The sequence below is a fragment of the Hyphococcus formosus genome (genome assembly GCF_046736345.1).
Taxonomy (GTDB): domain Bacteria; phylum Pseudomonadota; class Alphaproteobacteria; order Caulobacterales; family Parvularculaceae; genus Hyphococcus; species Hyphococcus formosus.
Map to the genome: position 1 here is coordinate 2,156,059 of NZ_CP157210.1, position 56,641 is coordinate 2,212,699.

A 56,641-nucleotide genomic window follows, 5' to 3' on the forward strand; every position below is an offset into this window, starting at 1 on the left:
ACCGGGCATGGTCCATTGAAACAATATTGTTTCGAAATCGTCGCGGCCGTCACTGCCCATCACTGCGAGCGAAAAGAAGAAGACAAAAAACAAGAGCAGCAAAAGCCAAGCCGTCCAAATATGAGGATTTTGGCGCAAGGTAATACCCGCACGTTTCAATCCGAAAACGGGTAACAAGGCCACCAACATCATCCCTGCCAATGACATGATTTTTCCGAGCCAGTTCCAATCAGCCTCGGGCGGGAAATTTGGGATCGCGAAATAAGCGCGCGTGAGAAGGAAATTATACAAAACGTAGAGCGATAACGCGCCAACAAACCATAAAGGCCGGAATGATCGCCGAAACACCACTGCCCCCATTAGCCCGAAAACCGCTATTATCAGTATCTGCCCAAGCGAGAGAATAAATTCGTGGTGCATATCATTGCCTGTTTTGGTTGAACGCTAATCCGAGGGAGTCTTTTCGGATATAGTCTTTAGGTATGCGATTATATCTGCGCGCGCCTGCGCATCACGCAAACGAAACCCCATCCGCGTGCCTGGTGCCATTTCTGTTGGGTTTTGCAACCAGCGATCCAATTGCGCGGCCTGCCAAGTGACATTGAGATCACGCAGCGCCTGCGAATAGGGAAAGCCCTCCACACTTGCTGATTTGCTACCGTAAACACTTTTGTGCATCGGGCCGATGCGGTTTTGATTAAGCGAATGACACGCCCCGCATCGCTGTTGATACAAGACTTCACCACGAGCAGAATCGCCTGTTTCCAATGCAGGCGTTTCTGCTCGTGCTCCGCTCAAGATTATTATTGCTATGATAGCCGTAGCCGCCGGCATCAATCTGGACATCGCTTCGCCTTTAACGACCTGCTTCCTCATCCAAAATACAAGGCATTCGCTGGGAGGCTCTTACCCAAAGCTCCAGTCAGCGCCGTCCAATGCATCGCTTCATCAGCAGCGAGCCGCGCAAAAAGATGACCATAGTCAGGATGATGTAGCGCCGGAATGACACCGAGATAGGCATTCGCCGCCCCCAGTTCCAAGCGCAGCGCCAGATTCAAAACATCCGTCTGGGACGTTAGCTTCTCGACCTCTAATGACTTGATGTATTCCGCTATTGGTTTCGCCTCAACGGGCTGACCACCTAATGTTTCGATCGCATTGATCAGCTCATCACGATGCCCCTTATGGTGCCCCTGAAAGAGCACGCCGACCTCGAGCACCGATGTCTCCAGCAGACCGCTCTCCGCAGCGATCTGGTATGCCGCTATTCCCTCATGTTCAAGCGACAACGCGGTGTTTATTAGCTGAACATCGGCTTCAGGATTGTTCATGCCTTTGTCGGCACTTGCGGCTTTGACGGAACCACCAGCCAACACACTCAACCCCGCGAGGCTTAATGTGGTCGCCGCACCCCGACGAAGGACGTCGCGTCTGTTGCGTGAATTATCTGATATAAATTTCTGATTCATTTTTCCTCCGTAATCCAATCATGGTATTGAGTTTTCTGCTTTTGTTTGCGCGCCCTTCACGCAAAATCAGCAAGCTTGCTCCGCCACCATCGCATAGGCGGAGTGATTGTGAATCGATTCAAAATTCTCCACTTCCACGACAAATCGGGCGATACGCTTATCTTGGCGCAATGCGACCGTTACGTCGCGCACAATGTCTTCCACAAATTTCGGGTTGTCATAAGCGCGTTCAGTGACATATTTCTCGTCTGGTCTTTTCAAAATTCCGTACACCTCACATGAGGCCGCCTCCTGCGCAATTGAAACCAGGGTCTCGATAGAAACGCTGCCGCGCAATGTTGCGGTGATTGATATGAGCGAACGTTGATTATGCGCGCCATATTCCGATATTTTTTTCGAACATGGGCAAAGGCTCGTCGCGGGAACAACGGTTGTGACCGAGAACGCAGGGCTGTTTTCGCCGTCAATTACGACACGCCAAACAACGTCCATATCCAAATTGCTTACAACATTCGAAACCGGTGCCACTTTTTGGATAAAGAAGGGAAATTTCACTTCTAACTCGCAAGACGCAGCGTCGAGACGACTTGCGACATCTCTCGCAAGGTCGATAAAATGGTCTTGCGTCATCGCCCCTGATATCCGCTCCAACTCCTCCAGAAAGCGAGACATATGCGTGCCTTTTTTCTCAGCGGGGAGAGAGACCGACATCGAAAACTCACCCACAGTGGCAACGTCACCCTGTTCGGATAAAATTGTGACGGGATAGCGAAGGCGCTTGACGCCAACCTTGTCTATCGCGACGTTTCGGTTGTCGTTCATATGTTGGATATCAGGCAAGTTTACAGGGGTGATGCCGTTGCTTGAATAATAGTTCACTGTGCTTTGTGTCCTTCTTAACTGTTCGTCAGTGCAATGAGTACGGAGGCAACGATACGATCACATCGCGCCCCATCAAATTGATGAACACTTGGCGCTATATCTTCGAATGCGTCGCCAATATTCGTACGCAACTTTGCCTTTGCGCGATGAAGTCTTGTTTTGACGGTTTGTTCGTTTATCGAAAGGATCGTCGCTATTTCTTTCACCGAGCGACCGTCGACTTTTGCCAAGACAAATACCGTCCGAAATTCAAGCGGAAGCATATCTATTGCCTCTTGGAGCAGTGATCTTAATTGCGTAATTTGCATTTGAAATTCTGGACTGGGTTCTTCAGACTCAACGCCTTCGATGAACGCTGGATGCGGGTCGTCTCCTTCGTTTTTGGGGGAAGCGAAATCTTCGAAGAAGACGACCCGCCCTCGCCGACGTAACCGTCTGTACGCGGTATTAATTGCGATTCTAGATAGCCATGTCGACAATTCGCTGTCAGCACGAAACGACTCTAGTTTTTGAAACGCGCGCAAGTAGGTTTCTTGAACAACATCCTCCGCGTCATCGGCGTCCTTTAATATACTACGGGCCAAGCGATAAAGGCGCTGGTTATGACGCCTCATAATGAGCTCAAAAGCCGTCGCATCATTTTGCGCCAACACCTGCTGCACGAGCTGGTTGTCTGTTCGGCTCTCTAGGTCCGAAGCCGTCGGTTTATCCCGCACAACAAGTGTTTTCTTGATCATCGCCATGACCTTTAGATCACGCAGCAACTGAAAAGTTCCCGATCGCCGAAATGAAATTCATGCGGCCTGATTTTAGGCTGCATCAAACCGTGCATCCGGGTTTCATTGGGTAGTGTTGTGGAGAATGGCTTGTTTGAAAAATCAAAAAGCGCGCTATCACATAATTGTTACAACGGCGTGGCGCGCCCCGTTTTCACAATTGTCATTCGTATTTCCGGACGCTGATACACCCGTGAAAGCGGTTATCCCACTTCACCCTTTGGCGGATCGAGAGCAGGCAAAACGAAAAAAGATGATTAAGCTCCGCCTCGCCCCAAACTGTTGCAGCGAGCGGGCGACGTAATGAAGCCAATTTAGCCGCCTAAATATCCTTGAATAAATAGATGTCGGCGTCGTCAACGATACGTATGGTGTTCGGATCGACTTCGCCGTCAATCTTACAGTTCGTATCAAGCCGATTGGGAATAAGAATACTCAGGTCTTTTAACCCGTCCCATACGAACACTTGTTCCCACGCGCCGTGGGTTGCGCCGCCAACACCAAATCGTCCGTCGCTTAGTCTGAATTGGGTGGCGTAACTTGCCTCCACTTCCTCTAGGTCCCGCATACGCCGCATGAGGTCACTATTGTCTAAGGATTTCCCTTGATTCGGCTGGTACCGGCGAGGCACCACATCTTTTCCGCTTAGGCCGTTGTAGGGTCCGCAGCGATTTTGCGGCGCATCAGGGTCGGTTTTTAAATAAATCGTGACATTAAATCCGGATACGGATTGCCCCTCAATATAATTCAGCCAATCGTCGGCGGTAAAGGATTCGCCATTTCGGGACGTAACCGCCGAATAGCCATGCTCATCTGTTAGAACAGGAGTGGTAAATTCGGCCAATCGCTCACCGGTTTCAATATCCCAAAGGAACACCTGAAAATCCCGCGCCCAGGTAATCAGGCGTCTGTCATCAATTAGCTTTGCACCACGCGGAGAGCCCATGTGCAGCCCGTGAAGGGTTGAGCGCTTTTTGCCCGTTCGCGCATTCCAAAGCGCCATCGGAAACGGATTTGCGTTTTGCCGCCATCCGGCCGCCACGAAATCAGGGTGGTAGGATTTCCAGATAATATCGTAGCCGAGCAAAAGACTATCGCTAAGCATAAAGATGCCGCTGAGGTTCCCGCTATCTTCAAGGGGAAGCACGTCTTCGCCACTGATAATTCCGGCAGGAACATCATCGCCAAACGCATACAAAAAGTTGCCGAACTGGTCGTGTTTCGAAAAATCCATTTTTTCTCACTCGAATAATTTGATGACCAGCCCAAAAATTGAAAGTGCGTTGACGAAACCCGATACACGCTTGCCACCACTAAGTGAAGTTGGAGGGCATAAGTCAATCTGCGACCACCGCATCATGCCCATCCTTTATGAAGGTTTTGATCTGGCGAGCGGCGCAATGAGCAACAGGGCACGAGCGGTAAACAACTCGGAACGTACAAAGATATTTTCGCCCCCCGGGGCACCGCAGACAAATGACGCTGAAATTCACGCTGACGAGGCGGTACACTGGAATACGCTAATTGCCATTTTCCCTGCCAGCCGCGCCAACCACAGCGAAGCCTATAGCGCGAACGGAATATGCACGAACCAAGTTGAAAGCTACTTTTCACGCCTTCGCCGCGTGATCGCAGGTCAGCACCCGCAACATCATGACAGCGACTGACACCCGTCAGTGAAAAGGGTATTGGCAGAACGGTAGTTCGATGTAAATATTACATAATGGATAGAATTGATTGGAAAGAGTTCTGTAATCTTGGCCACAATAGTTACGTCGCTGTCGGATTTCTTGACTCTATAGCATTTGGGCCAGAAAACTCCTATTCGCACCGCGTGCTATTGCACCATAATGTTGCGTTTAAAGCGATCACAAAACACGATTTAACTTTCGAGTGCTTTAATGTTTTAGAGCTCGCACTACTTCGTGGGCGGATAGTCCGGAATCACGCGCGCAAAAATGGGATAGATGTTTACTACCTAAACCGCTCAGGTCGGGCCGGTTGGTATCAAGTCTCGCTTAAAAAAGCTAATCAAGTCCCTGAAATATGGGTTTCAACCTTCTACAAGCAACGCAATTCCGAAGTTAAAAGAAGAACGAAAAAGGGCATTCTTGTACGAGGAGAAATCGAGGGGCGCCCCAGTGTTCCGGAGCGCCCCGAGATAGTGGGGTAGGGACTCCAACTTCCCCTACATAGCGATCCGCCTTTACAGCGTCCTACGGCATGGAGATTCACCGCGTCACCCACGAATCAAATACTAACACAAAAAAAAAATAAAGTGTAAATATTGGTTAACTTAATGCTGCGGCGAGATGACTCACTATTGATCCTTCGTAGGATTTAAATTTCTCATCATATCACAACGCGATAGTGAGCATTCGCCTTATTCTAACAATCCGCCACACCCCAATAGCTTCATTACCTATTCGCTCGACAACGCCTTTAAGACGCTGTCGGTCTAGGGAGCGGGATATTTTCAGCCGCAATTCCCGATTAAACCTCTTGTCGGTTTTCTCCCAGCCCTTTTTATCGCAAAAAACCTTGCTCCCATCGACGTCACGGGTGCCGCTTCTCGTCTGGATGATAGCCCAAGTGGTACAACGCGCGTCGATGTGGCTTACGGTTGTGCGTAGGTCCTAGGCAATGTCTTCACGGTCACGAAGGCGGGAGGCGACATTCCGACGCTCATTAATCCGGCTTTTGACGACTATTTCCACAAACAGGAAATTAGGATTCTCAGGCGCTTAGTTCCATGATATTTTTGGTGGGTTTGCTACATAAAATCGAGAATGGATCAGCTGGCGGACAGAGAGGGATTCGAACCCTCGAGACGGTTACCCGCCTACACGCGTTCCAGGCGTGCGCCTTCAACCACTCGGCCACCTGTCCGTCGGAGCGGCGGACTATAGCCACGCAAGCCGCTGGCGCAAGGTCAAATCGTTGATTTTTGACGGAACCGGCACCGATCCTCAACTGGCTGAAATTCTTTGCGATTGCGGTTTGCAGGCGGGGCAAAGGCGGGTTATTCTGGCTTTGGTAAGGTTGCGTTAACCGTTCGAGGGGGCTTTATGGCTGCGTTTCGTTTAATCGCTTGGATTTTTGTGGCGATTGCCATTGCATTATTGGGCGCTGATGGGGTCGCTTCGCTGGAAGCAGGCGAGCCAGTGATGCGTAGCACCGAATATGTCGTCGGGCTGATCGGCATCAATGGCGAGGCTTTGGCCGCGAATTCGCCCGCCGGTGTCAGTCAGGCGATCAGCACGATTATGGGACTGCCGCTTTGGGGCGTTCTCGGCATTATCGGTGTCGTGCTGACCTTGATCTTCCGCCCGATGGACTAATCAAAAATTGTCGTTCGGTGCCGCCCCGTCCGCCTGATCAGGCGGACGAAGCATGATGGGCTGCGCTATGCTCGCGCGCGCGCTGGCGCTCTAGCTTGTTGCGATAGCGGGTCTGGACCGCAGAGACGACGACCATGACGAAAATCACGAAGTAAAAGCTGGTCTTTGACATCGCCGTTACTTCGAAATCAAACAGCTTCATATGCGCAAGGTGCCCGCCCTCGGTCAGGAGCAAAACCCCGACGATAAACAGAATAAACAGGCCGATAACCTCGAACATTCGGTTCTTTTTCAGGAAGTCGGAAACCTGATCGGCGAGCATGATCATCATCACGCCACTGATGATGATTGCCGTTGCGATCACCCAGATCACATGGGTTAGCGCAATCGCGGAAAGCAGCGAGTCGAACGAGAAGATCAAATTCATAAAAACAATTGTCGCAATTACAACCGGTACGGATTTTTTGCGATCTCCATCAACGCTTTCGATATGTTCAACCGCGAGAAGATGCATGATCTCTTTGGTGGCGGTGTACATGATAAAACCGCCCCCAAATAGCGAAACAATCGCATGGAAGGTAAAGGATGCTTCGAAAAACCCCGGGAGCTTCATCGCGAATAAGGGATGTGTCAGCGCATTGATGAGGCTTAATAGGATAAACATCAAAACCAGACGAAAGACGATGGCGAGCAAGATCCCGGTCCGGCGCACAAATTTTTGCCGATGCTCTGGCGTTCGGCTGGCCTCGATTGAAATATATAAGAGATTATCGAACCCTAACACCGCCTGAAGCAATATCAGCATCAGCAATGTGAATATATTCTCAATCGAAAAAACCGCTTCCATGATCGGCTCCCCTTTTATTGCAATTCGTCAATGGGCCATGTTTCGGCGTAGGCACGCAAGCCCACTTTGGCATTGGCTGTGCCAACCCTTGCGGCGAGCCGCCGTTCCATTGCGACAAGGCGAAATCGGAAAATTGGTCTTTCGACGGAGTGATTTTTTGCTGCGACGAGCAGCGACCAAGGCACCTAGGCAAAGAACCTCTTCGGTATTAATTCCATGACGCAAGAACAAACGGAGAGAAACCCATGGCCCGCATCCTGGCAATCGTCACAACAGTGAGCGTACTCGCTGCTGCGGTTTACCCGGCGTTATACGCCTACACTTCCCTTGCTTAAACCGTAACGGCCGAAGGCGTCGCCGCCCCCTGTCGGCACCCCAAGCACCCAGACAGTCAGGCGACGCCTTCATTCCAACGCTTTACGAATGCCTCATAATCCGCTGGCGTATCAATGCCCGGTGCTGCATTCGGCACAAGCGCAATCGCAATTGCCTGCCCCATCTCAAGAATGCGTAATTGCTCAAGCCGCTCAATTTTTTCCAACGCGCCGGCGGGCGCATTCGCAAATGCCTTCAGGCTTTGTTTGGAAAAGGCGTAAATCCCCACATGCAAGAAATAATCAGTGGGCGTTTTAATGTTACCCTGCTCGTCGCGCGGACACGGATAAAGATAACGCGTGAAATAGCGCGCCCAATAGGTGTTTGTCCCGATATCCGCGCCCAATATCGCCTTCACCGCAGAAGGATCATCCGGTGAGCCCGGCCCATGGTCTGCGCCTTGCGCAAAGCGGCACGCCAATGTCGATGCAAACGCATCCGAACTGGCATGAAGGTTTATCAATCGATCAATATAATCGGGCTCAACCTCCGGCTCATCCCCTTGCAGGTTGATGATGATATCCGCATCAAGATTTTCAGCGGCTTCGGCGACACGGCCACTGCCGGTTTCATGATCCGCCCGGGTCATGATTACTTCGCCGCCAAACCCTTTGACGCAATCGAAAATGCGCTGATCGTCTGTTGCGACAACAACCCGGTCAGCATTGATGACCGATTGGGCGCGCTCATAAACATGACGGATCAAAGGCTTGCCCGTCCGGTCAAGTAGCGGCTTTCCGGGCAGGCGCGTAGAGCCATATCGCGCAGGAATGACAATTGCGGTTTTCACGATGCTCGAACCTTAGAATATGCGACGACACAGAGATAACCGAATAAAAAGCCGCAAAATGCACCCAATCCATTCGCCACAGCATCAGCGATTTCGGGCGAGCGCACCCCGCCTAATCCTTGTAAGCCTTCGAGCAGCACGCCGTAGAGCGGCAGGAGTATCAAGATCATCCACCGCCGCGCAAAGAGTTCAATTTGCGCCCAATAGGCACTGGTCCCCAATGCGCCATAGGCCAAAAAATGCGCAATTTTATCCGCAAACGCCGCATTCCCAAAAAGCGCGCTCGCCAATAGGCGCGTAAACGCAAAGCCTGCTTCGGTATCGTCAGGATTGGGCGTTAATGTCAGGAAAGTTACGACAATAAACAGGCACACGAATAAGACCCGCGCCCATCGACGCGCTGTCATCATGCGGCATTTCCCTGACGCTTGCCGACCTGTTGCTCCCAATCAATTGCTGTCTTTACGATAAAATCGATATCATCATAGCGGGGGCGCCAATCGAGAACCGTTCGGATTGCCGCATTGTCGGCGATTAACTGCGGCGGGTCGCCCGCCCGGCGTGGCGCAATTTCATAATCCATCGCTTCGCCGGTTACGCGCCTGAAGGCGTCAACGACCTCGAAAACGGATTGCCCCTGTCCGTAACCGCAATTGAGCGTGATTGAGCTTCCCTGATTGCGCAACCGTTCAAGCGCGGCCAAATGGGCCTGGGCAAGATCGCTTACATGGACATAATCCCGGATCGCGGTTCCGTCCGGGGTCGGATAATCATTGCCATAGATTTTGAGCTTTTCCTGACGTAGGCCAAGCGCAATTTGTGCGGCCGCTTTGATCAGATGTGTGGGCTTGCCGATTTCACCGGCGCGGCCTTTTGGATCAGCACCCGCGACATTGAAATAACGCAGCGTCACATAGGACATGTCATGGGCCGTCGCCGCATCTTGCAAGATGCGCTCGCTCATGGACATTGACGCGCCATAGGGCGAAATCGACCGTATCGGTGCCTGTTCCGAAACCGGTACACGCTCGGGCGTGCCATAAACCGACGCGGTCGATGAAAAAATAAATCGCTTAATCCCCGCAGCAACACACGCCTTTAACAGCGTCATCGTGTTGGCGGTATTGTTCTGGTAATAATCGAGCGGGTGCCGCAGGGATTCGGATACCAGAATGGACCCGGCGAAATGGATCACTTCGCCAATATTATGATCCCGGAAAACCTTTGCCAACGCGGCTTCATCCCCCACATCGGCTTCGACAAAGGGAATACCATCAGGCGTTAACCATCGCGCGCCGGTTGAGAGATTATCAAGTGCAACGGCGCTTTCACCGGCGTCTTTCAACGCCAAAAGCATGTGGGCACCGATATAACCAGCCCCGCCCGTCACCAGAACACTCATTGAACAACCTTCCGATCTTTTAATCCTAGGGATTCATTGTCACTTCCCTTATAGCCTGTTCATATGACTGTTTGTACTGCCTCTCGAAGAAACTCTTAAGTCAGGCCGCTATGCTGGGAAAAATTTTCAAGCGCGAAAAAAGCAATGCCGCCATACCGGAAGGCAAGCGTGTTTACGCAATTGGCGACATTCACGGATGCGCAGAAATGCTGACGTCCCTGCTTGATACAATTGCCGACGATATTGACGATCTCGCAAATGCAACCTTGGTCTTTTTAGGAGATTATATCGACCGCGGGCCAGATAGTCGCGCGGTGATCGACCGGTTGCTTGAATTAAAGACAAGCAATGTTGAGACCTATTTTCTGAAGGGCAATCACGAAGCGAGCATGCTCGACTTTCTTGATGCGCCAGAAGATTTAGCGCACTGGCTCGACTGGGGCGGGGATGAAACGCTTGAAAGTTACGGGATCGACCCGGTTGCGAAAACGCCCGATGCCATCGCGGCTGAGTTCATTGAGCAAATGCCCGCCGAACATCTGCGCTTTTATCGGGCGCTCGATCTTTACCATGTTGAAGGCGACTATTTATTCGTCCATGCGGGCGTGCGCCCGGGTGTTCCCCTAAAGGAACAAGACCCGATGGATTTGATGTGGATCAGAAAGCGATTTCATAACGCGGCCGCATCAGAACGCCCCGAACATGTGGTGGTTCACGGCCACCACCCGGAAGACAAACCCATCGATGCGGGTTGGCGGATCGCTATTGATACAGGCGCTTGTTACGGCGGCATGTTAACCGCCGTGGCGCTCGAAGGAACCACACGACGGTTTTTGACGATTGATGCAAATTAGCCGTTTACGACCTTAACATGATCGGGATTGTCTGAGATCAAACGTGGCCCACCGGCTGCGGCAAGGATAGTCCGCAAGGTTTGCGTGCCCGCCGGGCTATCACCATTATTGATCACTTTGCCATACTCAGAAGAGAAGTTCATCGCCGTTACAATATGCGGTGTAGGCGATACGAAAATCAGTTGCGCCCCGAGCATCACGGCCTCGCGCCATGTTTCCATGATCTCGCGCTTATACCGCGATGGCGCAATCAGGTAATCCGGCTCTGACGCGCGGCATTCCTGTTCGGAGATCACCCGCGGTCCTTTTTCGCCTAGGGTATCGCACTCTCTTGCCACATTCGTATCGACGGCGGCCGTAATTGTTTTTGCGGAAGATCCGACCCAACGCATAAAGCTTTGCGTTTGCGCATCCGCGCCCAGGATATGAACGCACTCGCCGCGATTGGCGATGTCGTCGAGCATCTCGACCATATCAAGGCGGACTTCATTCGCCCGTTGTTCAAAAGATTGATAGGGCTGAACCGCACGCATGGCTAATGCGTTTTCCTCGTCCCACAGACGGGCTAAACGCTCATACCACGGATCAAAATCATATTGGTCATAGGTATCATGAGTTGCAAAAAGCCGGATTGAACCGCCTTCTTTTGACGTCAGCGACCCTTTGAATACTTTCAGCCCCGCTTCGCGCAGAAGACATTCAAGCACAGACAGCGAATATATTGCTCGCACATTTGAATGGAGCGTCTCGACGCAATTGCGGGTCAAAATCACCGGCGCATAAAGCGTTTCCAGCGCGAACACGCCATCGTCAGCGAGCAATGATTTAATCCGCTTCAACGTTGCGCGCGGATCATTCAGGTGTTCGAAAAATGAAACGGCGGTGATGATGTCGAATTTCTTGTCGCCAAAAGCCGCGTCTATTTCTTGCGACGGGAATGGTGCTTTTCCGGTCCATGCCCACTCGCCGATCTCTTCGATATGATCGGAGGTGTCAATGCCGTATCGATCAACCCAACGGGGATAGAAAGACAACAGCGTCCCGTCATTGCAGCCAAGATCCAGCGCCGCGCAGTCGCGGCCCGAGATCAATTCAAGCGCTTCGGTTGCGACTGAACGAAGATGATCGCGGTTCGACGCATGGCGCCCCGAGGGCGTGTGTTCTGCACATTCATCCGCATGAGCCGCCTGAAGCAAACCACATGCGCGCGCATCGCGCGATGGGTCGCAAAGAACATAATCAGATGAGACGGCGCGTTTGCGCAAAATTGTTTTTGATGCGCCACCCACTGACATCGAAAATGCCGGTGTCAGGGCTTTTGATCCGCATGCGCGGCATTGCGTTATTGCTTTCACGGAATGCGCTGCCTTTCTTGAACAGGTTATTACCCGCAGAGCGTCGCAGCACACCGTAAACAGACTGTAAAATTAGCGAAAAAGCCTTTTAATTTTATATACTTAGACAGGTTTCGGTTACACAGTTGAACAAAGTATTAAGGCGCGGCTGCGAATTGCTGGCCGCGCCCATAACCGGGTTTAGAATATCGCAAGATATATCAACGAAATGCCAGTGATCAGCAATGTGAGCATCGTTCCGACCGTGCCCAACATCCGGCCCTGTGACCAGACGCCCATACCAAGGCCAGCAAGATGAGAAAGCCTCGCCAAAAAGAACAACGCACCCAACGTATGAATTAACGCAATCGGAGCATTCAACAGTGCGAGCAACACAAGGCCGCCGAGAGCCGCTGGCGCATATTCAATGTAATTTCCCTGCGTCCGAATGGCCTTCAGCATCGCCGGGTTATCACCATCACCGAGATTGACCTGATTTTTCATCCTGGCCATACCAACGCGGCCACTCAAGACAATAAGTAACAACGCATTCAAACCGACCCACAACGCAGCAGCTTCTAGTAACGACATTAGAGCGCACTCCTTTTTTTGACTGCTATTGGTTTAGGCGCTTAATCGTCCAATCAGACGGCGCATGAATTTTGTACCCTCGCGCACTTGCTCAAGGGTGATGAATTCATTTGCCTGATGTGCCTGATCAATCGATCCCGGCCCGCAAATAACGACAGATAATCCGGCTTCCTGAAACTGCCCGGCTTCTGCCGCATAGCCAACGACGTCAGTGCTGTTATGTCCTGTGATCGCTTTGGCTATATCTGCCGCCATATTATCTGCCTGCGGTGCAAGCGACGGCGCATTGGTCATTTGTTCGATTTCTACGCGGCAGCCCGATGCTTTGGTTCGCATCTCGGCTTCGACACCGCGCGCATATTCGGTGAACTCTTCGATGATGTCTTCGCGGGAATCGCCCGGTACAACGCGCATATCCCATTCAAAATAGGCTTCACCGGCCATGATATTAAGTTGCGTCCCGCCATGAACGACATTGACTGTCATGGTAGAATAGGGCGGATCAAACGGTGAATTTTCATCTGCGCGTGCGGCCCTGACGGCGCGCATTTCCGCAACTTTATTGATGAGCTTGGCCGCAGCCTCCACCGCAGAAACGCCGCGATCTGTCTGACTGGAATGGGTCGTGTAACCGGTGACTTTTACGCGGAAAGACGCAATCCCTTTGTGACCATCGATCACTTTCATACTGGTCGGCTCGCCGACGATCACAGCATCGGGTTTTGGTAATTTCTCAACGATCTCTGAAATCATACGCGGCGCACCGAGGCATCCGATCTCTTCGTCATAAGAGAGCGCAAAAATAATTGGGCGTTTGAGATTGGCCGACAACATCTCAGGCACCAATGACAAACCAATCGCGGAAAATGTTTTCATATCCGCAACGCCCCGGCCATAAAGCCGGTCGTCTTTTTCGATCACCTGAAAAGGATCGCTATCCCAATCTTGTCCGGCGACGGGTACAACATCCGTATGCCCGGATAAGACAACCCCGCCCGGCACCTTTGGCCCGACCAGCGCATAAAGATTTGCTTTCGTGCCGTCGTCATTTGCAACACGAAACGTCTCAACGCCGTGATCATGAAGATAGGCTTCGACGTCTTCGATCAAGGCGAGATTCGATACCGACGACGTTGTGTCGAAGGCAACAAGGCGGGAGATCCAGTCTAATTGGTCTTTAATGTCATTCATGCGGATGACACTGCGCAGGAAACCGCCGCAAGGCAAGATGTCATGCGGTAGCACGCGAATTTTCACATGAATTTGATGAGGTATATCGCGGGATTAGCGGCTTTGGGCATTGGCGGCCCGCTTGCCAGGCCAAGCCTTAAACGGTGTGGATACCCCGACACAAAAGGCCGGGGCATCAACAACACACAACAGTAATTAAGCGGCTTTCCGGCGCTTAATCGTTCTGCGTTTTGCGACAGTTTTCTTGGCTGTCTTTTTCGCAGCAGTCTTTTTAGCAGTGGTTTTTTTCGCTGTTTTTTTCGCCGCTTTTTTAGCAGCAGGTTTTCTGACGACTTTAAGTTTCGTCTTCGCCGCAGTTTTACGCTTAGCAGGAGCCTTACGTTTCGCAGGCGCTTTTTTCGCAGTTGTTTTCTTTGCAGTGGTTTTTTTCGCTGCGGTCTTTTTAGCGGCCGTTTTTCTTGTCGCTTTTTTCGCCGCAGGTTTTGCTTTGGCTTTTACCGCTTTCTTTTTCGCTGCTGGCTTCGCTTTCGCGTTTACAGCTTTTTTCTTCGCGGCTGGTTTGGCTTTTGCCGTCTTCCGTTTTGCGGCGGTCTTCGCCGTCTTTTTCTTTGCTTTCAACATTGAGATAGTCCCCGTAAAACGCTGACCAAACGTCAGCACAATTTCCCCATATCTTGATGCGTGTAAACGAACAATAAAAAAACACAAAATTTCTTGACACGAAAATGGCTCATCTCACTACGGATTGTCCGCATCCGCATCGCGCACAAACAACAAAAAACCCTCGCGACATGATCGCGAGGGTTCAAAATTTCGATTGTCGAAATCGGTTTTATTTTACCGAGATCAATTCAACCTCGAATACGAGTGCTTCATTCGGACCAATTGGCCCGCCGGGTGTTCCCATTTCGCCATAGGCGAGCGCAGGCGGAATAAAGAAGCGATATTTGTCGCCTTCATTCATCAATTGAACCCCTTCGGTCCAGCCGGGAATGACGCGGTTAAGCGGAAATTCGATTGTTTCGCCGCGTGCATAAGACGAGTCAAACTCGGTGCCGTTGAGCAATGTGCCTTGGTAATGTACTTCAACCGTATCGGCTGCTTCAGGGCTTTTGCCGTCTTTATTGCCTTCGGTGATAACTTGATATTGCAAACCAGAGTCGGTTGTTTGCACGCCGTCTTTTTTGGCGTTCTCTTCGAGAAACTGTTTTGCGATTTCGAGATTACGTTCTGGGTTATGCACTTTAATTAGCTCCACATCAAAAATTAGTGCTTCATTTGGACCAATTGGTCCGCCGGGTGTTCCGTTTTCGCCATAGGCGAGCGCAGGCGGAATAAAGAACCTGTACCGGTCACCCTCGCTCATGAGTTGAACCCCTTCCGTCCAACCGGGGATGACCTGATTAAGTGGGAATTGCGCAGCCGCACCGCGCGCCCGAGACGAGTCAAACTCAGTGCCGTCTTTCAGCGTGCCCACATAATGAACAACAACGAGGTCTGTTGATACGGGCGAATGGCCATCCTCGGGCCCTTCTTCGAGAACCATAAATTGAAGCCCGCTGTCGGTAACATTTACATCGTCACGCGCTGCATTCTCCGCCAGGAATTCCTCTGCCGCGGCAAGGTTCTCTGCTGCAAGCTTTGCGTGATCCGCTTTTCGCTCAGCATCGGTCTTTGCTTCATCGGCAAGTTCAATCGCGTTATCGATGGACTCTGCGTTGTCATCTGACTTACCGCACGAAGCGATCGTCAACGCCGCCGCACCCGCGGCGATCAACCAAACCTTGCTCACACAGCTACTCCTTTTATTGAGTGTGATATTCAATTTGCGCGCACCCTAGCCTAATGCTGGCGATCAAGAAAACCGTCGGGCGCAATCTTACGTACCGATGGCGTTAAATCTCGGTCATTTATGCGGATAATCGCACATAGACATAAAGGCCATAAATCCCGGCCCAAACCGCCGCCAGCCCATAAGGGACCAGCCGCGCAAGCCCCAATCGGCGGGCGACCGCAACGCCGATGGCCGTCAATCCAATCGCCAGCATGAACCGCGCAAGCCGCGCACCAAACGCTGCGAGGGCAAAAAACACCGGATTGATCGCTAAATTGCCCGCTTCCACCGCATAGATTTTAAAAGGCGCGCCAGTAAGCGCCCCCATGAACAAGTTTATGGGCCAATGATCCGTGCGCATCTCGGCCGCGACACGCACAAGAAGATCATCAGCGATTAGCGGAACGCTGCGGACCAGTCCTAGAGCGGCTTCAACGTCTTGCGCGCCCCACCAATACATGACCAGACCGCCGATCACTGCGCCAATTGCGCTGACGCCCGCCAACCGAATGCCGCGCATAAACCCCAACATGACAATTGAGGCCGTCAACAATAGATCGGGCACGATGAAAAACACCGTCGCTTCAGCAAAGCCCCACGCAAAGGCCGCAATGAACCACCAGCGCATTACTCCCATGACGGAACATGCCCCTTGGCGGCGAGATCATTCATCTGCGCTTCGAGCATTGCCATGAGATCTGTGGTCGAACCGGGCCAATGCATGGCGGGACCGGCGATCACATCACAATTGAACGGAACAAAGAGCCAGCTCCCCTTCGGCAGGGCTTTGCCAAGCCCGTGCATAAAGACGGGATAGATCGGCACTTCGGGGCGCGATTTAGAAAGATACGCAACGCCGCGTTTGAACTGTGACCGTTTTTCCGGCTCGCCGCGCGACCCTTCGGGGAAGAGAATGACGATCTCGTCTCGATCAAGGCTTGCCTCAAGGTCCGCCAGCGGATTTTTCTTAACCCCGCCCCGTTCAAGCGGAATGATCCGGATGATATTGTGCGAAAACCATTCAAGCCATTTGTTTGAGAGAAAATAATCCGCCGCTGCGGCTGGCCGCAAACGATAAAGATCACGAAGCGGGAACAGCGCCATCAATGTCAGCGTATCAAGATGTGAATTATGGTTGGCGGCGATGATTGCCGGCCCCTTTTTCGGAAGATGTTCGCGGCCACGCACATTCATGCCGAGGATAACCAAAAGAACCGGCCGCACGATCAGCGCGAAAAAAAGGATTTGTAAAAAGCGGCTCATCAGATGCGCCCACTAAAAACGAAATAATGCATGGCGTGATAAAAAACCGGTGCGGCATAGGTAAGACTATCGACACGGTCCAAGATACCGCCATGACCGGGTATTAAGCCGCCCGAATCTTTAACGCCCAAATCGCGCTTAAACGCGGAGATCGTGACGTCGCCCAAAAACCCGGCGATTGCGATCATACCGCCCGAAAGGGCCGCATAGTAAAATGGCATCGGCGTTAAAAACGGACCGGCAATCGCGGCCATGAACATGGTCGATAGAAAACCGCCGATAAATCCTTCCCATGTTTTGTTGGGGCTGACACGGGGCACAATTTTGTTTCCGCCAAAAAGCTTGCCCCACGTAAATTGCGCAACATCGTTGAATTGTGTGAGCGCCACCAAAAACAATAACAGCCCCGCGCCCCCTGCGGGTCCGGCTTCCGGCCCCGCCGCAAGCAACATTGCCGTATGGCTGAGCGCAAAAACGGTGATCATCATGCCCCAGCTCAATGTGCCCACGGCGCGCAAAAAACCTTCGGTCTTGCCCACCAATGTCATGACCATCGGGAAGAAAAGGAACATCCAGACCGGAATGAAAACGAGAAACAGCCCGTAACTGTTGAGATGCGCAAAGATGAATTGCACCGGGATCGCGAGATAGGCGAAAAACAGAATGATCCGATCAACGGGCCGCGTTGGAATAAGCGAGATATATTCCTTGAACGCCAGATAGGTCATAAAGCCAAGGAATAGCGTCGAGACAATTCGGTTTGTCACAATCGCAATCGTGAAAATGGTGATCATAAACCACCATGACGTCACGCGCCGCGAAAGCTCGGTCGTAGCGTCACTCGGTGATCGCCACCTTAGAACCGCAACAATGATACTGGCCGCGATCAACAGACCATAAATGACACCAAGGGCCCAAACCACATTTTGCGATAATGCTTCAGGCATGACCGGACTCCTGTGTGCGGACATCGCGCAATGCATTGCGGCTGCGGTTGATGATGGTTGCAAAACTCAGCGCCATGGCGAACGCCAATAAGACAGTGCTCCACTGCCCGGGCGCGACCTTGAGCGCCAACACAAAGGAAAGCGCACCAAAGAAAAACGCACGATCACTTTTGCCAAAAGGTCCATCATAACGCCGCACCGAGCCGATCTGTGCACCGATGATTCCGGCCATCTCTGCCGCCGTGCCGAATAGAACAATCAATACGATCAGGCCCGGCTCTAGCCCCGCTAACAATGCAAAAGGAAGATACAAAGCCGCATCGGAAAGAACATCCGTCAGTTCATTCAATAGCGCGCCAAGGCGCGTTTCCTGACCATGTTCGCGCGCCAGCATGCCATCAATGGCGTTCAGCGCCATGCGCAAAAACAAAATGACCGGCAATGCGAACAACACCCACCGCGCACCATGGGTCGCAATATTCGCAGCACCATGGGCAAAGCTAAGGGCAAACGCAAAAAGCGTCACCTGATTGGCGGTGATCCCACGTCGCGCCGCGAGGCGAACCAAAGGCCGCAACAGATTTTGGAATTTTGGTTTGAGATCGTAAATGCTCGCCAAGTGGGTGCCCCATTTTTGCTGGCACCCTATTTAGGCCTGTTTGGCCATTAAAACGACCTTAATTAAGCGCGAAAGCCCCCACGGACCGAAGTTCAGAAGCGGTAATCAGCTTTTGGCTGGCTAGGCGCACCGAATGAAGCGGGCCTTCCAGCTCTCGCGTCCAGAAATCGAGAAACTTCTTCAACACCGGAAATTGCGGCGCAATGTCATAGTCCTGCCAGATATAGGTTTGCAGCAATTCCGGGTGGTCGGGCATATGGTAAAAAATCTCCGCCGTTGCGAGGCGATACCCTGCGAGTTGTTTTTCAAATGCTGAATCTGTGCTCATCTTTTTACTCCTGAAGTGATTTCAGGCCTATACTGAACATTGATCCGGACAGAATTTTCAATCTTGACAAGACCCCTTGGTTTAATTTTTTACGTTTAAAAACAACATACTAGCAGCATGCGCGGTTGGCTGCTGACAGACCCTTGTCAAAAACTGCGCAGGCGCGCGATTTTTTTCTTTACATAGCGTTCTTTCGTTCCTATTTGGCGATTTCGCCAATCCCATGGGACCTCTCCGCAAGATTGGCGCTTGGTCGAAGCAACTTTTGCGAGGTTCCATGAGATGGAAAGGCACACATCAGCGCTTGCGTTGGTTCTAGCGAACCAGCCGGATCTTCCCGTCCATTGCGTTCGTCCTCACGCAGCTACAAAAGCCGCGGACTGGTTCGTGCGCCGTTTTCCGGGCGATGTTCTTTACGCCGTCAAAGCCAACCCGCACCCATCTGTTCTGGATGCGGTCTATCAAGCGGGTGTGCGCTGGTTTGATGTTGCGTCAATGCCGGAGATTGAACTGGTTGCGTCGCGGTTTGACGATGCGACGCTGGCCTTTATGCACCCGGTCAAAGCGCGCTCAGCCATACGCCGTGCCTATTTCGAATTTGGCGTGCGGATTTTCTCGGTGGATTCGACCGAAGAGCTGGCGAAGATCATTGCCGAAACCGGCGGCGCAAAAGACCTTCATCTTATTGTGCGGCTGGCGGTTTCATCCGATTACGCACAGCACAAACTCTCGGGCAAATTTGGCGCGACGGGTCCGGAAGCCGTGTTGCTTCTGCGCGAAGCCCGCGCTATCGCCGATGAGCTTGGTGTGTCATTTCATGTAGGGTCGCAATGTATGCGTCCCGAAGCATGGCGCGTTGCAATGGAAGCGGTCAGCGATCTTATCCGCGAAGCGGGCGTCACGATCGACATCGTTGATGTGGGCGGCGGTTTTCCAGTTGCCTATCCGGGTCTGACGCCGCCACCGCTCGAAGACTATATCACCGAGATCGAGACTGCGTTTGATCAAATGCCTGTCCTTGAAAACGCCGACCTATGGTGCGAACCGGGACGCGCGCTTTGCGCCGAAGCGGGCAGTCATATTGTCCGTGTAGAGCTTCGCAAAGGCGATGCGCTTTACCTTAATGACGGGGCCTATGGCGCATTGTTCGACGCGGCGCATGACGGTCTTGTTTATCCGGTGAAGCTGCTGCGCGAAAAAGGAACGCCGCGTCGCCCCTTGCGGCCCTTCCGGCTTTATGGCCCCACATGCGATTCAATTGACGTGTTGCAAAGCACCTTTATGTTGCCGGCGGATATTAGCGAAGGCGATTATATCGAGTTCGGGATGACCGGCGCTTATGGCTCCGCACTCGCAACCAAGTTCAACGGCTTTGGCGAATATATCGACGCCTATGTCGAGGATGCACCCATGATGTCGGTCTTTGGCAGCGAGCCGAAAATACCAGAACGCACCCGCAGAACCGCGCAAATCGCCAACCTTGGCTAACCTGCCCTAGCAAGCGTGGCGTTGATCGTTTAGACCAACGCCACGGCACTTTTCGGGAATGATATTCCGAATTCACCTCGGCCCTCCGCGCGTTCAAATGATGAACGCGGCCCGGATCCGGTTTTTTGAGAACCTGGCCAAATCGGCCCAATCCAAAAAGGACCGCAATCATGACCGATGCACCTAAAGACAACCGCAAAGCAGAATTGCTCTCGAACCCAGTTGAGCATTTCGACATTACTCAATTCGACGCCCGTCCGGTGATCGATGCGTGGGAGAAAATGTCTTTCACCTCGCGCGATGCTGCGCGCGCTGCCCGCATTCTGAACATGTCCCTCGAAGACAAAGACTGCACGATCTTTTTGACCCTCGCAGGCTCAACATCCGCAGGCGGTTGCATGCATGTCTGGCGTGACATGGTCAAAAACAACATGGTCGACACCATTGTTTCTACCGGCGCGTCCATTGTTGATATGGATTTCTTTGAGGCCCTTGGCTTCAAACATTATCAAGCCAAAGACATTCCGGATGATCGGGTGCTGCGCGATCTTTATATCGACCGCATCTATGACACCTATATCGACGAAGAAGAGCTGCAAGCATGTGACCACGCAATCTATGAGATCGCGGAAAGCCTGCCGGCAAAGCCAATGTCTTCGCGCGAATTCATTCATGCCATGGGCAAATGGCTCGCCGATGGTAACGCCAAAAAAGAAGGCTCGCTGATCGAGGAAGCCTATAAAGCGGGCGTGCCGATTTTCTGCCCGGCCTTTACAGACTCATCTGCGGGGTTTGGCTTGGTGAAACATCAGGTCGAGCGTATGAAAGCGGGAAAACCCTATCTGTCGATCGATGCTATCGCCGATTTCCGCGAATTGACCGACATCAAGGTCAAGGGCGGCACTTCGGGCCTCTTTATGGTTGGCGGCGGCGTGCCGAAGAACTTTGTTCAGGACACGGTCGTTTGTGCTGAAATCCTCGGCCATGATGATGTGGAGATGCACAAATACGCGGTCCAGATCACCGTTGCCGATGTCCGCGACGGTGCATGTTCGTCTTCGACCCTCAAGGAAGCATGCTCATGGGGCAAGGTCGATGTGGCTTGGGAGCAAATGGTTTTCGCCGAAGCGACAACGGTTGCACCCTTGATTGCATCAGACGCCTATCATCGCGGTGCCTGGAAATCACGCCCAAAGCGGGAATGGGCAAAACTGTTCGCGTAAAACTTGCGCGTAGCAATAGACTGTTAAACATTCTTACCGAAGTCTGGCCGGTGCAGAACATTTTCTGCACCGGTTTGCGCTATTTACGGAAACTGCGAACCAAAATTTTAACCAGATATTTTCTGCACTCCGTCACACTCCCTATCAAAGAATAAAGCGCGCAATAAGCGTTCATAATGGGGTAAGAAATGGCGTTGACGGCGCGACGGCTTGGCAAATCAATGAGTGAAACTGCACGACAACGAATCCACTCGTTGCGTGCTTATCCAACCTTAGAAACCTGGATGAACCCATTGACGCGCAGCCTTGCTCGTCATTTTGCCAATCAGGACTGGCTTAAAACCCAAGACGAGATTGATTTCACCTACAGAATTTCCGACGTCGTTATTGGCGGGCGCGACTGTGCGGCTTATGAAACCGAAAATACGACCGACACAGATCAAATGATCTTGTATATTCACGGCGGCGGCATTGTCAGCGGCTCGCCCCGTATCAATGCGTCGATGATATTGCCAACATGCCATCTAAGCGGCGTTCCGGGCATTGGCGCGAGTTATACATTGCTTCCTGAAGCGCGCTTTCCGACCCAGATCAATGAAATTGATGCGGTCTACAAGGCATTGCTCGAGTCGCATCCGAACAAGGATATCATCCTAATTGGCGATTCCTTTGGCGGCGGGATCGCTGTCTCGTGTCTGCTCAAATGGCGCGATGAAAAAATCAAACTGCCGTCACGGGTCGTTCTCGCCTCGCCGGCGCTTGATGGCACCGGCGCAAGCGATACCCATGTAACGCTTGATGGTCATGACCCATTGATGAAATCAAACGGTGGCCGCGCCTGCCGTCGCCTGTTCAATTTTTACGCGCCGGGACAAGACCTGAAGAACCCCATGGTCTCACCGATTTATGGTGACCTGACCGGGCTTCCGCCGACGCTCATCCATGTTGGCTCTCGTGAAATTTTGCTCGGCGATGCGGCGCGCTTCGCAGAAGGCCTGCGTCGCGCCGGTGTTCAAAGCACATTGCGCGTTTTTGATGGCATGTTCCATCTGTTTCACATGCATTGGGCCCTTGAAGAAGCAAAAGAAGCGCATGCGGATATCGCGCATTTCATCGCGCCTCGCGCGTAATCAATCCGCCCACCGATTTTTATTGCTGATATAACCGCTCTGCGAGCTTTGCGGTTTCTTCCGCAAGTTCTATCTCCGCTTGCTCGGTGCCCAACAGATCAATGAAAACCGGCAAGAACGCCAAGGCCAATGATGGGCCCTCAGGGCGGACGGAGATTTTACATAGTGCCGCAAATATATGCCGTACGGCCTCTGCTGCGGGATCAAGCGCGACGTCGTCGAGTTTGTTTTTCCGCTCGCCCCAGAGGTGACTAACGGATATAGCAATGGCGAGCTTTAATCGGTCGTGATCAAGCACAACATCTTCGGCGCGCGTATAGACACCTGTGCGCAATCCTTCGCCGCCATAAATGACCTCTAGCGTGACCGCACCGCCCGTTGCCTCGACGATACGGCGCGCAAGGTCCGGCTTTGGCATCTGTTTGCGGGTGATAATTCGATAGAGGGTCTGTCGCGAAACGCCAACGCGTTCAGAAAACGCCTGTATCCCCTCGTCAACATCAATTAAGTACTGTTTTAACGGGTGCATTTCTGCGGCCTGATAAACTACAAAAAGCCACATGGCTCCCATGAGACTCCCAACATTCCGTAAAGATTTGATGCGATCGCCGAGAACGCCTAAAGGAACACCATAAAAGACGGATCGATCATGAGTGCCCTGTTATTATCCCTAACTGATATTCACCTTACGCTTGGTGGTGACCCCTTATTTGAAGGGGCATCATTGATGGTGGGCGAACGTGCGCGCATCGCATTGGTGGGCCGGAATGGTTCAGGCAAATCGACATTGATGAAGATTGCTGCAGGCATGGTCGAACCCGATAGCGGCGAGCGGTTCATCCATCCCGGCGCGACCGTTCGGTATTTGCGCCAGGAACCGGACATGACCGGCTTTGAAACGATCGGCGATTATGTTCGTGCGGGACTTGATGAAACCGGTGGCGACTACCGCGCCGAGACGATGCTCGAAGAATTGGGTCTCGACCCTGAACAATCACCGCAAGGATTATCCGGCGGTGAAGCGCGCCGCGCGGCCATTGCCCAAGCGCTGGCCGCAGAACCGGACATTCTTTTACTCGATGAGCCGACCAACCATCTCGACCTGCCGGTGATTACATGGCTTGAAGACAAGCTGAAATCATTGTCGTCGTCGATTGTGCTGATTTCCCATGACCGGCGCTTCCTAGAGAATGTCACCAATGACACGGTCTGGATTGATCGCGGCGCAACCCGCAATACGGGCCAGGGGTTTGGCACCTTTGAGGCGTGGCGGGACAAATTCCTCGAAGAAGAAGAGCAAGCCCATCACAAGCTGGGGCGCAAGATCGTCGCTGAAGAACATTGGATGCGCTATGGCGTGACCGCGCGGCGAAAACGCAATATGCGCCGTGTCGGCGAGCTAAAAGACATGCGCAAGAAACTGCGCGAAACCCGGCGGGTGCAGGGCAATGCGAATTTCGCGGTGCAAACCGCTGGCGCATCGGGCAAACGCGCGATTGTTGTCGAGCATGTGTCGAAATCCTTCAGTGATCGGAAAATCATTGACGATTTTTCCATCGAAATCGCGCGCGGTGACAGGATCGGCATTGTCGGCCCGAATGGCGCGGGCAAAACCACCTTGGTCAATATGATCATTGGCACACTTGCCCCTGACGAAGGCAAGGTGACATTAGGCACCAACCTTGAAATCGTATCGCTCGATCAACGCCGCGACCGATTAAAGCCGGAAATGCGCGTGGCCGATGCGATCAATGACGGCACCGGAGATTGGGTCGAAATCAATGGCGAAAAGCGCCATGTCGCCACCTATCTGAAGGATTTTCTCTTTGGACCGGAACAATGGCGGCAGCCGGTGACGGCGTTGTCTGGCGGGGAGCGCGGCCGATTGGCGCTCGCAAGCGCGCTGGCGAAACCGTCGAACCTCTTAATTCTCGACGAGCCGACCAATGATCTCGATCTTGAAACCCTTGAAATGCTCGAAGAGCAATTATCTTCTTATGGCGGAACATTATTGTTGATCAGCCATGACCGGCAATTTCTCGAAAATCTGGTGACGAGCGTTGTAACAACAGACCCGGACACACCGGGAAAATGGCTACGCTATGCGGGCGGCTATGACGATATGGTGATCCAGCGCGGCAGTGCGCCGGGCACGGAGCAAACCAAAAAGCCAGAAAAGCCGAAAGCTACGCCATCATCGCCAAAGCCTAAGCCCATCCAAAGCAAAGCCAAGCTTTCCTACAAAGAACAATATGCGCTCGAAAAACTGCCCAAGGAAATGGAAACCCTGCAGGCAGAGATCGCGACATTGAAAGATAAGCTGGACGATCCTGACTTTTTCAGCCGCGATGGCGAGGGCTTCAACAAAACCGCAAAGGCCCTTGCGGCGCTTGAAGAGAAACTTGCCAGCGCCGAGGAAGAATGGCTTGAGCTGGAAATGAAGCGCGAAGAAATCGAAAACGGCTAGGATTTTGGCTCGATCAAGTCCCATTTATTGCCAAAACGATCACGGAACACGACCACGCTGCCATAGGGTTCGTGTCGCGGCACCTCCAGAAATTCAACGCCGTTCTTTTTCAGGCGCTGATAGTCAGCATCAAAATCTTCACTGTTAAGAAACAAGAAAACGCGCCCACCGGCCTGATTACCGATCTGTGCACGCTGCGCTTCGTCAGCAGCCTTGGCCAACAAAATTGCTGACCCGCCCTCGCCGGGCGAGACCACAACCCAGCGCTTCTCCGGGGATTGCTGGGTATCTTCGAGCAGCGAAAACCCCAACACGGTACAATAATAGTCGATGGCCTCGTCATAGTCGGGCACTAACAAGGCGAATTGCGCGAGTTTCATTTAGATAAACACCGCAACCGATTGCCGCCCGGTGGTCACCAGCTCGCCATCTCTGTTCCACACAAGCATGTCCTGGCTTGAATAGCCGTCGCGCGCGGTTTCCGCGCGGGTTTGCATTAACCACCATCCATCTCTGGTTTGCGGCTTTTCAACCACCACATTGACCATCCAGGTCATTGAGCTGATCGGTGCAAACTCCTTGAACATTGGCAAAACGGCGGGCGGCGGCATATCGGCAATCGCAAGAAGCGCCGTCATATCCGTTGCCTTTGGATCTTTATGACGTATCCAGATTAAATGATCGTGCTCGGTCGAACCGGCACCGGGGCGCGCACCGCGCACAAGACGGCTTTCGAAATGGACCGCAAAGGTCGGCCCAAACTCTTCGGGAATATAGACCTCGCAATCCTCGGGCGCTTTATAGTCAGGCTTTGGCGAAAAGGTATTATCAAACATCGACGCGCGCGCGCCGCCAAAAGCAAACTGGCTTCGGGTCGCAAGACCTTTTTCACCGGCGATGTCTGCCTCAACAAAGGTCACGGATTTCCCCTGCCGCAGGATTCTGGCCTGCCCCGTGACATCACCGCCAGCGGGACCGATGAAGGAAATCATCGCCGAGCGCAAAGGCGGCAGATCCGGGAAACTCCGCTTTGCGACATCAAGACAGAGAGCCGCCGACAATCCGCCATAGGTCGTGCGCCCCTGCATCCAGCCTGTGGGAATGGATGTCGAATATCGGCCGTTATCAAACGCGCCGCTTGCGATAAGGTCGGAGAACTCCACAAACTACCCTTTCGTTCCTACTGAAGCGGTAGATAAGGAAATCGCCTGCATGCGCCAACACCGGGGCGCAGTTCCCGCTGCGCAAATCACTGTGATCTGTGCAAGCCTCTGTAATTCCGTGCGATTTAACAGGATTAACGCGGGCGGCTTTATGCTTTACCATGGCCCTTGCCAATCCGTGGGGGATCAATGACCGGGAAGAATCAACAGTCGATGCTTGATGCGCTGCAAGCCAGCGCCAACACCGCTTTTGCGCGCCTGCGCGGCGAACCACGGCGCCACAGCACCGCCACGCAATTTGAAAATGCCGACCCGACCGAGACTTCCTTCCCCGGTGATAACCCAACGCATGAGCGCGAAGGCGCACTACCCCTATCGGCCCGGCTGGAAGAATCCGCCAAAGATATTGTCCGCCGCAGTGACGATTTACGCCTTGCCGCGCGCGGCTTGACCATTCGCATAGCGGAGCGCCGCGCGGGCGAAGTCACCATGTTGACCCATGGTTTTCGTTTCTTGATCGGGCTGGTGTGGCTCGGGATCGCGACCTGGCTTTTTTATGGGGTTATGACCGCGCGCGCCAATGGCGTTGCTGTTACCGCCGGGGGGATTCCGGTTTCTGATGCCATTGCCCTTGTCGAGCTATTCTTGATGGTTGCCGCGGCGGGACTTGGGGTTGCGCTTGCGGTTGGCTTTTTGACCCGCATTCTTGGGAATGCGGATAACCGGCGCATTCGCGCAGAAGCCGAAACACTGGGCATTGAAATCGCCAAGGCTTCGATGGAATTCGACCGCGACCTCACTGACCTTCGCGCCAAAATGGACAACCGCAATGCACCCGCCGACGCAGTCATCGAATTATCGCGCGCGCATTTAACCGCGCTTGAGGCCTGTGCCTATTTCCGCGAAATCGCTTTTCTGACTGGCGCAGAGGGCGACCATGCCCAGCGCCTCTTTAAAGGGTTTCTCGGTCGCAATGGCGGCAACCCAAAATCAGTCCCCATCGTTGATTTCGGCTTGGGCACTATATTTGGGGTATTCCTGACCTTGATGTTCATTCTGCCCAAACCGGCACCGGCGGAAATTGTCGAGACATTGGGTCTCGCGCAATATCCCTGGGCGGTTCAGGTCATTTTGTTGGGTGCTTTTCTTTATGCGATTGCGGGGTTGCTCATGACCTTGATGGCTGCCCCCCTGACCGAAGGCACCGCCACCACAGCGCGAACGGAAGCGCTGGATGCATTGCGCAGTAGCTTTACCGCCCAAGAAGCCCCCCGCCCGGCCGATGTCGTACGCCGGACCGAAGATCTTCTTGATGTGTTTCGGGCCCGGGTTGGCGGCCGCACCCCTACATCTGGTGGGCGCAAGGAGTTCGCGTCAGGGGCGAAAAGCGCGAATCAATCTGCGTTCAAGGACCAAGATGAATCAGTTCCGGCATGGCGGCAGCGCGATTCGTCAGTTCGATTCGTCGAAACCGGCTTCGCGGGGGCACCCGAACGCTGGCGGACCGATGCTTTTTCAAAAAATTTTTCGGGCACAGATGACCGGGATACGGAATCGAAACGAGGCCAAAGAAGCCTGAAAAACCCGCGAAAGAGTTAACCCTTTTAGCGCAATTGGTGCGCCCTATTAATGACTCGTTAACCAAAAATATTTCCCCTGTGACTAACTTCATATTGACGTTCACCTAGGTGTCCATCACTATATCTTGTGTCGACTGGGAATGTCGGCAAATCACAACACGACCGAATAGCCGCTCCGGACGCGGCCCCGAAATGGGCACTCCGGAGCACCGATTTTTGCGCGCCTTTTTCGGAGGCGAAAAGAGGTAGGACGGGGAAATATGTCGCTCTCAGAAGCCGCCAAAGACTTAGAAAACGCTCAGCCACAAGACTTGGCACAGGAGCAAAACCAGACCCCTGTGACGAAGGCGGACACAGAGCAGCCGACGGCCAAAAAGCCGGCGCTGAAAGTTGTGCGCGATATCGAAATCGACCATTCGCGCGACGCGCTTTTGACCGAATTCGGCAAGACCACCATGGTGGACCGCTATCTCCTGCCCGATGAGTCGTTTCAGGATATGTTCGCCCGTGTCGCCCGCACCTATGGCGATGATGCGGACCACGCGCAGCGTATTTACGACTATATCTCGAAGCTTTGGTTCATGCCGGCGACGCCCGTCCTTTCTAATGGCGGCGCGAATCGCGGCCTGCCGATCTCATGCTTCCTGAATGGCGTTGGCGACTCGCTTGATGCGATTGTCGATACATGGAACGAGAATGTTGCGCTCGCGTCTAATGGCGGCGGCATCGGCACCTATTGGGGCAATGTCCGTTCGATCGGCGAGAAAGTGAAACATGCCGGCGCGACCTCAGGCATCATTCCGTTCATCCGTGTGATGGATTCGCTGACCCTTGCGATCAGCCAAGGTTCGCTCCGTCGTGGTTCTGCGGCCTGCTATCTTGATGTGCACCACCCGGAAATCGAAGAGTTCCTCGAAATTCGCAAACCATCTGGCGACTTCAACCGGAAATCGCTGAACCTGCATCATGGTGTGAACATCACCGACGACTTCATGGAAGCCGTCGCGAAAGACGAAGAATTTGGCCTGCGTTCGCCAAAGACCAACGAAGTTCTGCGGACGATCTCTGCACGGAAATTGTGGCAGAAAATCCTTGAAGTCCGTCTTGCTACGGGCGAGCCTTATCTTCTGTTCTCTGACACCGTAAATCGTCAGATGGCGAAGCATCAGCGCGATTTGGGCCTTAAAGTTTCAACATCTAATCTCTGCTCAGAGATCATGTTGCATACGGGCAAGGACCATCTCGACAATGACCGCACGGCTGTATGCTGCCTGTCATCCATCAATGCCGAGAAATACCAAGAGTGGAAAGACGAGCCGCAATTCATCGAAGATGTCATGCGCTTCCTTGATAATGTCCTTCAGGACTTTATCGACCGCGCACCGCCATCAATGGCGAAGGCTGTTTATTCCGCAAAGCGCGAGCGTTCAGTTGGTCTTGGTTTGATGGGTTTCCATTCTTTCCTTCAGTCCATGAACATTCCGTTTGAAAGCGCTATGGCGAAATCATGGAATACGCGCCTGTTCAAACATATTCGCATGGGTGCGGATGCGGCGTCGGTCGCGCTCGCCGAAGAACGCGGCGCTTGCCCCGACGCAGAAGAACGCGGCGTGAAGCAGCGTTTCTCCCATAAGCTTGCGATTGCGCCGACGGCGTCGATCTCGATCATTTGTGGCGGCGCGTCTCCTTGCATTGAGCCTATTCCGGCCAACGTCTTTACGCACAAGACCCTTTCCGGCTCTTTCACCGTGAAAAATGTTGCGCTGAAAAAACTGCTCGAAGAAAAAGGACAGGACAGGGAAGAAACCTGGAACTCTATCCTTGAGCATGAAGGCTCGGTCCAGCATCTTGAATTCCTTAGCCAGGAAGAAAAAGACGTTTTCAAAACCGCCTTCGAAATTGACCAGCGCTGGGTGATTGAACTCGCTGCGGATCGTTCGCCCTATATCTGTCAGGGCCAGTCCGTGAACGTATTCCTGCCGGGTGATATCGACAAATGGGACCTTCACATGTTGCATTGGTCAGCATGGGAAAAAGGCGTGAAATCGCTTTACTATTGCCGCTCGAAATCAATTCAGCGCGCGGGCTTCGCCAATGGCGCGAAAGACAAAGACAGCGAAAAAGACGGCATGTCATCAATGATGGAAGCCGCCGCCCCCACCGACTATGACGAGTGCCTCGCTTGTCAGTAGGGTGATGAAAAAGCCAGAATTCAAAGCCACCTCTTCGGAGGTGGCTTTTTTATTTATCCCGGATCAAGTCCGGGATGCCCCCAGAGGGTAGCGCGGCACCTTCACCGGACCGTCATTACGGGCCCCGACCCGCAATCCACCAATAAGCGCTATCCTTTCAGCCACGCACACGAACGCTGGATCCCGGATCAAGCCAGAGATGACGCCGGAAGATAGCGCGCACCCTCACCACACCGTCATTGCGGGCCCTGACCCGCAATCCACCAACAAGCGCTATCCTTTCAGCCGATCACACGAACGCTGGATCCCGGATCAAGTCCGGGATGACGAAAGGGGAACGAGGTGACAGAGAGAAAAACCAACGGTAAAAATACGAAATGAAACAAGGCTGGGTTTACATCCTCGCATCAAAACGCGATGGCACGCTTTATATCGGCGTTACAACTAACCTTGCCGAACGCATATACGCCCACAAGCAAAAAATCGTCAAAGGATTCACCGCAAAATATAGCGTAGACCGACTTGTTTACTACGCACCGTTTGATCGGATTGACGACGCGATCACTGAAGAAAAACGATTGAAGAATTGGAAGCGTGAATGGAAAATCGCGCTTATCGAACGCGACAATCCAGAATGGTCGGATTTGTACGAGACCTTATAAATGGATCCCGGATCAAGTCCGGGATGACGCCCGAGGATAAGGCGGCACCCTCACCACACCGTCATTGCGGGCTCCGACCCGCAATCCACTAACAAGCGCTATCCTTTCAGCCGATCACACGAACGCTGGATCCCGGATCAAGTCCGGGATGACGCCCGAGGATAGGGCGTCCCCCTCACCACACAGTCCAACCCGCACCAGTGCCGCCGCGCGGCGTCGGTCATCAGTATAAAGCCAAATCAAAATCCGTGGATAGTTATCCACGCGGCGCAAAGAGCCCCTAACCTGCATGGGTCAGGAGGAGTGTCATGCGCCTATCGCCAGCCCGCGATGGTTTCCATCATGGTTTCATAGTCCGCGCCGGTATCGTCAAACCAGCGCGGCGACGGCCCGCGCCAGCGATGGCGCGACCAGTCAACAAAACCATTTTTTCGGAAATTGATACCCTCGGCCAACAGCAATTTGCGTTGACCGGCGGCGGACGGACGCGGTGCAATCGCGCCAGTGGCATTCACAATTCGATGCCACGGGGTGGTCGCGCCATTGGGCAATTGCCCCAACGCGCGGCCCACCATGCGGGCAGTGACGCCCGGCAACAGGCTCGCGATCATGCCATAACTGGCGACTTCGCCAGCGGGCACTTCTTCGACGAGCCTGTAAACGACCTCATTGTCGAGCGCCACGGGGTGTTACGCGACCTCGAAGAGGCCCGCCGCGCCCATGCCGCCGCCAACACACATGGTGCATACGACATATTTCGCGCCGCGCCGTTTGCCTTCGATCAGCGCGTGGCCAACCATGCGGGCACCGGACATGCCATAAGGGTGGCCGATCGAAATCGCGCCGCCATTGACGTTGAGAAGCTCATCAGGAATGCCAAGCTTGTCGCGGCAATAAAGAACCTGCACTGCAAATGCTTCATTGAGTTCCCAAAGGCCGATGTCATCCATCTTGAGGCCGAATTTTTGAAGAAGCTTCGGTACGGCAAAGACCGGGCCGATCCCCATTTCATCCGGGTTCGTACCCGCAACCGCCATGCCGCGATAAATCCCGAGCGGCGAAAGCCCCCGTTTTTCAGCCGTTTTCGCTTCCATGAGGACAGCGGCCGACGCACCATCGGAAAGCTGGGACGCGTTACCGGCGGTGATATATTTGCCTTCTTTGACGACCTGGCCGCCTTTGAAAACCGGCTTCAGCCCTTTAAGACCCTCAAGCGTCGTTTCCGGCCGATTGCCCTCGTCCTTCTCGAGCTTGGTTTCCACATCAGACGTTTCACCGGTTTCCTTGTTGAGGAATTTCATCACCGACGCCATTGGAACGATCTCATCGTCGAACTTGCCCGCCTGTTGCGCCGCATGGGTACGCTGTTGCGACTGGTAGGCATATTCGTCCTGCGCGTCGCGCGAGATATTATACCGATCACCGACGATTTCCGCCGTTTCGATCATCTGCATATAGGTCGACGGCAGGTTCTGGATCAGCCACGGATCAGGACGGACAAACATATCCTTGGTCTGGTTCATGGAGATCGACTCAACACCGCCGCCAATCGCCACATCCATATTATCGCTGATGACTTGCTTTGCCGCCGTGGCAATCGCCATCATGCCGGACGCACACTGACGATCAAGCGATTGACCCGGGACTTCGTGGGGCATTCCAGCGCGCAAAAGCGCAAGCCGCGCCACATTCGGCGCAGAGGTACCCATCTGAAGCGCAGCGCCAAGCACCACATCTTCGACCTCGCCCGGTTCGATTCTGGCGCGCTCAACCGCATTGCTGATCGCATGGCCCGCCAATGTCGGCGCGGTCGTATCATTAAACGCACCGCGATAGGCCTTGCCAATCGGGGTACGGGCCGTCGAGACGATTACTGCTTCTCTCATGGAGTGTTTCCTTTAATTCTTTTCGGCGAAGTCTTTCGCCTTGTTCATGAAGTTCATGCTCGGGCCAGACGAATTGTCGTAGTAATGAACATTGTCCGTAGACGAAATTTCATCCCAGCGCGCAGCAATTTCTTCGGGGGTTTGCTGATCGGGCGGGAGATAAATTCCGTCGGTCTCCACCACATAACCTCGCGCATAGCCACCGGCCGCGCAACTCACGATCGCTCGACTTGGCGCGTCCTCACTCACGAGGAACAACATCGCCGCCGTAATCGCTTCGGGGGTCATCTGGTCGAGAATAGGCTCGGGAATACCGATATCGAGCGTCATACGGGTCTTGGCCGATGGCGACAGAAGATTGATTTTGATGCCATATTTCGCGCCCTCAAGGTGAAGAGCATTCATAAAACCAATCATGCCGGCTTTAGCCGCGCCGTAATTTGCCTGCCCGAAAATACCATGAAGCCCCGAAGGCGACGACGTGCAGACAATCCGGCCATAGGCCTGTTCGCGCATGATCGGCCAAACCGCATGGGTACAGATCGCGGTGCCCACAAGGTGAACATCGATGACCGTACGGAAATCCTCAAGCGACATTTTATGGAACGTCTTGTCACGGAGGATGCCGGCATTGTTCACGAGAATGTCGATGCGGCCCCATTTATCCATGGTTTCTTTGACCATGGCCGCGACTTCATCTTCCTTGGTGACATTCGCGCCATTCACAATGGCCTCGCCGCCAGCCGCATTGATGTGGTTCACCACCTCTTGCGCCGCAGAGATCGACCCGCCGGAACCATCGACATTGCCGCCAAGGTCATTGACGACAACCTTCGCGCCGCGTGCAGCAAGCGCGATTGCGTGCGATTTGCCGAGGCCGTTACCAGCCCCGGTTACAATCGCGACCTTGTCTTTATAATCGATCGCCATAGTCACTCCTTATACAAATTGCATGGTCAGCCATTCAGCGACCAATGCAGGTTTTTCCTCGCCTTCGATTTCGACCTTGACCGCATATTTCAGCGACCACTGGCCCGGCACTTTGGAATCCGCAGACATCAAGGTGAAATGCCCCCGCACGCGGCTGCCGGATTTGACGGGCGTTACAAACCGCACTTTGTCAAAGCCGTAATTGACGCCCATTTTCACGCCTTCGAGCGCGATCACGCCGCCTTCTGCAAGTTTGGACAACAAAGAAAGCGTCAAAAACCCATGCGCGATGGTGGTACCGAATGGCGTTTTTTCCGCCGCTTCGGGATTTACATGAATAAATTGATGATCCTCAGTTACATCAGCAAACTGATTAATACGGTCTTGGTCAATTTCAATCCAATCGGACGTACCGGTAGGCTTGCCGACAAGATCGGCGATATTTTCCGGGGAAGCAGTAGGCATAAAATACTCCTGATAAAAATTAATAACCGCGCATTTGCGCCAGGCGATCCGCGTGGAACGCCGTATCGCCAAACATTTCCTGCGCGACACGAATGCGCTTCATATAAAACCCAATGTCATATTCGTCGGTCATGCCGATACCGCCATGCATCTGCACTGCCTCTTGCGAAGCGAGCTTTGCAACCTCACCGGCCTTTGCTTTGGCCAACGAACAAATCGCCCCGGCCATACCGTAATTTTCATCAAGCTCCTGCAACGCTTTTAGAACGGCTGACTTTACCAGTTCGATTTCGGAATAAAGATGCGCAGCGCGGTGCTGCAATGCCTGAAACGCCCCGATCTCGGTGCCAAACTGCTTGCGCTCTTTCAGATAATCCACGGTCATCTGGAATGATTGCTGTGAGGAACCCGACATCTCAGCCGCAAGCCCTGCACGGCCCGCATTAAGAATGCCTTCAAGCGCCATATATCCGCCATCGACGTCGCCGAGCACGTCATCGCCGGTCGCTTCGACATTGTCGAATTTGATGCGCGCAGAATTGCGGCTATCGACCATGCTTGTGCGCTCAACCGATACGCCATTTGCCTTTGCATCAACCATGAAAAGCGTGATGCCGTCGGTTTCACCAGCGGCACCGGCGCTGCGGGCGGCGACGATAATTTTATCCGCAACATGCCCGTCGGCGACAAAGGTCTTGTTGCCGGACAACCGGAAACCATTGCCGTGCTTTTCAGCGCTCATCGCCGTATTCGCGGGGGCGTGTTTGCGGGTTTCATCAACCGCAAGCGCAAAAAGCGCAGATCCGGTAGCGATATTTGAAAGATGCTCCTGCTTTTGCGCCTCATTGCCTGCCTTCTTGAGCGCAGTCGCAGCGAGGACCGACGTTGAAAGAAATGGCGAGGCAGTCAGCGTACGGCCCATTTCTTCGGCGAGAACACCAGCGCCAACAAAACCAAAATCAGCGCCACCATATTCTTCATCAACCAGAATACCGGCCCAGCCCATTTCGGCCATCTCTGCCCAGAGGTCGCGAGAGAATCCATCGGGATTGTTGTCGTCCCGAAGCTTTCTAAGAGCAGCAACCGGGGCTTTATCTTCAAGGAAGCCACGCGCGGAATCGCGCAGCATTTCCTGTTCTTCATTCAATACGAGAGCCATAATATTTTCCTTATGCGCCAGGCAATTCAAGAATACGTTTTGCAATAATATTAAGTTGGACTTCAGAGGTGCCGCCCTCGATCGAGTTGGCCTTGGTACGCAACCAACCCCGAGCAAGCTTACCGTCTTTGGTGCGCTCGCCTTCCCATTCAAGCTCGTCCGAGCCGCCAATATCCATCAGCAATTCATAACGGCGCTTATTAAATTCAGTGCCGTAATATTTGAGCATGGAAGAGTTTGCGCCAACGCCCTGCCCGGCTTTGGCTTCGTCTTTCATCCGTTCGAGCGTCAACAAAAACGCCCAACCATCGACCTCGGCTTGCGCGATCTTCGCACGGAGCAATGCGTCGGAAAGTTTTCCGTTTTCAAGCCCAAGCTCTTGCGCGGCGACTTCGCCCATACCGCGACCGCCCAAAAGGCCACCACCACCCGCGGAGATCATTTCGCGTTCATGGGTCAACAGATATTTCGCAACATCCCAGCCGCGATTGATCTCGCCGACAATCGCGTTGACACCATCGGCATGGTCTTTCGGCACTTTGACATCGTCAAAGAATGTTTCACAGAACGGCGATTTACCGGAAATCAGCTTAATCGGTTTGGTCGATACGCCCTCGGCATTCATATCGATAAGAATAAAGCTGATGCCATTATGCTTGGTCGCTGTTGGGTCCGTCCGTACCAGAACGAAGATCCAGTCCGATTGATCTGCGTAGGATGTCCAGATTTTCTGACCGTTCACCAGCCAGTGGTCACCCTTGTCTTCGCATTTACATTGCAGCGATGCGAGGTCGGACCCGGCATTTGGCTCGGAATAGCCTTGGCACCAACGAACTTCACCGCGCGCAATCGGCGGCAGGAAATGCAGTTTTTGTTCATGGGTGCCATATTTCAAGAGCGCTGGCCCAAGCATCCAGATGCCGAAGCTCTCAAGCGGCGAGCGCGCTTTAATTTTGCGCATTTCCGCTTTGAGGATTTTCACTTCTTCTTTCGAAAGGCCGCCGCCGCCATATTCCTTTGGCCAGGCTGGAACCGTCCAGCCTTTTGCCGCCATACGTTCAAGCCAGATTTTTTGCGCTTCGGATTGGAATTTCCAATTCTTACCGCCCCAGCAAATACTGTCTTCACCGCCAGCGCCGCCATCGCGCATTTCTTTGGGACAATTTTCTTCAAGCCAGGCGCGGGTTTCCGCGCGAAATGTTTCGAGATCGCTCATGAATATCTCTCCAATTTATACAGACAGCGCCGGAGGGTGCTGCAATGAAATTTGTCGTATTGTCAGTTTATCAAATTTTGCCGTTCCTAATCGGGGAAGCGACACAGGCGAAATCCAGATGCGCTCAGGCACCTTAAACTCCGCAAGCTCTTCGGCGATGAACGCGCGCAATTCCGCAGGATCAATGCTAGCGCCCTCTTTCGGGAACAGGGCCAACCCAACGCGCTCACCTAAGACTTCGTCGGGCACAGAAAATACAACCGCTTCTGCGATCCCGTCATGTTCATAGACACGGTTTTCAACTTCAAGGCAGGAAATATTCTCGCCACCGCGAATGATCAGCTCTTTCATGCGATCGACAATATAAAGATACTGCTCTTCGTCGAACTTGCCGAGGTCCCCGGTTTTGAACCAGCCATCGGGCGTCAACGCTTCTTCGGTTTCTTTAGGCAAATTATGATAGCCGCGGAAATTTGCGGGCGACCGAATCCAGACTTCACCGACCTCACCAACGGGCTGTTCTTTTCCGTCTTTCATAATTTTGATGTCGGTCAATGGCGGAACAGGCCGACCGGTCGAGTCAGGTCGTTTGAGGTAATCGGCCTGAGAGATAACACAGCCCATGGCGTTTGTTTCGGATAGTCCGTACCCTGATGATGGATTCGCTTTTCCGAATTTTTTCTTGAGCTTGCGAACATGGTCAGCAGGCCGTTTTGCGCCGCCGGAGCCAATATCCAGTAGCGTTGGGCATCCTTCTTCGCCCACCGCTTCCATCATTTCGAATGACTGGCTTGGCACGCCAACGAAGTTCGTGAGCTTCTCCTTATTGATAATTTCGCAGGCCTGTTTCGCATCCCAGCGATACATCATCGCAACCCGGCGCCCCACAAGGAAAGAAAGAAGAAAGATCGAATGAGAACCGGTGACATGAAACAACGGAATCGCAAGCAAAATGCCGGGATCATCACCAAAAATCCCCGTACCACCCCGAAGTTCCTTTAGGACCGATGCGATAAAGCCCCATGACATCAAGGCCGAGATACAGCCGCGATGGGTCAGGACAACGCCTTTCGGATTGCCGGTCGAACCTGATGTATAAACGATGCAATAATCATCATCCGGATGAATATCGACTTGAGGCGGGGCATCGTTTTCAGACGCGTCGAGCAATTGCTCATAGCGATAATCTGCGCCCTCGCCCTCATCACGCGCGAGAACTAATGTAAGGTCCAATTCATCTTTGATCGGCGCAAGATATTCAAGGCGCTTTCCATCGACGATCACGGTTTTTGCGCCGCAATCCTCAATGCCGTATTTCAGCTCATCCGCTTTCCACCACGCATTAAGCGGGACGACCACCGCGCCGGTTGCGATCACCGCCATATAGCTGATGCACCATTCGGGATAGTTCCGCATTGCCAACGCGACCTTGTCGCCTTGCTTCACGCCAAGTTCAGAACGCAAGGCATTGGCCAATCGGCAAGCACGCTTGAACGTCTCGGCAAAGCTCAGTCGCTCGCCTTCAAATATAAGAAATTCCTTATAGCCATGACTGGCACCAAATGCGAATAATCCCACAAGCGAGTTCGGGGCATTTTCAAATACGCGATATTTATTGCCGCGTATTTCCGCCTCTCCGACCTTAAATTGCGGGTTTTCCGTCAACAATTTATACGCAGTCGCGGCCAGCTTTGCTGGGTCTAGCGGCTCTTCATTGTTCACCGGCACTGTTTCGCCCATAGCGCGTTTAATCCCTTATATTTATTTGACCTTGCCTCCTTCATAGCGCTTGGAAGCCGGTCGAGAAACAACGGCTTGCAGTTGGAAACACTGAAATTTCAGTGAGGTTGTTAAACCGATCAGTGTCACTTTTGCTGTCTACAAGTTCACTCCCAGTTCACTTCGAACCGATTTTTACTATAACTAAAGGCAGTTGACCCTAAGACGGACCTTGCAGAACTGGGCGCGCGGCGTATGGTGCGCGACCTTTAGGCCCTTGGCCCGAAATCAAAACCAGCATCAATACCAGAAATGATTGTGTAATATGCCTCACGCTTCCGCCCTGATGACCGTAATGATTAATGCCGCTCGCAAAGCTGCGCGTGGCCTGACCCGCGATTTCGGTGAAGCCCAGGCGCTTCAGGTCTCGCGCAAAGGGGCTGCGGATTTCGTCAGCCGCGCCGACTTGAAATCCGAGCAGACGATTTTTGAGGAACTTTCAAAAGGCCGGCCCAAATATGGGTTTATCATGGAAGAGCGCGGCGAAATCGAAGGCGTCGACAATTCCAACCGGTGGATCGTCGATCCGCTTGATGGCACCACCAATTTCCTCCATGGTTTGCCGCAATTCGCGATTTCCATCGCGCTGGAACGTGACCGCCAACCCTATGCGGGCGTTGTCTTCAATCCGGCAACGGACGAGTTATTCTGGGCCGAAAAGGGCGAAGGTGCGTATCTGAATGACCGTCGCCTGCGGGTTTCCGGCCGCACCGACCTCAGCACCTGCCTGTTTGCCTGCGGCCTACCGTTCGCTGGCCGCCCGGGCCGCAAACGCGCACTCGACGAGACCAAACGGGTCTTGAAAGAAACCGCCGGCATTCGCCGCTTCGGTGCCGCTGCGCTCGACCTCGCTTTCGTGGCGGCTGGGCGCTTCGATGCGTTTTGGGAGCGCGATCTCAATATTTGGGATGTTGCGGCAGGCGCGGCGATTGTGCGCGAAGCTGGCGGTCTGGTCACAGAAATTGACGGCGGGAAAAACTTTTTGACCGCCGGGTCAATCCTCGCCGCCAATGCGGAAATTTCCGAAAAAGCCCAAAAGCTGTTGGCCGAAGACTAGATGCAGCGATAATGGCGATATCGCCAACGCACCGATTGCGGATCGACGGTTTCTCCATCGAACCGCGCGGTCATATTAAGCGCACCGCAATGGGCCTGCGCCTCTGCCAATAGGTCGTCGGGGTCATAATCATAAGGGTCATAGGGGATCGAGATCGAAGGCTCGGTCCCGTAGCGATTGCCGGGATCACTGGTCGCACAGGCTGCCCCTAGCGCAAGAATTACCCCGGCCACTACGTATCTAAAAATGGGTTTCAAAACACAGCCTCCCCTCTCGGCACTGCTATCGTACCAACAGTAGAGACAAGAAAAAAGGGCGCGGGGTTCGCCCGCGCCCCCAAGCATCCGGGAGGGATATCCAGATTTTTGCTCGCTTAGGCTGCGTCAGCGTCTTTAATGACTTTCACATTTGACGCGTTGCCGCCTGAGATGCCGATTTTCCGTGGCTTCAGTGCCTCGGGGATCTCGCGATGCAATTCAATATTAAGCAGGCCATTGACCAGCGACGCACCAGACACTTCTACATGCTCGGCGAGCTGGAACCGGCGTTGGAACGACCGACCGGCAATACCTTGGTAAAGAAATGTGCGGTCCTCATCGTCTTCGCCGCGAGAGCCCGTTACCGTGAGCGTGTTGTGATGCAGCTCAACATCCAGCTCATCTTCGCTGAACCCAGCGACGGCAAGCGTGATGCGGTAATCATTCTCGTCCAGGCGCTCAATATTATAGGGTGGATACCCGCCAGTTTCCGCTTTCCCGGCATTATCAAGCAGGTCAAAGACCCGATCAAAACCGACCGTTGAGCGGTATAGGGGGGCTAAATCAAAAGTACGCATTATAGTTCCTCCTTCATTCAAGCGAGGGTTGCAACGCGCCAACTTCACCAACTGGCCAAAGCCGCGCGCCCGTTCAAATGACGGAGCCATTTGGCCTCCGTCACTGATTGAGATAGGACGCGAACAACCGAGTTCAAGAGTTTTCGGCCGCATCACGCGCAATCTCCGGGTCGACCATGGCTAAAACCATGGTAAACACTAACGACCTTTGAAAAACCGGAGTATCTACATGAATCCTGACTTAGCGATGCCTGAACACCGCAAATCAAACGCTGTGAAGTTGAGCGCCGCAATGTTTCTAGCCATGGCGCTCGGTGCCTGTGGCGGCGAAACCCAACCAACAGATCAAGCGACGGACGCGACCTCTCCGGCTCAAGAAGAAACCACGCTGGAGACAATCATCGCCGGTGATCACCGAACCGAAGAAGAGCGCGCGCGCGATGTATATCGGCACCCTAAGGAAACGTTAGAATTTTTCGGACTGGAACCTGACATGACGGTCGTCGAAGTCTGGCCCGGCGGCGGGTGGTATACGCAGATTATCGCGCCTTATCTGAAAAGTGGCGGCGGCAAATATTATGCGGCCCATTTTCCGCGTGAAGGGGCAAGCGAGTATGCGACATCGGCGCTAAATGCATTCGATCAAAATTATGTAGAACAGCCGGAAATTTACGGCGACATCGAAGTCACCGCGCTGGGCAAAGGCCATCACATCGCACCGGAAAATTCTGCTGACCTCGTTGTGACCTTCCGCAATGTGCACAATTGGCGCTCACGCGAAACGAAGCTCGCAATGTTTGAAGAGTTTTATCGCGCGCTTAAACCCGGCGGCGTGCTTGGTGTCGTAGAGCATCGCGCGGACGGCGCTGACGTCAAAACTGATGGCTCTGCAGGCTATATCTATACGGATGAAGTCAAAGAAATAGCTGCGGAAGCCGGGTTTGATTTCGATCAATCATCAGAAATCAACGCGAATGCAGCGGATACAAAAGACCACCCCTTCGGCGTGTGGACCCTCCCGCCAACCCGGCGTTCATCAGAAGTTCGCGGCCAGGACGACCCTGATTTTGATCGCGCAAAATACGACGCTATCGGCGAGAGTGATCGTATGACGCTAAAATTCCGAAAGCCGATTGCCGCGGATGGGGCGTTGTTGGAATAGGCGATGTCACGCGCAGAGACGAAAAACGAACTGTTGGACGCGGCGAAGACATTCTTCGCCGCGTCTTTCGACGGGATCGTAAAACTCAATCCCGACGACGATGCCGCCCTTTGGGTAAACGGTTTCAAATCTCCACCAGAGATTTCATATACTGCTCCTGAGAAAAGCGAACCTGATTGTGTCTGGCACGGCGCATCAGAAACACTGCAACAGGCTTTATTTAGCGTAAGATCATTTGAAAGCGCCTATATTTCAGGGCGCGTTACGGTCTCCGGCGATATGAGCGTCTTGGCTCGAATTGCGAATACGGAAGAAAATTAATGGCGCATTTTATCTCTATCCCGGAAAATCCTGTTCCCGTGAATGCCGAGCCTTTCGAGTTTGACGCACCGGGCGGCGCGCGCATCCGCGCTGGATTTTTTCCGGTCGAAAATGCACGCGGTACCGTTGTATTGATGACCGGATGGTCGGAGTTTATCGAGAAATATTTCGAAACGATCAAAGACCTTCATCACCGCGGTTTTAATGTTGCGATGATGGATTGGCGCGGACAGGGGTTATCGGATCGGAACCAAGTCAGAGAGACAAATTGGATAGGCTATTTCAGGACACTGACCAAAGATCTCGAATTCTTTACTGACACCCAAGTCAAACCCCGCTTTCCAGGCCCCTACATATTAATGACCCATTCAATGGGCGGCATGCCTGCGCTTCGGTTGCTCGCCAGCGGCTATGATGGTTTCGAACGGGCAGTCCTGTGTGCGCCGATGACACGGCTTTTCCCCGGCGTTCAGAACAGCATCACCAATATTGCCGCGAGAATTGCAAGCAAGCTGGGATATGCCCGCAAGCCAGTCCCGCGCGACAAAGACTATGCCGATATGTTTGAAGGCAATATTTATACAAGTGACGAGACACGCCACACGATGTTTCGCAATCTGCGCATGGCGGAACCGAAAGCCGCCTCAGAGTCCCCGACCTTTGGCTGGGTGAAAGACGCCATGAAGTCTAGCGCGGAAATTCATGCGGACACTGCGCTTAAGGATATCGAGATACCGGTTCTGATTATTACCGCAGAACGCGAACAGCAGATTGATGGAAGCGATCATTTTGAAATCGCACAAAAAACCGACCAGATTTCCGTTACAAAAGTACCGGATGCACTTCATGAAATCTTGATGGAACGCGATGAGCTTCGCGCGCTCTATTGGAAAGCTTTTGACGAATTCGTCGCGCCTGTTTTCCGGCCTTAACCGCGAAGAAGTTTCAAGGTTGCTTCGTGAAGCTCTTGACTGGCGGAGGCAACAAGCTCCCCGCGATCATCCGCGCCCGGTTCTTCTCCATTCCAATTTGAGACAACGCCGCCCGCCGCGCGAACAACCGGCAACAACGCGGCGTAATCATAACGCTGCAAACCGGTTTCGATTACGATGTCGACCTCACCCAGCGCAAGCAATCCATAGGCGTAAGCATCAAGACTGAACCTTGCAACGCGCGCGGCGTCCGCAACGCGTAAAAATGCTTTAGCAAAGTCTTTGCTGAAATAGGCCGATGGCAGGGGATCAGTGGTTGAAATTCGCGCATCGGCGATATTTTTAAGGCCGCTCGTACGAATTTCCTTCCGGCCAGAACGGTGACAAAAGCGAGCGTTTGCACCCATCCCTGTCCAACGCTCATCGATGTAGGGTTGATCGATTAGGCCGAACACTGGCTTGTTTTCATACTCAAGCCCAATCAATGTGGTCCAACTCGGCGCACCAGACATAAATGCGCGTGTGCCGTCGATTGGGTCTAATACCCACCGCCAAGAGCTGCTGCCTGCGACTTCGCCAAATTCCTCACCAAGAATTCCATGATCAGGATAATGCTTCTGAATCATCTGGCGCAAAACTAATTCCGCCTCGCGGTCGGCGTCGGTCACGGGGTCGAAAACCGGACCCGACTTTTCCGATACATCTGCACCATTCCGAAACCGGGCAAGGGTTTCTTTGCGCGCCGCATCGGCAAGCTTTTCCGCAAATTCTGCGTAGGTGGATAATTCGTCCAGTGAAAAATGCATAACGCGGCGATCATTACCATCACCGCGTTATTGAGCAAGCGTAAGCTGGAGGGCTTTTTGCTCAAAACCTAATTATCGCTCGAAAGTGCCCGCGCCAAGTCTAGTAATCGCCGACGCGGCTCTTCATCCAGACGATAGTAATAGCGCACCAGATCCATCGTTTCTTTCTCATCGAGAAGCCCTTCGGCCGGCGCATCTGATTTCTTGATTTCAGAGCGCAGATCCATATCGAGCGTTGGCTCAGCGCCATTCATTCCCTCGAAGAAATAGGAAATTGATACATCAAGCGCCTTGGATAACGACCAAAGCCGGGATGCGGAAATACGGTTTGAACCGCTTTCGTATTTTTGAATTTGCTGAAAGCGGATATCGACAGCTTGAGCAAGCTTTTCCTGCGTCAGCCCAAGAAGTCTGCGGCGTTGCCGTAATCGCCGCCCTACATGAATATCGATCGGATGCGCCATTTCTTAACTCCAACGAATCGATGCGCCCGATTGCGCGCCGTTCTTTCAGGTGGGGATAACGCAAGCGCCATGCCGAAACGGTGCAAACGCGCATTTTCCTTCGCCTAAAAAGAGTTTTTGTCCTCTTTAGGATGTATATCACGCATATATCACCCGGGCTGGGGATTGATATGTGTCAGAACATGACACTGTAATCGGTCAATCGATCATCTTTGCAGATCTAAGCCAAAATTGGTCGTCGAAGCCCGGCGTCTCCAGATTTGCAATAAACTGGCGTGAGGCGGCTTCCCATGAAAAGTTTTCCGCCCACGCACGACATGCTTCTGGATCGCGATTTTCGTAGGCATTGATACATGCCGTCTGCAGGTCTTCATGGAGAGCACCGCACCCTTTTGGCGCACCGTCGAGAATTTCTAACGGTCCTCGTACTGGATAGGCGGCAACAGGAATGCCGCAAGCCAGCGCTTCGACATTAACCAAGCCAAATGTATCGGTGCGGGACGGAAAAACAAACACATCCGCAGCCTGATAATACTTGGTCAGATCATCGCCATATTTCGGCCCGGTGAAAACCGCGTCCTTATACCGTTCTTCAAGCTCTTCGCGTTGGGGGCCGTCACCAACAACAACTTTGGTTCCGGGTAAATCCGCTTCCAGAAAGTCCTCTATCGATTTTTCGACAGCGAGCCGGCCAACATAAAGGAAAATCGGCCGTTTATACTTATTCAAAAACGATCGATCACCGGGCACAAATTGCTCTAGGTCAACACCGCGAGCCCACAATTTCATCCGGGAAAATCCGCGCTCCGTCAGCTCTTCCACCAATCCTGGGGTCGCTACCATCATGGTCTCGCCATCCTTGTGAAAGTCTTTCAGGATGGCATAGCCCCACTTAGTCGGGACTTTCCAACGTTCATTTGCGTATTCCGCAAACCGGGTATGAAAGCTGGTGGTAAATGGATAGCCGCGGCGCTTGCAAAAGCGGCGGGTGGCGCGACCGATCGGACCTTCGGTGGCAATGTGGATGGCGTCTGGCTGAAATTCGTTAATCATCTTTGCCACCTTGCGGTTTGGCATCAATGAAAGACGAATCTCGGAATAGGACGGAAGCGGCACCGATTTAAATTCGTTCGGCGTGATATAAAGGACCTCGTTTCCAAAGTCCGTCAGAATATTACCCAAGGTATCCAGCGTGCGCACGACGCCGTTCAGTTGCGGTTTCCACGCATCTGTCGCGATTACGATTTTCAGGCCTGATTCGCCTTTCGGCATATCAAATTGCTTTTTCGCCCGCGTCAGACGGCCCACACCAGAACCAAGGCGGCGTAATGCGCCCTTTTTTTTCTCGGTGGATTCAGCGGGTTGCGCATTTTCTTCTGTCATGACGCGGTATCCTGAGTTGAAATTTGAATTTGAGGCCTAATCTACCGTTATCATTTTGACAATCGCCCCATTAGGCGCACGCCTTACCAGCAGCGTTCTTGAATTGAAACCCGCATAATTTCGGGCTTTTTTTACAATATCTGCATTTTTCTTGTTGCACCGCAAAAAATATATTGCATTGCAAAACGTTTTACCTCTATAGTCAGTCTTGTAGCGCTTTTGCGTTACTGCCCAGTTCTTGGGCGTTTCCTCCCTAATGACTTTGGCCGCGGATTTTTCCGCGGCCCTTTTTTTGGGGGGTCGACCCCATTTTATACTGTCGCAATTATTCAGCAGCTTGCGGAATACATAGGCCCGACACATCAAATCCTGTTAAACGGCGCATTAATTCTATCATATGCTCACGCAACGCCTCGAAAGCATCGGTTCGGGCGATTCGCCGTTCATCCAGATAAAGCGCTCTATTGATCTCAATTTGAAGCGCATGCACGCCGTTTCGCGGACGACCATACGAAGCCGCCACATAACCGCCAGCATAAGGCGCATTACGGGTAACCTGATAGCCGAACCCGGTCAGGATTTCTTCGGCATGCCTAATGATTTCCGGCGCACATGATGTGCCAAACCGGTCCCCCAACACAAAGTCAATTGGCGGCTCACCTGTCCGGAATGGGGCACCACCAGCAGAAGGCATCGAATGACAATCAATCAAGATTGCACAGCCAAAACGCGCCCGCGCCTCATCAACCAAGCCGCGCAGCGCTTTGTGGTAAGGATCATAACAAGCAGATAGGCGGCGACGCGCATCAATGTAATAGAGCTTTCGCCCGTAAATATCCTGACCATCGGCGACGATACGCGGGATCACCCCCAAGCCAGCGATTACCCGACTTGATCGCGTATCCGCACTTCTGGGGACACTGTCCGCAAACATGCGCGGATCAAGCTCTTCGCGTGATCGATTCACATCTACATAGGCGCGGGGGAAAAGCGCGCGCAGTAATGGCGATCCGAAACGCGGAGCCTCGTCAAACAACAAATCAACATAGCTGTCTTCCGATTGACGCAAAGCATGATGGTCGAGCCGGGAATTCCGTAATAAATCAGTTGGGTAATCCCTACCGGAATGTGGTGAGGCAAAAATGACGGCCGAGCCAGTCTCATTTGGCGTTAGGACATCAATCGGCCTGCGCTCCCGATATGAAGTTGGTCTATCAAACTTTTCCGGCATTACTCACCTAGGCTTGAAATTCAGATGACTTCGGGCATGTTAGCGTGAAGTTGTAGGGTTCGTTAAGGTCTTAGCGCTTAATGCAGCCTTAAACGGAGCATTTATTGCAAGGTGAAGTTTGAGCGCGGGTCTGGCATCTGCCAGAATCTCCCTTTAGGACAACCAACTCGTTATAATTGGCGAGAAAGAGTAAAGGTCAGCGTATATGGCGGCGATTCTTTTAGCGGAAGATGATGATTCGATGCGGCGGTTCCTTAAAAAGGCGCTCGAACGTGCGGGTCATTCTGTAATTGACGCATCTCAGGGAGACGAAGCCCTGACCGAGCTTCAATTGCGCGAATTCGACCTCCTGCTGACCGATATTGTCATGCCAGTCATGGACGGCATCGAATTGGCGCGCCGCGCGACCGAAATCGACCCTGACATGAAAATCATGTTCATTACCGGATTTGCGGCTGTTGCGCTTAACGCTGCCAATCAAGCACCTGAAGACGCAAAAGTGCTTTCGAAGCCTTTCCACTTGAAGGATTTGGTGTTCGAGGTTGAACGCGTTGTCGCGGCCTGAACGAAAGCGACTGCATCAGGCTTGCATCACCGGAAATTTCCCGTTAGAGACCGTCCTCTTCGAAGGGACTTTTGTCTCATCGGGCGCATAGCTCAGGGGTAGAGCGCTACCTTGACATGGTAGAGGTCCGTGGTTCGAAACCACGTGCGCCCACCACTTCCAGATTAAGTAAAGACGCAATTCGCGCGGTCGCGAATTGCTCTCGCTTGACCTTCCGAGAAAATTTTATTTTCGCCGTTTGAACAAAATGTCGATCTGAAAGGTTTCGCCAGTTTCCGGAGAAGACCATCCGAGACCCATCGAAATTGGGTCAAAACCTTTCTCTCTCATCCAGCGTATTTGATCCTCAACCAATGGCTCACCTTTATACACTGAAACCAACGAGCACTCGCTTAATATGAAATCGATTTTATCCAGCGAATCCGAAGCACCGGTTAGCACCTGACGCTCAGTACCCTGCGTATCCAGCTTCAGCAAAACCGGACCGTCCTGCCGCTGTGAGAAAACCTCGTCGGAGAGGTCGTCAAAGCGCTTGACCTCAACGATCTCCTCACCGACCCTGCTCGTTAGTGGCTCATTGTGAACGGTCATTTCTTCTAAAGGCAGAAAGGACGTGCTAGCCGAATTTCCTGATATGTAGATCTTTTCTGTGGCGTCTTTATCGCCGAGCGCAAAATTAAAAGGACGGATATTGCCGTCGATCTCGGCGCTGGATCGCAACTTTGCAAAAGCTGACGAGAGCGGTTCAAAACTTACGATCGGTCCCTCATAACCAAGGCGTCGCATATTCGCAGCAAACTGTCCTTTGTTCGCTCCAACATCAATGATCAATCCAAATTGACCGCTCTTTAAAAAATTATCTATCCCAATACCTTTTTGGGAATGACGTTGCGGCACATGCACTTGCGTTTCTAATAAATGCGGGAAGAACGTCCCTGCATCAATTGGTTCACGCGCCGCAACAAATATGGAGCGCGCTAGCTTCCCTGCTCCTCCAGTAACGTCCGCCCAGGCCAATGGAAACTGTTCGTGCTCCGGTTGGTAGGCGGGTTGATATACATAGGGAAAGTACTCTTTAAGCTCTTCAAAAACCCATCGCCGTGATGGCCTGCAACCAATGCCATGCATGGCCTGAGATGGATCTTCGGCAGTCTCGTTTACAGACAACACGTTCATATCACCGACGGTATTTACGCATGTTTCCAGGAAAAGAAATCGCCGACATTTATCCGCCATATAAGCAAGCGCCGCGGCCGGATCACGAAGGTGATATAATATTCCGTATGCGTATACAATATCATGATCGGGCATGGAAGAATCCAAACCATTATCCAAGTCAAGCTGACAAACCTTGATGGATGGAAACCTGCTTTTGACGATAGCCAAATTCTCTGCGCGCCCATCGGTAACAGTCACCTTGGCACCACGATTTAACCAAAAATCGGTATGGTCACCGACGCCTGCACCAAGCTCCAGAACAGACATATTTTCGCCGGAAACCCCGATATCGTTCAGCATTTTGGCTAGATGTGATAAACGCGCTTCATTGATCGCTTGATAGGCCGCGCGATCGAACACTTCCACGGGATTAATTACTTGGGTGTTTTTGCGGGTCATATTGGGGTCATTTTTCTGGTGTGCGGATAGTTTATTGGTGATTACAATTTTTTATCAACGCACTGTTATCAGTTTTAGTAACTAACCTTACTAGGACCAAATCCCGCCTTGGCTCTCTGAGGGGCGCGCAATCAGCAAATTTACACAGAAATTTAGGTGAAACTTGTGCCACCGTAGCGGCCAAAATGGCGGACCCGAGAGGATTCGAACCTCTGGCCTCTGCCTTCGGAGGGCAGCGCTCTATCCAGCTGAGCTACGGGTCCATCAAGAGACGGCTGTTTACGCGAACATGGCCGTAGCGGCAAGGCATTGTCGTATTTTCACCTCATAATTTGTGAAGGCCGGTCAAAATCGCAGTCTTGCCCTGCTTTCGCCAGTTTGTTGCGATAGCGTCCCCCCAAACAATCAGCGCTAATCCTCGACCAAAATAGCGTAGATTTTGCTGCCGATATCGATTTATTGTTTCGGCGAGTTCGATGCCGATGAAAGGAAAAAAATTGGTTATTTCCCGGATCAACTGCCTCCTCGCAGCAGTCGTTACCCTAATTTCGATCCCGACCCTTACATCGGCACAGGCACCGGCTGAGGAAGAGGCAATTACTTATGCGACCCCCGCTGTCTGGCGGGTCTCCGATGCGGACTCCGATTATTTCCTCTTGGGCACGTTTCATATTCTTCCGCCAAACCTGCATTGGCGCACCGACGAAATCGCGGAAGCTTATGAAAATGCTGACATAGTCTATTTTGAAGTCGATGCTGATGCACCAGATGCCGCATCGAAAACGCTCAATATCATGATGACCCAAGGCTTCAATGCACCGGGCACGACATTGAGCAGTTTGCTGGACGACCACGACGCGCAAAAATTGCGCGAAATTGTCGGCGAACTGTCACTACCATTTGCTGCAGTCGATACGATGCGCCCATGGAATGCCTTTCTGGCGTTGAGCGTTCAGTTTATTATCAATCAGGGATTTGAACCCGGCTCCGGGGTCGACAGTGTATTATTGAAAAACGCGAAGCAAAGCGATAAAGAGGTGCGTTTCTTTGAAACGCTTGAGGAGCAACTATCCCTCTTTACTGGACTTGATCCGGAAACTGAAAAAATGCTGCTCACCGTCACTATTCGCGATTGGGACGAACAACAGGCGGCCTTTGACGATTTATATGAAGCTTGGGTTTCGGGAGATACGGAGTTTCTCGACGTAGAGATGAACGAAGTTTTGCGCGAGCAGGCACCGATCGTATATGACCGGCTTATCGTGGACCGAAATATAACTTGGGCGGACGAATTAGAAGCGGCGTTGCGCAACGAATCTGGCACGGGCCTTGTCGCCGTTGGTGCGGCTCATCTTGTTGGCGATGAGCAATCCGTTCCGGCATTACTTAAAAAACGTGGCTTTGACGTCAGTCGTGTTGTCATCGGCCAACCCGCCAATGACAACACACCGCAATAAGCGTCAATTAAACATCAAGAGCGGCGGAAAGCGCATTATCTTGAATAAACTCTCTTCGCGGCTCGACAACGTCGCCCATCAGGCGTGAGAAAATATCGTCGGCCTCGTCGGCCGCTTTGACTTTCACCTGCAGAAGAACACGCGCATTCTCGTCCAGCGTTGTTTCCCAGAGTTGATCGGGATTCATTTCACCCAATCCTTTGTATCGCTGGACAGTAACGCCTTTCTCTCCTGCAGCTCGAACCGCCCGTAAAAGGCTATTCGGTCCAGTCACACGGGTTTTTTGATCTTTGCGGACCCATTGCGCAGGTTTATCGAAAGCATCCGCAAGCTCGTTCATGCCAGCCTGAACCCTTTTGGCGTCGGCAGATATTAACATGTCGCGGTTTAATTCATGGCGCTCCAAAACGCCGCGTAATTCGCGTTCGAAAATGTAACCGCCCTCACCATCGGGCCTACCCTTCCATCCGCGCTCGAATTCATCCGCAATCATATCTAATCGTTCAGATACTTTTGCGGCGAGTTCGTTCGCTTCATCCCCATCAGGCGCTTCCTTCAATGCGCGCGCCAACGCGGCCTGAACGATAATATCGCGAGAAAAACGAAGCGGGAATTCGTCAATCGAATCCCGAACTTTGCGCGCTTTCGCGACCAGGTCCGCGAGGTCCGGTCCCGCAATACTCTCACCATCAGCAAGAATAAGCGCGGCTTCAGCAATACCATCGGCATAAAGATGATCTTCTAAGGCCTGATCATCAAGCAAATATTGCTCGGACTTACCCCTGGAAATTTTGTAAAGTGGCGGCTGCGCGATGTACAAATGCCCCCGACGAATAATTTCCGGCATTTGACGAAAGAAAAATGTCAAAAGCAATGTCCGAATATGCGCACCATCAACGTCCGCGTCAGTCATGATAACGATTTTATGGTAACGCAGCTTATCAGGATCGAAATCGTCTCGCCCGATACCGGTGCCAAGCGCAGTAATCATTGTACCGATTTCTTGGCTACTCAGCATCTTGTCAAAGCGCGCACGCTCGACATTGAGGATTTTACCGCGCAGAGGCAAAACTGCCTGATTTTCGCGGTTACGCGCTTGTTTCGCTGAACCGCCCGCAGAGTCACCCTCAACGATGAAGAGCTCAGCATTTGCGGGATCGCGCTCCTGACAATCGGCAAGTTTTCCGGGCAAGGACGCAACATCTAGCGCCGATTTTCGACGTGTTAATTCACGAGCCTTTCGCGCAGCTTCCCGGGCCGCAGCCGCTTCAGCGATTTTTTGAACGATGCGTTTTGCTTCGCCGGGGTTCTCCTCGAACCATTCGCTAAGCTTTTCGTAAACTGCGCCCTCGACCACTGGTCGCACCTCGGATGAAACGAGCTTGTCTTTAGTCTGCGACGAAAATTTGGGGTCAGGTACTTTGACGGAAAGAACGCAGGTCAAGCCTTCTCGCGCATCATCCCCAGTCACGGACACTTTTTCTTTTTTCGCAATGCCCGAGCTTTGCGCATAACCATTGATGACGCGCGTAAGTGCGCCCCGGAAGCCGGCGAGGTGTGTGCCGCCATCCCGCTGCGGGATATTATTGGTAAAGCATAGAACTTTTTCGTGATAACTATCATTCCACCAAAGCGCCACATCAACGCTAAGGCCGTCGCGCTCGGAATTGAACGAAAGCGGCGCGCTCAATAGCGGAGACTTTGAGGAATCGAGATAGCGGACAAAAGCTTCGAGCCCGCCCTCATAAAACATATCCTCAACGCGCGTTTCGACATGACGCTTGTCGACAAGCTTGATTGCAACGCCCGAATTCAGAAATGCTAATTCGCGAAGACGGTGTTCAAGCGTATCAAAATCAAATTCAGTGCCGGTAAAAATCTGATCGGACGGAAGGAAAGTAACCTCGGTCCCGGTCTTGGTCGTATCCCCAACGACTTCAAGGTCCGATTCCGGCTCGCCCATTTTAAAACGCATAAAATGCTCTTTTCCGTTCCGGAAAATCCGCAGATCAAGCTCTTCAGACAGCGCGTTCACAACGGAAACACCAACACCATGAAGCCCGCCCGAAACCTTGTAGGAGTTTTGGTCAAACTTACCGCCGGCATGTAGCTGCGTCATGATAACTTGCGCTGCTGAAACGCCCTCTTCAGGGTGCATTGCCGTTGGAATACCGCGCCCATTATCGGTAACGGTAACCGATCCGTTCTCGTTCAAAATCACCTGAACTGTATCGCAATGACCGGCCAACGCTTCATCGATCGCATTATCAACGACCTCATAAACCATATGATGAAGGCCCGAACCGTCATCGGTATCACCGATATACATGCCCGGACGTTTCCGGACGGCGTCCAAACCTTTTAGCACCTTAATGGAGTCAGCACCGTATTCGTCTTGCGGCGCGGCGTTATTCGCCATGAGTTTATCTTTCTTTTTTACGTCAATGTTGTTTCAAGAACCGCACCGCTTTGAACATCAAAATGTTGCGCGCGATTACCCCAGGCCTCAAACAGGGACTTATCCGTCCCCGTCATAAATGCCTGAAAACCAAGTTCGTCGAGGATTGCGAACAGCGCAGCTCGACGATCCGGATCCAGATGAGCCGCAATTTCATCAAGCAATAAAATTAACGGCGCACCCTCCTCGCATTGGGCAAGCGCACGGGCGTTTGCCAAGACGAGGCCAATTAACAGCGCTTTTTGCTCACCAGTAGAACATAAGCGCGCGGGTCGCCCTTTTTCTCGATGGACGACATTTAAATCACTTTTGTGCGGCCCGGAAAGGGCACGCCCCGCTTCCATATCACGGCGGCGACATGCGCGGAGCTTTTCTGCAAACTCTGTGGTCACGCTGGCAAGTGCAGAAACATCAAGAGCCGTTTCAAGCTCACCCTCTAGAGCAATATCCGCCGTCGGAAATACTGATGCCTGACCTGTTACATCCGCAGCTTTTAAGCGATCTGTCATCGCACGGCGCGCATAAGCGATTTCCGCCCCCGCGCTTGCCATCTGTTGCTCAACGGCACTCAACCATCCGTCATCTCGTCCGCCTTCTTCGAGAAGGCGCTGCCGCTGGCGCATCGCCTGTTCATAGGCGGTTGCGCGGCGACCATGCTCAGGGTCATGGGCTAGCGTCATTCGATCAAGAAAACGGCGGCGTTCGCCGGCCCCTTCCATAAACAAACGATCTTGTGCAGGCGTCAGCCACAGAAATCTTAAATGCGCCGCGAATGCGCCGGGACCCGTCGCGTCAGAATCATCCAGACGACATACTCTGCGTGTGGGTTTGCTCGCCGCGACACCGACACCAAAACGGCGCTCATCTTCGCCATCGTCAACGCGTGCAGAAACTGCCCAACCTCCAGCGCCGCCGATGCGCGGTAATTCATCAAGTCTTGCACCACGTACACCACGCCCGGGGCCGATCAGCGAGATCGCCTCTAGTATATTTGTCTTTCCCGCCCCATTCGCGCCTGAAATAGCAACCGGGCGACCATCAAAAGAAATTTCGGCGCGGTCATAGGAGCGAAAGTCAGTAATCGTCAGCCGCTTTATCCGCGCGCTCTTCTTGCGAGCCGACAAACCGGGCTCATCAGGCATGGGTTGACCAGCCGCGTCCTCGACCGCGTCGCCATCCCATTTTCTGACAACCGCCTCACTCAAAACTTAAACCCTTAATGGCATGAGTACGTACAATGCGCGCTCATCCTCTTCGTCAGTGATTACCGTGGGCGAGGAAGGATCGGCCAATCGGAATGTCGCCGTCTCCCCGTCAATCTGTTGCGATACATCAAGCAGGTAACGCGCATTAAATCCGATCTCGATTGGCTCGCCACCATAATCAACCGACAACTCTTCCAACGCTGACCCTGCCTCCGGGTTATTGACGGTCAACCGTAATCTGTCCGCATCAAGCGCCATCTTGACGGAACGAGTACGGTCAGCAGACACAGTCGATACGCGATCAACCGCTTTTGCGAAATCTTTGGTCTCGACCCGCAAAATGTTCGAATTGCCTTTTGGGATAACCCGCTCATAATCGGGGAATGAACCGTCAATAAGTTTCGATGTCAGATAGCCCGCACCAAATCCGAACCGGATTTTGGCTTCAGAGACGGCAATATCAACATTGTCCTCCGCATCTTCGAGCAAACGCCCCAATTCAGCGATTGCCTTACGCGGAACAATGACGCCGGGCATGGACGAGGCACCGTCGGGCATAGGCGCATCAATCCGCGCCAATCGATGGCCGTCAGTCGCTGCCGCCCGTAAAGCCGGCGCGTCACCATCAGTATAGGCATGCAGATAAACACCATTGAGGTAATAACGCGTTTCCTCTTGCGACATAGCAAATCGCGATTTCTGCAACAGGCGACGTAGATCCGAGGTTGGCATCGCGAACCGCGTTTCGAGGTCATCCGTCGTCAGGCTCGGGAAATCATCTTCTGGCAGAACTGCTAGCGCAAATTGCGATCGCCCGGAAGAAACCTGCAGACGCCCCTCACCGCTGGAAAGGTCCAACCGAACTTGCGCACCATCCGGTAACCGCTTGACGATTTCAAACAGCGTCAATGCAGAGACGGTGGTCGCACCGCTCGTTGCCACATCCGCCGGGGCGGCCTCCGAAATTTCGATATCGAGGTCAGTCGCAGTCAGCGTCAGCGTACTGCCGTCCGCCTGTAACAAGACATTCGACAGAATCGGAATGGTGTTGCGGCGCTCGACAACGCTTTGCACATGCCCCAACGCTTTGGACAGGGCGGACCGTTCAATCGTTACTTTCATGCAGAATGCTCTCTCGAAATGAAGTTTCCCACTAACAATCCGTCAAGGCGATGCCCAAGCCCGAACCATCAGCAAAAAATCCGCCGGGATGCTGTTTAACCGCTTCTTCAAGACCTGATCGGAGGGCCAATTAGCCTTCCCTAAAAACCCAATCTCGGGCGGCCCGTCAGAATTGGTGGCGCAGCGAATCGCCGGGCGGAATGATGTTCTTGAGTATAACCGAAACGACCCGCAAAAAGCTAGCGCCGACGCTTATTTCGAGCATCGGCGCTGGATCAATAATGGGTTGTTTTTGCGGTCATTTTCAGACCGGATATTGGCGACGAAAATTAGCCTTCCAAAGCTTCCCGAATACGGCGTACGCCGTCCTGAAACGCCTTGTCACGTTCGATCAAAGCCTGCGCGCGGCGGTAAGACGACATAACGGTTGTGTGATCACGTTTCAGCGCCTTTCCGATACGCGGAAATGACTCTTTCAAGACCTCGCGCGCGCACCAAACAACGGCATGACGCGAGCGCACAATACGCTGCGGCTGCGCCCGACCCAACAGATCATCAACAGCGAGTCCAAACGCCTCTGCTCCCGCAGCAATCGCATCATCAATCGTAGCCACGCGTCTACGGTCCTCCAGTCTCGATTTGAGAACAGCTTTAGCCTCCTCAAGATCGACAACAGTTTCTTCAGCGCCATACATCAACAATAACTGGTTGAGGGCACCAATAGTTTCACGGGTGCTCTGCGTAAATGTCCGAGCGATAAACTCAAGCGCCTCGTCAGAAACGGAGCATGCAGCAGGGCTTTGCTCGACGCGCTTTTTAAGCACGGAAAGCCGCAGCGGCTCGTCTCCAGGGTGGATTGGCGCACAAATACCGCCCGCAAGACGGTCAGCGATGCGCTGATTAATACCGGCCTCAGCCAATTTCGCTGGCGGAAGCTCTCCAGCGATAACAACCTGCTTGCCGCTATCAAGTGCTGCGTCGATCACGATAAGAAGCTCCTCTTGGGTTCGATTTTTGCCCGACAGAAAATGAATGTCATCGAAAGCGATGAAATCATTATTCAACAACGCCTTGTGCAGCGCTGGTGTTGAGTTTGACCAAACCGCATTAACGCACGCATTGATCAAATTATTGTAGGTAACATAACCAGCGGATCCACGGTTACCATTGCGCAACCATTCGTGGGCGATCGATTGTAACAGGTGCGTTTTACCAACGCCCGATGGTCCATAAAAATAGATTAGCTCTTTCGCACGACCTTCGGCAAGAGCTTCATGTGCCGCAGCCCACGCAATACGATTAGATCCATCAACCGCAAAAACGTTGAATGTGCGGCGTGGATCGAGCGGCGTCGCAAGATCATCAAAAGACGAAGAATTTTTCCCGCCATGCGCAGCAACAACCGCTGATGCCTTTTCTTCTTCTGCCTTATTTTTCGATGGAACATTTGCGTTCGTTGCATTCGACGCAACACGCTGCTCTTCTTGCGCGTCGACACGCGCTGCATGCGCAGCAAGATTGTTCTTCATTACGGTTAGGTTCAATTTGCGAACCGGGCCAATTTCCTTGCGCCAGATCTCTGCCATTACAGGATGGAAACGATCATCCAACATGACGCGTTTCGCTTCGGAACCAGTCGATAACGTCACGCAATCATCGTCCATGTCCGCCAGACCAAGATCGACAAACCACGATTTGTATTTCGCGTCGCCAACGCGGGCACGCAATGCAGTTAGGTAACGTTCGAATACTTCTTGTTGTTGATCAAGACCGCCCATTGTTTTTTCATTTTCCATTTTTTTGAAACCGCCCGAAATTTAGCAAAACCTACCGCTCCATGCGC

The 56,641-nt window shown here is 52.8% G+C and carries 56 protein-coding genes, 3 tRNA genes and 1 pseudogene (1 of these 60 cut by a window edge); 18 read left to right on the forward strand and 42 right to left on the reverse strand.

Features of this window, described 5'->3' with window-relative positions; all coding sequences use genetic code 11:
* The 6 genes from ABFZ83_RS09835 to ABFZ83_RS09860 form a co-directional block, all read right to left on the reverse strand.
* A protein-coding gene (locus ABFZ83_RS09835) for a CPBP family intramembrane glutamic endopeptidase, BDIM_20840 family (protein WP_411816379.1) crosses the window boundary here: on the reverse strand, window positions 1-420 show its 5' portion. It extends 297 nt beyond the left edge of the window; only the first 420 of its 717 coding nucleotides appear in the window; its start codon is at window positions 418-420; the stop codon falls past the left edge of the window.
* A gap of 24 nt (window positions 421-444) precedes the next feature.
* Window positions 445-798, reverse strand: a complete 354-nt coding sequence (locus ABFZ83_RS09840; protein ID WP_411816380.1) for a c-type cytochrome — start codon at window positions 796-798, stop codon at window positions 445-447.
* Between the two features lie 74 nt (window positions 799-872).
* Window positions 873-1,469 carry a ferritin-like domain-containing protein gene (locus ABFZ83_RS09845; protein WP_411816381.1) on the reverse strand — a complete coding sequence of 199 codons (597 nt, stop codon included), beginning with the start codon at window positions 1,467-1,469 and terminating at the stop codon, window positions 873-875.
* Window positions 1,470-1,535: 66 nt separating this feature from the next.
* The gene (gene folE2, locus ABFZ83_RS09850; RefSeq protein ID WP_411818822.1) at window positions 1,536-2,324 is read right to left on the reverse strand and encodes a GTP cyclohydrolase FolE2; all 789 of its coding nucleotides are present in this window, start codon (window positions 2,322-2,324) and stop codon (window positions 1,536-1,538) included.
* A gap of 41 nt (window positions 2,325-2,365) precedes the next feature.
* A complete protein-coding gene (locus ABFZ83_RS09855) occupies window positions 2,366-3,088 on the reverse strand; it encodes an RNA polymerase sigma factor (protein ID WP_411816382.1) in 723 nt (240 codons plus the stop codon).
* Between the two features lie 361 nt (window positions 3,089-3,449).
* Entirely contained in the window at window positions 3,450-4,361 is a 912-nt protein-coding gene (locus tag ABFZ83_RS09860; protein WP_411816383.1) for a hypothetical protein, read from the reverse strand.
* Window positions 4,362-4,608: 247 nt separating this feature from the next.
* Here ABFZ83_RS09860 and ABFZ83_RS09865 point away from each other — a divergent pair.
* Window positions 4,609-4,770 (forward strand): annotated as a pseudogene (locus ABFZ83_RS09865) (transposase); the annotation flags it as partial.
* Window positions 4,771-5,926: 1,156 nt separating this feature from the next.
* On the opposite strand, the gene ABFZ83_RS09870 reads toward ABFZ83_RS09865, so the two are convergent.
* Window positions 5,927-6,016, reverse strand: a tRNA-Ser gene (locus tag ABFZ83_RS09870).
* A gap of 179 nt (window positions 6,017-6,195) precedes the next feature.
* Here ABFZ83_RS09870 and ABFZ83_RS09875 point away from each other — a divergent pair.
* Entirely contained in the window at window positions 6,196-6,468 is a 273-nt protein-coding gene (locus ABFZ83_RS09875) for a hypothetical protein (RefSeq protein WP_411816384.1), read from the forward strand.
* A gap of 37 nt (window positions 6,469-6,505) precedes the next feature.
* On the opposite strand, the gene ABFZ83_RS09880 is transcribed toward ABFZ83_RS09875, so the two are convergent.
* The 4 genes from ABFZ83_RS09880 to galE all read right to left on the reverse strand — a co-directional run bounded on the left by ABFZ83_RS09880 (window position 6,506) and on the right by galE (window position 9,882).
* Window positions 6,506-7,315 (reverse strand): TerC family protein, encoded by an 810-nt coding sequence (locus ABFZ83_RS09880; RefSeq protein WP_411816385.1) that lies wholly within the window; start codon window positions 7,313-7,315, stop codon window positions 6,506-6,508.
* 391 nt (window positions 7,316-7,706) lie between these two features.
* On the reverse strand, window positions 7,707-8,480 hold the full coding sequence (gene kdsB, locus ABFZ83_RS09885) for a 3-deoxy-manno-octulosonate cytidylyltransferase (protein ID WP_411816386.1): 774 nt from the start codon (window positions 8,478-8,480) through the stop codon (window positions 7,707-7,709).
* Window positions 8,477-8,890: a VanZ family protein gene (locus ABFZ83_RS09890; protein WP_411816387.1), complete on the reverse strand. Its 414-nt coding sequence runs from the start codon at window positions 8,888-8,890 to the stop codon at window positions 8,477-8,479. The genes kdsB and ABFZ83_RS09890 overlap by 4 nt, the downstream gene beginning before the upstream one ends.
* On the reverse strand, window positions 8,887-9,882 hold the full coding sequence (gene galE / locus ABFZ83_RS09895) for a UDP-glucose 4-epimerase GalE (RefSeq protein ID WP_411816388.1): 996 nt from the start codon (window positions 9,880-9,882) through the stop codon (window positions 8,887-8,889). The genes ABFZ83_RS09890 and galE overlap by 4 nt, the downstream gene beginning before the upstream one ends.
* 110 nt (window positions 9,883-9,992) lie before the next feature.
* Here galE and ABFZ83_RS09900 point away from each other — a divergent pair, with 110 nt between their 5' ends.
* Entirely contained in the window at window positions 9,993-10,736 is a 744-nt protein-coding gene (locus ABFZ83_RS09900; protein WP_411816389.1) for a metallophosphoesterase family protein, read from the forward strand.
* Here ABFZ83_RS09900 and ABFZ83_RS09905 read toward each other — a convergent pair.
* The 3 genes from ABFZ83_RS09905 to argE form a co-directional block, all read right to left on the reverse strand.
* Complete coding sequence (locus ABFZ83_RS09905; protein WP_411816390.1) at window positions 10,733-12,091, reverse strand: class I SAM-dependent methyltransferase; 1,359 nt, start codon at window positions 12,089-12,091, stop codon at window positions 10,733-10,735. The two genes, ABFZ83_RS09900 and ABFZ83_RS09905, sit on opposite strands and share 4 nt — an antisense overlap.
* A 180-nt stretch (window positions 12,092-12,271) precedes the next feature.
* Window positions 12,272-12,661, reverse strand: a complete 390-nt coding sequence (locus ABFZ83_RS09910) for an MAPEG family protein (protein WP_411816391.1) — start codon at window positions 12,659-12,661, stop codon at window positions 12,272-12,274.
* A 33-nt stretch (window positions 12,662-12,694) separates the two neighbouring features.
* Window positions 12,695-13,852 carry an acetylornithine deacetylase gene (gene argE / locus ABFZ83_RS09915; protein ID WP_411816392.1) on the reverse strand — a complete coding sequence of 386 codons (1,158 nt, stop codon included), beginning with the start codon at window positions 13,850-13,852 and terminating at the stop codon, window positions 12,695-12,697.
* 244 nt (window positions 13,853-14,096) lie between these two features.
* Here argE and ABFZ83_RS09920 point away from each other — a divergent pair, with 244 nt between their 5' ends.
* Entirely contained in the window at window positions 14,097-14,498 is a 402-nt protein-coding gene (locus tag ABFZ83_RS09920) for a hypothetical protein (RefSeq protein WP_411816393.1), read from the forward strand.
* Between the two features lie 186 nt (window positions 14,499-14,684).
* On the opposite strand, the gene ABFZ83_RS09925 is transcribed toward ABFZ83_RS09920, so the two are convergent.
* The 6 genes from ABFZ83_RS09925 to ABFZ83_RS09950 form a co-directional block, all read right to left on the reverse strand.
* Window positions 14,685-15,644 carry an FKBP-type peptidyl-prolyl cis-trans isomerase gene (locus ABFZ83_RS09925; protein WP_411816394.1) on the reverse strand — a complete coding sequence of 320 codons (960 nt, stop codon included), beginning with the start codon at window positions 15,642-15,644 and terminating at the stop codon, window positions 14,685-14,687.
* A gap of 118 nt (window positions 15,645-15,762) precedes the next feature.
* Window positions 15,763-16,314, reverse strand: coding sequence for a hypothetical protein (locus tag ABFZ83_RS09930; protein ID WP_411816395.1), 552 nt, complete (start codon window positions 16,312-16,314; stop codon window positions 15,763-15,765).
* The gene (locus ABFZ83_RS09935) at window positions 16,314-16,949 is read right to left on the reverse strand and encodes a lysophospholipid acyltransferase family protein (protein ID WP_411816396.1); all 636 of its coding nucleotides are present in this window, start codon (window positions 16,947-16,949) and stop codon (window positions 16,314-16,316) included. Before ABFZ83_RS09935 ends, ABFZ83_RS09930 begins: the two co-directional genes overlap by 1 nt.
* On the reverse strand, window positions 16,949-17,896 hold the full coding sequence (locus tag ABFZ83_RS09940; protein ID WP_411816397.1) for a phosphatidate cytidylyltransferase: 948 nt from the start codon (window positions 17,894-17,896) through the stop codon (window positions 16,949-16,951). The genes ABFZ83_RS09935 and ABFZ83_RS09940 overlap by 1 nt, the downstream gene beginning before the upstream one ends.
* Window positions 17,889-18,515: a CDP-alcohol phosphatidyltransferase family protein gene (locus ABFZ83_RS09945; protein ID WP_411816398.1), complete on the reverse strand. Its 627-nt coding sequence runs from the start codon at window positions 18,513-18,515 to the stop codon at window positions 17,889-17,891. The genes ABFZ83_RS09940 and ABFZ83_RS09945 overlap by 8 nt, the downstream gene beginning before the upstream one ends.
* 58 nt (window positions 18,516-18,573) lie before the next feature.
* Window positions 18,574-18,843, reverse strand: a complete 270-nt coding sequence (locus ABFZ83_RS09950) for an usg protein (protein WP_411816399.1) — start codon at window positions 18,841-18,843, stop codon at window positions 18,574-18,576.
* A 282-nt stretch (window positions 18,844-19,125) separates the two neighbouring features.
* On the opposite strand from ABFZ83_RS09950, the gene ABFZ83_RS09955 reads away from it, so the two are divergent.
* From ABFZ83_RS09955 to ABFZ83_RS09965, 3 genes are all read left to right on the forward strand, one after another.
* Window positions 19,126-20,331, forward strand: a complete 1,206-nt coding sequence (locus ABFZ83_RS09955) for a type III PLP-dependent enzyme (RefSeq protein ID WP_411816400.1) — start codon at window positions 19,126-19,128, stop codon at window positions 20,329-20,331.
* 170 nt (window positions 20,332-20,501) lie between these two features.
* A complete protein-coding gene (locus ABFZ83_RS09960) occupies window positions 20,502-21,554 on the forward strand; it encodes a 1,9-bis(guanidino)-5-aza-nonane synthase (RefSeq protein WP_411816401.1) in 1,053 nt (350 codons plus the stop codon).
* A gap of 188 nt (window positions 21,555-21,742) precedes the next feature.
* Window positions 21,743-22,684, forward strand: a complete 942-nt coding sequence (locus ABFZ83_RS09965) for an alpha/beta hydrolase (protein ID WP_411816402.1) — start codon at window positions 21,743-21,745, stop codon at window positions 22,682-22,684.
* Between the two features lie 19 nt (window positions 22,685-22,703).
* Here ABFZ83_RS09965 and ABFZ83_RS09970 read toward each other — a convergent pair whose 3' ends face one another.
* Complete coding sequence (locus ABFZ83_RS09970; protein WP_411816403.1) at window positions 22,704-23,246, reverse strand: helix-turn-helix domain-containing protein; 543 nt, start codon at window positions 23,244-23,246, stop codon at window positions 22,704-22,706.
* Between the two features lie 87 nt (window positions 23,247-23,333).
* Here ABFZ83_RS09970 and ABFZ83_RS09975 point away from each other — a divergent pair, with 87 nt between their 5' ends.
* Window positions 23,334-25,151: an ATP-binding cassette domain-containing protein gene (locus ABFZ83_RS09975; protein ID WP_411816404.1), complete on the forward strand. Its 1,818-nt coding sequence runs from the start codon at window positions 23,334-23,336 to the stop codon at window positions 25,149-25,151.
* On the opposite strand, the gene ABFZ83_RS09980 is transcribed toward ABFZ83_RS09975, so the two are convergent.
* Both ABFZ83_RS09980 and ABFZ83_RS09985 read right to left on the reverse strand, forming a co-directional pair.
* Window positions 25,148-25,531 carry a VOC family protein gene (locus ABFZ83_RS09980; RefSeq protein WP_411816405.1) on the reverse strand — a complete coding sequence of 128 codons (384 nt, stop codon included), beginning with the start codon at window positions 25,529-25,531 and terminating at the stop codon, window positions 25,148-25,150. The genes ABFZ83_RS09975 and ABFZ83_RS09980 overlap by 4 nt on opposite strands.
* Window positions 25,532-26,314 carry an acyl-CoA thioesterase gene (locus ABFZ83_RS09985; protein ID WP_411816406.1) on the reverse strand — a complete coding sequence of 261 codons (783 nt, stop codon included), beginning with the start codon at window positions 26,312-26,314 and terminating at the stop codon, window positions 25,532-25,534.
* A 189-nt stretch (window positions 26,315-26,503) separates the two neighbouring features.
* Between ABFZ83_RS09985 and ABFZ83_RS09990 the strand changes: the two genes are divergently transcribed.
* The 3 genes from ABFZ83_RS09990 (at window position 26,504) to ABFZ83_RS10000 (ending at window position 30,748) form a co-directional block, all read left to right on the forward strand.
* On the forward strand, window positions 26,504-27,913 hold the full coding sequence (locus tag ABFZ83_RS09990) for a hypothetical protein (RefSeq protein ID WP_411816407.1): 1,410 nt from the start codon (window positions 26,504-26,506) through the stop codon (window positions 27,911-27,913).
* A 241-nt stretch (window positions 27,914-28,154) separates the two neighbouring features.
* Complete coding sequence (locus tag ABFZ83_RS09995; RefSeq protein WP_411816408.1) at window positions 28,155-30,086, forward strand: ribonucleoside-diphosphate reductase subunit alpha; 1,932 nt, start codon at window positions 28,155-28,157, stop codon at window positions 30,084-30,086.
* A 377-nt stretch (window positions 30,087-30,463) separates the two neighbouring features.
* Window positions 30,464-30,748, forward strand: a complete 285-nt coding sequence (locus ABFZ83_RS10000) for a GIY-YIG nuclease family protein (RefSeq protein WP_411816409.1) — start codon at window positions 30,464-30,466, stop codon at window positions 30,746-30,748.
* 314 nt (window positions 30,749-31,062) lie between these two features.
* On the opposite strand, the gene ABFZ83_RS10005 is transcribed toward ABFZ83_RS10000, so the two are convergent.
* The 7 genes from ABFZ83_RS10005 to ABFZ83_RS10035 are packed head-to-tail and all read right to left on the reverse strand — an operon-like array spanning window position 31,063 to window position 38,144.
* Window positions 31,063-31,431: an MGMT family protein gene (locus ABFZ83_RS10005; RefSeq protein ID WP_411816410.1), complete on the reverse strand. Its 369-nt coding sequence runs from the start codon at window positions 31,429-31,431 to the stop codon at window positions 31,063-31,065.
* Window positions 31,432-31,437: 6 nt separating this feature from the next.
* Window positions 31,438-32,634: an acetyl-CoA C-acyltransferase gene (locus ABFZ83_RS10010; RefSeq protein ID WP_411816411.1), complete on the reverse strand. Its 1,197-nt coding sequence runs from the start codon at window positions 32,632-32,634 to the stop codon at window positions 31,438-31,440.
* Between the two features lie 12 nt (window positions 32,635-32,646).
* Entirely contained in the window at window positions 32,647-33,564 is a 918-nt protein-coding gene (locus ABFZ83_RS10015; RefSeq protein ID WP_411816412.1) for an SDR family NAD(P)-dependent oxidoreductase, read from the reverse strand.
* Between the two features lie 9 nt (window positions 33,565-33,573).
* Complete coding sequence (locus ABFZ83_RS10020; protein ID WP_411816413.1) at window positions 33,574-34,029, reverse strand: MaoC family dehydratase; 456 nt, start codon at window positions 34,027-34,029, stop codon at window positions 33,574-33,576.
* Between the two features lie 19 nt (window positions 34,030-34,048).
* Window positions 34,049-35,188, reverse strand: a complete 1,140-nt coding sequence (locus tag ABFZ83_RS10025; protein WP_411816414.1) for an acyl-CoA dehydrogenase family protein — start codon at window positions 35,186-35,188, stop codon at window positions 34,049-34,051.
* A gap of 10 nt (window positions 35,189-35,198) precedes the next feature.
* Complete coding sequence (locus ABFZ83_RS10030; protein WP_411816415.1) at window positions 35,199-36,404, reverse strand: acyl-CoA dehydrogenase family protein; 1,206 nt, start codon at window positions 36,402-36,404, stop codon at window positions 35,199-35,201.
* Between the two features lie 15 nt (window positions 36,405-36,419).
* Window positions 36,420-38,144: a class I adenylate-forming enzyme family protein gene (locus ABFZ83_RS10035; protein ID WP_411816416.1), complete on the reverse strand. Its 1,725-nt coding sequence runs from the start codon at window positions 38,142-38,144 to the stop codon at window positions 36,420-36,422.
* 304 nt (window positions 38,145-38,448) lie between these two features.
* Here ABFZ83_RS10035 and ABFZ83_RS10040 point away from each other — a divergent pair, with 304 nt between their 5' ends.
* Complete coding sequence (locus tag ABFZ83_RS10040) at window positions 38,449-39,240, forward strand: inositol monophosphatase family protein (RefSeq protein ID WP_411816417.1); 792 nt, start codon at window positions 38,449-38,451, stop codon at window positions 39,238-39,240.
* On the opposite strand, the gene ABFZ83_RS10045 is transcribed toward ABFZ83_RS10040, so the two are convergent.
* Together ABFZ83_RS10045 and ABFZ83_RS10050 are read right to left on the reverse strand one after the other, a co-directional pair.
* Window positions 39,237-39,473 carry a hypothetical protein gene (locus ABFZ83_RS10045; RefSeq protein WP_411816418.1) on the reverse strand — a complete coding sequence of 79 codons (237 nt, stop codon included), beginning with the start codon at window positions 39,471-39,473 and terminating at the stop codon, window positions 39,237-39,239. The two genes, ABFZ83_RS10040 and ABFZ83_RS10045, sit on opposite strands and share 4 nt — an antisense overlap.
* Window positions 39,474-39,613: 140 nt before the next feature.
* A complete protein-coding gene (locus ABFZ83_RS10050; protein ID WP_411816419.1) occupies window positions 39,614-40,075 on the reverse strand; it encodes an Hsp20 family protein in 462 nt (153 codons plus the stop codon).
* A gap of 229 nt (window positions 40,076-40,304) precedes the next feature.
* Here ABFZ83_RS10050 and ABFZ83_RS10055 point away from each other — a divergent pair, with 229 nt between their 5' ends.
* The 3 genes from ABFZ83_RS10055 to ABFZ83_RS10065 are packed head-to-tail and all read left to right on the forward strand — an operon-like array spanning window position 40,305 to window position 42,490.
* Entirely contained in the window at window positions 40,305-41,237 is a 933-nt protein-coding gene (locus ABFZ83_RS10055) for a class I SAM-dependent methyltransferase (RefSeq protein WP_411816420.1), read from the forward strand.
* 3 nt (window positions 41,238-41,240) lie between these two features.
* Window positions 41,241-41,558 (forward strand): hypothetical protein, encoded by a 318-nt coding sequence (locus ABFZ83_RS10060; RefSeq protein WP_411816421.1) that lies wholly within the window; start codon window positions 41,241-41,243, stop codon window positions 41,556-41,558.
* Window positions 41,558-42,490 (forward strand): alpha/beta hydrolase, encoded by a 933-nt coding sequence (locus ABFZ83_RS10065; RefSeq protein WP_411816422.1) that lies wholly within the window; start codon window positions 41,558-41,560, stop codon window positions 42,488-42,490. The genes ABFZ83_RS10060 and ABFZ83_RS10065 overlap by 1 nt, the downstream gene beginning before the upstream one ends.
* Here the strand turns inward: ABFZ83_RS10065 and ABFZ83_RS10070 are convergent.
* From ABFZ83_RS10070 to ABFZ83_RS10085, 4 genes are all read right to left on the reverse strand, one after another.
* On the reverse strand, window positions 42,487-43,296 hold the full coding sequence (locus tag ABFZ83_RS10070; protein WP_411816423.1) for an inositol monophosphatase family protein: 810 nt from the start codon (window positions 43,294-43,296) through the stop codon (window positions 42,487-42,489). The genes ABFZ83_RS10065 and ABFZ83_RS10070 overlap by 4 nt on opposite strands.
* 68 nt (window positions 43,297-43,364) lie before the next feature.
* Window positions 43,365-43,760, reverse strand: coding sequence for a helix-turn-helix domain-containing protein (locus ABFZ83_RS10075; protein WP_411816424.1), 396 nt, complete (start codon window positions 43,758-43,760; stop codon window positions 43,365-43,367).
* Between the two features lie 198 nt (window positions 43,761-43,958).
* The gene (locus ABFZ83_RS10080; RefSeq protein WP_411816425.1) at window positions 43,959-45,143 is read right to left on the reverse strand and encodes a glycosyltransferase family 4 protein; all 1,185 of its coding nucleotides are present in this window, start codon (window positions 45,141-45,143) and stop codon (window positions 43,959-43,961) included.
* Window positions 45,144-45,468: 325 nt separating this feature from the next.
* Window positions 45,469-46,374: an N-formylglutamate amidohydrolase gene (locus tag ABFZ83_RS10085; protein WP_411816426.1), complete on the reverse strand. Its 906-nt coding sequence runs from the start codon at window positions 46,372-46,374 to the stop codon at window positions 45,469-45,471.
* Between the two features lie 205 nt (window positions 46,375-46,579).
* Here ABFZ83_RS10085 and cpdR point away from each other — a divergent pair, with 205 nt between their 5' ends.
* Entirely contained in the window at window positions 46,580-46,939 is a 360-nt protein-coding gene (gene cpdR / locus ABFZ83_RS10090) for a cell cycle two-component system response regulator CpdR (RefSeq protein ID WP_411816427.1), read from the forward strand.
* 81 nt (window positions 46,940-47,020) lie between these two features.
* A tRNA-Val gene (locus ABFZ83_RS10095) sits at window positions 47,021-47,095 on the forward strand.
* 69 nt (window positions 47,096-47,164) lie between these two features.
* Here ABFZ83_RS10095 and ABFZ83_RS10100 read toward each other — a convergent pair.
* On the reverse strand, window positions 47,165-48,556 hold the full coding sequence (locus tag ABFZ83_RS10100; RefSeq protein WP_411816428.1) for a class I SAM-dependent methyltransferase: 1,392 nt from the start codon (window positions 48,554-48,556) through the stop codon (window positions 47,165-47,167).
* Window positions 48,557-48,742: 186 nt separating this feature from the next.
* Window positions 48,743-48,819, reverse strand: a tRNA-Arg gene (locus ABFZ83_RS10105).
* Between the two features lie 219 nt (window positions 48,820-49,038).
* On the opposite strand from ABFZ83_RS10105, the gene ABFZ83_RS10110 reads away from it, so the two are divergent.
* Window positions 49,039-50,013, forward strand: a complete 975-nt coding sequence (locus ABFZ83_RS10110; RefSeq protein WP_411816429.1) for a TraB/GumN family protein — start codon at window positions 49,039-49,041, stop codon at window positions 50,011-50,013.
* 7 nt (window positions 50,014-50,020) lie between these two features.
* Here the strand turns inward: ABFZ83_RS10110 and gyrB are convergent, their stop codons facing one another.
* From gyrB to ABFZ83_RS10130, 4 genes are all read right to left on the reverse strand, one after another.
* On the reverse strand, window positions 50,021-52,432 hold the full coding sequence (gyrB, locus tag ABFZ83_RS10115; protein ID WP_411816430.1) for a DNA topoisomerase (ATP-hydrolyzing) subunit B: 2,412 nt from the start codon (window positions 52,430-52,432) through the stop codon (window positions 50,021-50,023).
* Between the two features lie 17 nt (window positions 52,433-52,449).
* Window positions 52,450-53,676, reverse strand: a complete 1,227-nt coding sequence (recF, locus tag ABFZ83_RS10120; protein ID WP_411816431.1) for a DNA replication/repair protein RecF — start codon at window positions 53,674-53,676, stop codon at window positions 52,450-52,452.
* Between the two features lie 3 nt (window positions 53,677-53,679).
* Window positions 53,680-54,798: a DNA polymerase III subunit beta gene (gene dnaN, locus ABFZ83_RS10125; RefSeq protein ID WP_411816432.1), complete on the reverse strand. Its 1,119-nt coding sequence runs from the start codon at window positions 54,796-54,798 to the stop codon at window positions 53,680-53,682.
* A gap of 329 nt (window positions 54,799-55,127) precedes the next feature.
* A complete protein-coding gene (locus ABFZ83_RS10130) occupies window positions 55,128-56,594 on the reverse strand; it encodes a DnaA ATPase domain-containing protein (RefSeq protein WP_411816433.1) in 1,467 nt (488 codons plus the stop codon).
* Between the last annotated feature and the right edge of the window lie 47 nt (window positions 56,595-56,641).

Excerpts from the sequence above, each read along its gene's own strand:
- ABFZ83_RS09845 (WP_411816381.1), bottom strand. The coding sequence starts at position 1,469 with ATGAATCAGAAATTTATATCAGATAATTCACGCAACAGACGCGACGTC.
- ABFZ83_RS10025 (WP_411816414.1), bottom strand. The coding sequence starts at position 35,188 with ATGGCTCTCGTATTGAATGAAGAACAGGAAATGCTGCGCGATTCCGCG.
- ABFZ83_RS09890 (WP_411816387.1), bottom strand. The coding sequence starts at position 8,890 with ATGATGACAGCGCGTCGATGGGCGCGGGTCTTATTCGTGTGCCTGTTT.
- ABFZ83_RS10100 (WP_411816428.1), bottom strand. The coding sequence starts at position 48,556 with ATGACCCGCAAAAACACCCAAGTAATTAATCCCGTGGAAGTGTTCGAT.
- ABFZ83_RS09965 (WP_411816402.1), top strand. The coding sequence starts at position 21,743 with ATGGCGTTGACGGCGCGACGGCTTGGCAAATCAATGAGTGAAACTGCA.
- ABFZ83_RS09970 (WP_411816403.1), bottom strand. The coding sequence starts at position 23,246 with ATGTGGCTTTTTGTAGTTTATCAGGCCGCAGAAATGCACCCGTTAAAA.
- dnaN (WP_411816432.1), bottom strand. The coding sequence starts at position 54,798 with ATGAAAGTAACGATTGAACGGTCCGCCCTGTCCAAAGCGTTGGGGCAT.
- ABFZ83_RS10075 (WP_411816424.1), bottom strand. The coding sequence starts at position 43,760 with ATGGCGCATCCGATCGATATTCATGTAGGGCGGCGATTACGGCAACGC.
- ABFZ83_RS09950 (WP_411816399.1), bottom strand. The coding sequence starts at position 18,843 with ATGAGCACAGATTCAGCATTTGAAAAACAACTCGCAGGGTATCGCCTC.
- ABFZ83_RS10085 (WP_411816426.1), bottom strand. The coding sequence starts at position 46,374 with ATGCCGGAAAAGTTTGATAGACCAACTTCATATCGGGAGCGCAGGCCG.
- ABFZ83_RS09880 (WP_411816385.1), bottom strand. The coding sequence starts at position 7,315 with ATGGAAGCGGTTTTTTCGATTGAGAATATATTCACATTGCTGATGCTG.
- ABFZ83_RS09910 (WP_411816391.1), bottom strand. The coding sequence starts at position 12,661 with ATGTCGTTACTAGAAGCTGCTGCGTTGTGGGTCGGTTTGAATGCGTTG.
- ABFZ83_RS10020 (WP_411816413.1), bottom strand. The coding sequence starts at position 34,029 with ATGCCTACTGCTTCCCCGGAAAATATCGCCGATCTTGTCGGCAAGCCT.
- ABFZ83_RS09875 (WP_411816384.1), top strand. The coding sequence starts at position 6,196 with ATGGCTGCGTTTCGTTTAATCGCTTGGATTTTTGTGGCGATTGCCATT.
- ABFZ83_RS09900 (WP_411816389.1), top strand. The coding sequence starts at position 9,993 with ATGCTGGGAAAAATTTTCAAGCGCGAAAAAAGCAATGCCGCCATACCG.
- ABFZ83_RS09955 (WP_411816400.1), top strand. The coding sequence starts at position 19,126 with ATGGAAAGGCACACATCAGCGCTTGCGTTGGTTCTAGCGAACCAGCCG.
- argE (WP_411816392.1), bottom strand. The coding sequence starts at position 13,852 with ATGAATGACATTAAAGACCAATTAGACTGGATCTCCCGCCTTGTTGCC.
- ABFZ83_RS09995 (WP_411816408.1), top strand. The coding sequence starts at position 28,155 with ATGTCGCTCTCAGAAGCCGCCAAAGACTTAGAAAACGCTCAGCCACAA.
- ABFZ83_RS09960 (WP_411816401.1), top strand. The coding sequence starts at position 20,502 with ATGACCGATGCACCTAAAGACAACCGCAAAGCAGAATTGCTCTCGAAC.
- ABFZ83_RS09975 (WP_411816404.1), top strand. The coding sequence starts at position 23,334 with ATGAGTGCCCTGTTATTATCCCTAACTGATATTCACCTTACGCTTGGT.
- ABFZ83_RS10065 (WP_411816422.1), top strand. The coding sequence starts at position 41,558 with ATGGCGCATTTTATCTCTATCCCGGAAAATCCTGTTCCCGTGAATGCC.
- ABFZ83_RS10080 (WP_411816425.1), bottom strand. The coding sequence starts at position 45,143 with ATGACAGAAGAAAATGCGCAACCCGCTGAATCCACCGAGAAAAAAAAG.
- ABFZ83_RS10060 (WP_411816421.1), top strand. The coding sequence starts at position 41,241 with ATGTCACGCGCAGAGACGAAAAACGAACTGTTGGACGCGGCGAAGACA.
- ABFZ83_RS09940 (WP_411816397.1), bottom strand. The coding sequence starts at position 17,896 with ATGCCTGAAGCATTATCGCAAAATGTGGTTTGGGCCCTTGGTGTCATT.
- gyrB (WP_411816430.1), bottom strand. The coding sequence starts at position 52,432 with ATGGCGAATAACGCCGCGCCGCAAGACGAATACGGTGCTGACTCCATT.
- ABFZ83_RS10110 (WP_411816429.1), top strand. The coding sequence starts at position 49,039 with ATGAAAGGAAAAAAATTGGTTATTTCCCGGATCAACTGCCTCCTCGCA.
- ABFZ83_RS09980 (WP_411816405.1), bottom strand. The coding sequence starts at position 25,531 with ATGAAACTCGCGCAATTCGCCTTGTTAGTGCCCGACTATGACGAGGCC.
- ABFZ83_RS10130 (WP_411816433.1), bottom strand. The coding sequence starts at position 56,594 with ATGGAAAATGAAAAAACAATGGGCGGTCTTGATCAACAACAAGAAGTA.
- ABFZ83_RS09990 (WP_411816407.1), top strand. The coding sequence starts at position 26,504 with ATGACCGGGAAGAATCAACAGTCGATGCTTGATGCGCTGCAAGCCAGC.
- ABFZ83_RS10070 (WP_411816423.1), bottom strand. The coding sequence starts at position 43,296 with ATGCATTTTTCACTGGACGAATTATCCACCTACGCAGAATTTGCGGAA.
- ABFZ83_RS09930 (WP_411816395.1), bottom strand. The coding sequence starts at position 16,314 with ATGCGCTGGTGGTTCATTGCGGCCTTTGCGTGGGGCTTTGCTGAAGCG.
- ABFZ83_RS10035 (WP_411816416.1), bottom strand. The coding sequence starts at position 38,144 with ATGGGCGAAACAGTGCCGGTGAACAATGAAGAGCCGCTAGACCCAGCA.
- ABFZ83_RS10040 (WP_411816417.1), top strand. The coding sequence starts at position 38,449 with ATGCCTCACGCTTCCGCCCTGATGACCGTAATGATTAATGCCGCTCGC.
- ABFZ83_RS10015 (WP_411816412.1), bottom strand. The coding sequence starts at position 33,564 with ATGGCGATCGATTATAAAGACAAGGTCGCGATTGTAACCGGGGCTGGT.
- galE (WP_411816388.1), bottom strand. The coding sequence starts at position 9,882 with ATGAGTGTTCTGGTGACGGGCGGGGCTGGTTATATCGGTGCCCACATG.
- ABFZ83_RS09855 (WP_411816382.1), bottom strand. The coding sequence starts at position 3,088 with ATGATCAAGAAAACACTTGTTGTGCGGGATAAACCGACGGCTTCGGAC.
- ABFZ83_RS10000 (WP_411816409.1), top strand. The coding sequence starts at position 30,464 with ATGAAACAAGGCTGGGTTTACATCCTCGCATCAAAACGCGATGGCACG.
- ABFZ83_RS10050 (WP_411816419.1), bottom strand. The coding sequence starts at position 40,075 with ATGCGTACTTTTGATTTAGCCCCCCTATACCGCTCAACGGTCGGTTTT.
- ABFZ83_RS09860 (WP_411816383.1), bottom strand. The coding sequence starts at position 4,361 with ATGGATTTTTCGAAACACGACCAGTTCGGCAACTTTTTGTATGCGTTT.
- ABFZ83_RS10055 (WP_411816420.1), top strand. The coding sequence starts at position 40,305 with ATGAATCCTGACTTAGCGATGCCTGAACACCGCAAATCAAACGCTGTG.
- cpdR (WP_411816427.1), top strand. The coding sequence starts at position 46,580 with ATGGCGGCGATTCTTTTAGCGGAAGATGATGATTCGATGCGGCGGTTC.
- ABFZ83_RS10030 (WP_411816415.1), bottom strand. The coding sequence starts at position 36,404 with ATGAGCGATCTCGAAACATTTCGCGCGGAAACCCGCGCCTGGCTTGAA.
- ABFZ83_RS09935 (WP_411816396.1), bottom strand. The coding sequence starts at position 16,949 with ATGAGCCGCTTTTTACAAATCCTTTTTTTCGCGCTGATCGTGCGGCCG.
- ABFZ83_RS10010 (WP_411816411.1), bottom strand. The coding sequence starts at position 32,634 with ATGAGAGAAGCAGTAATCGTCTCGACGGCCCGTACCCCGATTGGCAAG.